Raw genomic sequence first — 48,516 nt, 5'->3', positions numbered from 1 at the left:
GGCAGAGAGGTCACACCCGTTCCCATACCGAACACGGAAGTTAAGCTCTCTAGCGCCGATGGTAGTTGGGACCTTGTCCCTGTGAGAGTAGGACGTCGCCAAGCAACTAAAAACACAAGTCTTTTGACTTGTGTTTTTTTGTGTTTTCAAACAGTATGCAAAAAGAAGTAATGGTAATACAAACACGTTGCCCAAGGATGAATCATATTATATAAGAAATCGATGTATATTTTTCTGTAAATTGTTAAGGAATAGAAGTATAAAATATGTCCATTTAAATTAAATAGGGAGGGAAAGATATGAAATCACAAAACGAAGTTTGTATTGTTTGTGAGACAGAAAGAAAAGAAGGGATATATGTTTATAATAATTTAATATGTTATGAATGTGAAAAGGACATGGTGAATACAGAAACAAATGATCCGAAGTATATATATTATTTAAAACAGCTTCGGAAATTAGAAGTATCATATTTTTAAATAGGCATATGCCTATTATTTTTTTTGTTCTGTATAATAGAGAAAGAATGAAATAATAAGGAAGAGATATAGATGAATCAAAATCGCATACCTTTATATGAAGCATTAATAGAGTTTAAAGAAAGAAGGCCGTTATCCTTTCATGTTCCAGGTCATAAAAATGGTTTAAACTTCCCTCAAGGGGCAGTAGAGGAGTTTAAAGATATACTATCTATCGATGTAACTGAGTTGTCAGGGTTAGATGATTTACATAGTCCGTTTGAATGTATAGATGAGGCACAACAATTATTAGCTGATGTATATGGAGTGAACAAAAGTTATTTTTTAATTAATGGTTCAACAGTCGGGAACTTAGCAATGATTTTGTCTTGCTGTAGGGAACATGATATTGTTCTTGTACAAAGAAATTGTCATAAATCAATTATTAATGGTTTAAAATTAGCAGGAGCAAATCCAATTTTTTTAGATCCATGGATTGATGAAGCTTATAACGTACCCGTGGGAATTCATGATGAGATTATTAAGGAAGCAATTGAAAAATATCCAAATGCGAAAGCACTTATTTTAACACATCCTAATTATTATGGTATGGGGATGGATTTAGAGGCAAGCATTGCTTATGCACATGCACATAAAATTCCTGTGTTAGTAGATGAAGCGCATGGAGCTCATTTTTGTTTAGGTGGGGCATTTCCAAAGTCAGCTTTAGCATATGGTGCAGATATTGTAGTTCATTCCGCACATAAAACATTACCTGCGATGACGATGGGATCCTATTTACATATAAATAGCCGCTTAGTGAAAGAAGAAAAAGTTTCTACTTATTTAAGTATGCTACAATCTAGTAGTCCATCGTATCCAATTATGGCTTCCCTTGATATTGCACGCTTTACGATAGCGCGTATAAAAGAAAAGGGACATGATGAAATTGTCGAGTTTTTACAGAAATTTAAAGAAGAATTGTCTTCTATCCCACAATTAGCTATTTTACAATATCCATTACAAGACGAGCTAAAAGTTACCATACAGACGCGTTGTCAGTTATCAGGATACGAATTACAGTCCGTATTAGAAAAGGTTGGTATATATACCGAAATGGCAGATCCATATAATGTCTTATTTATTTTGCCTTTGCAAGTAAATAAGAAGTATATGAAGGCTATAGAGATGATCCGGGCGGCATTGCAACCTTATGAGGTGAAAGACAAGACGGAATCTATTCGTTATACTTATAAAGGAGAAATTTCTCCCCTGCCGTATACATATAAACAACTGGAAGGATATGAAACAAAAGTAGTATCTGTAGAAGAAGCAGTTGGGATGATAGCGGCGGAAATGGTAATTCCATATCCACCTGGTATTCCATTGATTATGTATGGAGAAAGAATTACTTCAGAACATAAAGAGCAAATTATGCATTTAGAGAGAGCAGGCGCTCGTTTTCAAGGTAGCACGAAATATATGAAAGTGTATGATATAGAAAGTAGGTTTTAGGATGAAGGGATTATTTGTAACAATTGAGGGGCCAGAAGGTTCGGGTAAAACAACGTTAATTCAAGGTTTATTGCCATACTTTGAACAAAAGGAACAAAAGGTAATGGCGACAAGAGAACCAGGTGGTATTGCGATTTCTGAGGAGATTAGAACGATTTTACATAAGCAAGAATATACGATGATGGAAGCACGTACAGAGGCACTTTTATATGCCGCTGCACGTAGACAACATTTAGTGGAAAAAGTTATGCCGGCACTTGATGAGGATTACCTTGTATTATGTGATCGTTTTATAGATAGCTCTTTAGCGTATCAAGGCTATGCAAGAGGGTTAGGTATGGATAAAGTATTTGAAATCAATCGTTTCGCAACAGAAGACTGCATGCCTAGTTTAACAATTTACCTAGACATTGAACCCGAGGTTGGTTTAGCTCGAATTGCAAAAGATGCAGGACGTGAAGTGAATCGGTTAGATATGGAAGATATCACTTTCCATAAACGTGTGCGTGAAGGGTATTTACAAGTTGTAGAACGTTTCTCGGATCGTATTGTATTAGTAAATGCTGATCAACCAATGGAAAAACTTATAGAAGAAGTTATTCAAGTTATAGAAGATAAATTGTTATAATAGAAGGAAAGAATGAAATAAGTGAGGTATGCATTATGACGAAGACGTGGGAGCAGCTTTCTGCTATACAACCCATCGGTGTAAAAATGTTGATGAATAGCATCGCAAAAGAGCGTATATCCCACGCTTACTTATTAGAGGGAGGGAAAGGGACAGGAAAGTTTGCGACAGCAATTCAAATGGCAAAGAGTTTCCTCTGTTCTCAGCGGAATGGGGTAGAGCCTTGTCATGTATGTACAAATTGTAAGCGAATTGATTCAGGTAACCACCCAAACTTACATATTGTAAAACCAGACGGATTGTCTATTAAGAAGCAGCAAATTCATGATTTACAAGAAGAGTTTTCAAAAACAGGATTAGAAGCAAATAAAAAAGTATATGTTATTGAGCACGCAGACCGTATGACAGCAAATGCGGCGAATACACTGTTGAAATTTTTAGAAGAACCAAGTAGTGATACAACAGCTATTTTACTTACTGAACAAAGTCATCAAATTTTAAATACGATTTTATCTCGTTGTCAAGTTGTTACATTTAGACCGTTACCTACGGAATCTTTAATTAGAAGATTACAGGATGAAGGTGTTACGACATCTTTATCGACACTTGCTGCACAACTCACAAATAGTTTTGATGAAGCTTTAGCTTTATGTAGTGATGAATGGTTTGCACAAGCACGAGCTTTAGTGATAAAATTATGTGAAGCGCTCGAAAAAGATAAAGCCTCTATTTTTTTTGTACAAGAAAAATGGGGAAAACACTTTGGAGAGAAAGAACAATTACAGCAAGGTTTAGATATGTTACTCCTTATTTATAAGGATTTATTATATGTTCAACTTGGAGAAGAAGATCGTCTTGTTTTTCATGAGCAGAAAGAGATGTTTGAATCTTTCTCCTACGCTCAGAAGCGCATTGTATCAGCTCTCTTTAATATATTAGAGGCAAAAAATAGAATCAACGCTAATGTAAATGCGCAGCTTGTGTTCGAACAGTTAGTGTTGCGGTTGCAGGAGGGATGACCGTTTTGTATGATGTAGTAGGTGTTCGCTTTAAGAAGGCCGGAAAGGTGTATTACTTTGATCCGAATCAGTTCGATATCTCTGAAAATGAGTTTGTAATTGTAGAAACGGTAAGAGGTATTGAATACGGAAAAGTAGTTATTACCAAAAAGCAAGTTGATGAAAACGACGTTGTATTACCACTAAAAAAGGTTATTCGCATTGCAAATGAAAACGATCGTACCATTGTTGAAGAGAACAAACATGCTGCAAAAGAGGCATATCAAGTTTGTCAGCAAAAGGTAGTAGAACATAATCTTGATATGAAACTTGTAGATGTAGAGTATACGTTCGATCGCAATAAAATTATTTTCTACTTTACTGCGGATGGTCGGATTGATTTTCGCGAACTAGTGAAGGACTTAGCAGCAATTTTTAGGACAAGAATTGAACTAAGACAAATCGGTGTTCGTGATGAAGCGAAAATGCTTGGTGGTATTGGTCCATGTGGTCGTATGCTTTGTTGTTCTACTTTTTTAGGGGATTTTGAACCTGTATCCATTAAGATGGCAAAGGATCAAAATTTATCATTAAATCCTGCAAAAATCTCTGGTTTATGTGGTCGCTTAATGTGTTGCTTAAAATATGAGAACGATGAATATGAGGCAGCAAAGGAACAACTTCCTGATTTAGATCAACGTATACAAACCCCGCATGGTACTGGCCGTGTTATCGGATTAAATATTTTAGAAAGATTAATTCAAGTGGAACTAGTAGACAAGGAACGGATAGTAGAATATACGTTAGATGAGTTAGTGAATAAAGGGGTCGTTTCGAGTCAAACCACAGATTAATGAGGTGGGTGCTTGTGGAGAAAAAAGATATTTTTGCATCGGTTTCTAGTATGGAAGAGCAAATTGGACATTTATACAAACAGTTGGGAGAATTAAAACAACATCTTGCAGAGTTACTGGAAGAAAACCAACATATAAAAATGGAAAATGAAAATTTGCGACACCGCTTTGAAGAAGTACAGATTAAAGAAAAACAAAAAACTCAAAAACGTAAAGAAGTGAAGCCGAAGACAGATATTGGTGAAGGCTACGATAATTTAGCAAGACTATATCAAGAAGGTTTTCATATTTGTAATCTGCATTATGGAAGTGTACGTAAAGAGGGAGATTGTTTATTCTGCCTGTCATTTTTAAATAAAAAGTGAAATTACCTTTCCAATAATAATTGGAAAGGTAATTTTTTATACATGAGAGTAGAATCGAATATGTTTTTTATTAGTAGAAGATGAAATAGGGTAGGTTAAGTGTAAGAAAAGGAGCAACATATGAATTTATACGAAGATGAACGTTTAGATTACTTATTAGCACAAGATTTGAAGATTATACAAAGCCCATCAGTATTTAATTTCTCGTTAGATGCTGTTTTACTTGCAGACTTTGCTTGGGTGCCAATTCAAAAAGGTAATTTACTTGATTTGTGTACAGGTAATGCAGTTGTACCCCTTCTATTAAGTACAAGGACGAAAGGGAATATTACTGGTGTAGAAATTCAAGAACGCTTATATGATATGGGAATAAGAAGTGTCCAATACAATAAGTTGGAAGAAAGAATTCACTTAATACACGGGGATTTGAAAGATATGCCGGAGAAACTTGGGCGTCATCAATATGATGTTGTCACATGTAATCCGCCTTATTTCCAAACACCTGCAACTTCTGAAAAAAATATGAATGAACATTTAGCGATAGCTCGTCATGAAATTATGTGTACACTAGAGGATGTTGTATCTGCAAGTAGTCAGCTAGTAAAGCAAGGCGGGAAAGTAGCATTTGTACATCGTCCAGGTCGTTTATTAGATATTGTTACATTAATGCGTAAATACAAAATTGAACCGAAGCGTGTACGATTTGTTTATCCTAAGGCAGGGAAAGAAGCGAATACATTGTTAATTGAAGGAATTAAGGACGGAAACGCAGATTTGAAAATATTGCCACCTCTTTTTGTATATGAAGAAAATAATGAATATACAAAGGAGATTCGTTCTATTTTATATGGAGAAGAATAAGCATTGTTTTTACGTAGTGGAGTGCTCTGATGGAAGTTACTATGCTGGATATACAAATCATATAGAGAAGCGGATTGAGACCCATAATAGCGGAAAAGGGGCTAAGTATACGCGTGCTAGACTTCCTGTTGCTTTAAAATACGTAGAATTTCATGAAGATAAGCGTACAGCTATGCAAGCAGAGTATTATTTTAAGCAATTAAATAGAAAACAAAAAGAAGAATATATGCAAAAAGGAGAACGCTATGTGGCAACAAAAAAGCTTTCAACAAAGTGAAAAGGGAGTTTTATATTTAGTACCAACTCCTATTGGAAATTTAGAAGATATGACATTTCGTGCAATCCGAATTTTAAAAGAAGCGGATTTAATTGCTGCTGAAGATACGAGACAAACGAAAAAACTTTGTAATTATTTTGAAATTGAAACGCCTGTTATGAGTTACCACGAGCATAATAAAGAAGTAAGTGGAAAGAAAATATTAGAGAAGTTAGATGAAGGAAAGACTGTAGCGCTTGTTAGTGACGCTGGTATGCCGTGTATTTCCGATCCAGGCTATGATATTGTTGTCGAGGCGGTAGCTGAGCAATATCATGTAATCCCGCTTCCTGGGGCAAATGCAGCCCTTACAGCATTAATTGCATCAGGACTTGAAACAAAACAGTTTTATTTCTATGGGTTTTTACAAAGAAATAAAAAAGAAAGAAAAATGGAGTTAGAGAAGCTTCGTTACATACAAACTACAATGATGTTTTATGAAGCGCCTCACCGCCTGGATGATACTTTAATCTCGATGCAAGAAGTATTGGGAAATAGAGAAATCGTATTATGCCGAGAGTTAACGAAAAAATTCGAGGAATTTATTCGAGGAACAGTTGAAGAAGCAATTGAGTGGACGAAACAAAATGAAGTTCGTGGTGAGTTTTGTATTTTAGTAGCTGGTTCAACGGAAGAACCTGCTCCAGAAGAAAAATGGTGGGAATCTATTTCAGTATATAATCATATTGAACATTATATAAACGAAAAAGGTATGAATTCAAAAGAGGCGATAAAAACAGTCGCTAAAGATCGAGATTTGTCGAAACGCGATGTATATCAAATCTATCATGTCGATAAAAAATAAGCTTCTCATAATTGAGAAGCTTATTTTGCTGTTTCGATATAATCTTGAAGCTCGTTTAAGATTTGCTCAGCGCCTTCTTTGCTTAAGATAATTTTACCTTCAGCTAAAGATAGGTTACCATCAGATACTTCACCAGTTACTTGGCAAGTCATGTTTGGTTTATATTTTTTTAAGATGATTTTCTCGTCATCAACATAGATTTCAAGAGCATCCTTTTCTGCAATACCTAAAGTACGGCGTAATTCAATCGGAATTACTACACGACCTAATTCATCAACTTTACGAACGATACCAGTAGATTTCATAATTCTTTTCCTCCTAAAGAAATAGTTTATAAGTTTCGAGTCTATTTTTAGATTCGTCATTTTTCGACAAAATACCCTATGGACATATGATACCAATCATTTACATTTCCGTCAATTCTTTAATTCTATATTTTTTAAAAAGATTTATAGATTTCTTACTTCTTATATATAATAGAATTTGAGTAATTTCTACTATTATTTCACTTTATTTTCGGAAAAATCAAGAAATTATAGGTAATGACTGTATATTTTCTTGAAATATGAGTAATAGATGATAAATATAAAAATATGAACTTGTTTTTATCCTGCATTAACGAGTAGTAAGATTCTAAATTTTAAATTCGGCTGGGCCAAAGAAGTTAAGTGGAAGTCGGATTGCTCGTAAAAGTCCGATTGGTGTGGGTTGATAATCCGTGGGAATGAACAAGACCCTCACAGATTAAAGTTTCACTTTATATATAAGTTTTTGATATACTATTTATAAATACATATGAGGTTATCCGGGAGGTCCAAAACAATGACAAAGGAAAACAAATCCTTTTATATTACTACCCCAATTTATTATCCAAGTGGAAAATTACACATTGGACATGCTTATACAACAGTAGCAGGAGATGCGATGGCACGATATAAGCGTATGCAAGGATATAATGTTCATTATTTAACAGGAACTGATGAGCATGGACAGAAGATCCAAAAGAAAGCAGAAGAATTAAATGTTACACCACAAGCATATGTGGATAACATCGTTGCAGGAATTAAAGAACTTTGGGAGAAGATGGATATCTCCTATGATGACTTTATCCGTACAACGGAAGATCGTCATAAAGATGTTGTCGAAAAAATCTTCAAGCAACTAGTAGATCAAGGTGATATTTATCTTGATGAATATGAAGGTTGGTATTCTGTACAAGATGAGACATTCTATACAGAGCATCAATTAGTAGATCCAATTATGGAAGGTGACAAAGTAGTTGGGGGAAAAAGTCCAGACAGTGGTCATGATGTAGAACTTGTTCGTGAAGAATCATATTTCTTTAGAATGGGTAAATATGTTGACAGACTATTAAAGTTCTATGAAGAGAATCCACATTTCATTCAGCCAGAGTCTCGTAAGAATGAAATGATTAATAACTTTATTAAACCAGGATTGGAAGATTTGGCAGTTTCCCGTACTTCATTTGACTGGGGAGTTCGTGTTCCAGGTAATCCGAAACACGTTATTTACGTATGGGTTGACGCATTATCTAACTACATTACAGCATTAGGTTATGGAACAGAAAATGAAGAGATGTATAAGAAGTTCTGGCCAGCAGATGTGCATTTAGTTGGAAAAGAAATCGTTCGTTTCCATACGATTTATTGGCCAATCATTTTAATGGCATTAGATTTACCTCTTCCGAAAAAAGTCTTTGCTCACGGTTGGATTTTAATGAAGGATGGAAAGATGAGTAAGTCAAAAGGAAACGTAGTAGATCCAGTTACATTAATCGATCGTTACGGATTAGATGCATTACGTTATTACTTACTTCGTGAAGTTCCATTTGGATCTGATGGCGTATTCACACCAGAAGGATTTGTGGAGCGTATTAATTTCGATTTAGCAAATGACTTAGGTAACCTATTAAATCGTACAGTAGCTATGATTGATAAGTACTTTAACGGAGAAATTCCTGCATTTAAAGCAAATGTAACGGAATTTGATGAAACGTTAGTAACGTTTGCACAGGATACATTGAAAAAAGTGGAAGAAGCAATGGAGAACATGGAATTCTCTGTAGCTCTAAGTTCAATTTGGCAATTGATTAGCCGTACGAATAAATATATTGACGAAACACAACCGTGGGTATTAGCGAAAGATGAGAATGATCGCGAAAAGTTAGCCTCTGTAATGGCTCACTTAGCAGAAGTACTTCGTCAAACAGGTATTATGCTTATGCCATTCTTAACAGTAGCACCAAGCAAGATGTTCGCTCAGCTTGGCCTTACTGAAGAAGCACATACATCTTGGGAAAGCCTGTCTACAATTGGATGCATTCCAGCTGGAACAAAAGTAGAAAAAGGAAACCCGATTTTCCCTCGTTTAGAAATGGAAGTAGAGGTAGCGTACATTAAAGAACAAATGAAAGCCTCTGCTCCTAAAGTAGAAGAGAAAAAAGAAGAAGAACCGAAGGCAGAAGAAATTACAATTGATGATTTCTTTAAAGTAGAATTACGCGTAGCTGAAGTTCTATCGGCGGAACCTGTGAAAAAAGCAGACAAGTTGTTAAAAATTCAACTAGACTTAGGCACAGAAAAACGTCAAGTGGTTTCTGGAATTGCAAAATTTTATTCGCCGGAAGATTTAAAAGGTAAAAAAGTTATTTGTGTAACAAACTTAAAACCTGTAAAATTACGCGGTGAATTATCACAAGGTATGATCTTAGCGGGTGAAGAGAATGGCGTATTGTCATTAGCATCGATTGACCAAAATCTACCAAATGGTACAAAAATTAAGTAATTAAGACAAGAAAAGAGATGTTTCACGTGTAACATGTGTGAAGCGTCTTTTTTCTTTTTACACTCTCAATTTTTGCATTAAGATTGTAGTATTGTTATCGTTAAGTTATAAAAGAGCTTATTTGCGTAGAATAAATTTGATTTCAATATAAAAGGAGTTATGTATGATGTTGTTTGATACACATTCACATTTGAATGCAGAGCAATTTGAAGAAGACTTACAAGAAGTTATTGCCCGAATGAAAGAAGCGGGGGTTACTTATACAGTTGTTGTTGGTTTTGATGAAGTAACGATAAAAAAGGCGATTGAATTAGCTGAAGCCTATGATTTTATTTATGCCGCGGTTGGATGGCATCCAGTTGATGCAATCGACATGACAGAAGAGCATTTAGCTTGGTTAGAAGAACTTGCTTCTCATCCTAAAGTCGTTGCACTTGGAGAAATGGGCTTAGACTATCACTGGGATAAGTCTCCAAAAGAAATACAGAAAGAAGTATTCCGTAAACAAATTGCATTAGCGAAAAAAGTAAAATTACCGATTATTATACATAACCGCGATGCAACTCAAGATATTGTTGATATTCTAGAAGAAGAGAATGCAGATGAAGTAGGAGGTATTATGCATTGCTTTAGCGGTAGCGTAGAGGTAGCAGAGCGATGTGTTGATATGAACTTTTTAATTTCGTTAGGTGGACCGGTTACGTTTAAAAACGCTAAGAAACCGAAAGAAGTTGCTACGGAGATTCCATTAGAGAAATTATTAATAGAGACGGATTGTCCGTATTTAACACCGCATCCATTTCGCGGGAAACGAAATGAACCAAGTTATGTAAAACTCGTAGCAGAAGAAATTGCGAACTTAAAAGGAATTTCTTATGAAGAGGTAGCGGAAGTAACAACTAAGAATGCAAAAGCTTTATTTGGTGTCGAATAAAAAGAATGGGGGAGCCCATTCTTTTTATTTTTTGAGAAACAGAATAGTAGAAGTGGTAGAGAAAACGAGGGTGAATGAGTAAGTGTTACAATAAGGAGAGAGAACAAAGTTTTGGACATTCTATTTTTTAAAATGTAACAATGGGGAAAATAATAATGGAAAAGTCGTCATTTTTTTGTTTTACTAAGTAGAGACGAAACGAGTGTGGAGGCAAGCATGAAAATTAAAGAGATTATCGTTGTAGAAGGTAAAGATGATACAGTCGCGATTAAGCGTGCTGTTGATGCGGATACAATTGAAACGAACGGTTCAGCAATCGGTGATCATGTTATTGAACAAGTTAAATTAGCGCTGCAAAAACGAGGCGTTATTATTTTCACAGATCCGGATTATCCTGGAGAGCGTATTCGAAAAATTATTTCTGATAAGGTGCCTGGATGTAAACATGCTTTTTTACCGAAGGAAGAAGCACTTGCTAAGAGGAAAAAAGGTGTCGGGATTGAACATGCTTCTAATGAATCAATTCGCCGTGCTTTAGAGAATATACATGAAGAAATGGAAGCTTACACAAGTGAAATCAGTTGGAGCGATTTAGTCGATGCAGGTTTAGTGGGCGGAGAAATGGCAAAGAGTCGCAGAGAAAGAATGGGTAAGCTATTAAAGATTGGTTATACAAACGCAAAACAGTTACATAAACGTTTACAAATGTTTCAAGTTTCAAAAGAATCATTTGCAGAAGCTTATAAGCAAGTCATACAGGAGGAAAGAAAATGAAGGATATCGCAACGCCAAATCGTACGAAAGATATTGTTGAAAAGTATGGATTTTCATTCAAAAAAAGTTTAGGACAAAATTTTTTAATTGATACGAATGTATTAAATCGTATCGTTGATCACGCTGAAATTGGTTCAGAAAGTGGTGCAATTGAAATTGGACCAGGTATCGGTGCATTAACAGAACAATTAGCGAAGCGTGCTAAAAAAGTAGTGGCTTTTGAAATTGATCAAAGGTTATTACCGATTTTAGATGAGACGTTAGCTCCATATGGCAACGTTACTGTTATCAATAAAGATGTACTAAAGGCAGATGTACATGAGGTGTTTAGTGAGCAATTTGAAGAAGGGCAAGATGTAATGGTAGTAGCTAACTTACCATACTATATTACGACGCCAATTTTATTTAAATTGCTGGAAGAGAAATTACCGGTTCGTGGATTCGTTGTTATGATGCAAAAAGAAGTTGGGGATCGTTTAGCGGCTAAGCCTGGAACGAAAGAGTATGGTTCTTTATCCATTGCTATTCAGTATTATACAGAGGTAGAAACAGTTATGACTGTACCGCGTACAGTGTTTGTGCCACAACCGAATGTTGATTCTGCAATTATTCGCCTTCTAAAGCGTCCTAAACCAGTGGTAGAGGTAACAGATGAGACATTCTTCTTTGAAGTAGTACGAGCAAGTTTTGCACAGCGTCGTAAAACTCTAATGAATAATTTATCAAATAATTTAAATGGTTTCCCGAAAGATAAAGAGCTGTTGGATCGGATTTTAACAGAAGTAGGAATTGATCCAAAACGAAGAGGCGAAACGCTATCTATCGAAGAGTTTGCGACATTAAGTAATGCATTAGTTCTTCATAAGTTATCATAAGGGTACAAAAGGGACAGTTCAATTTGAACTGTCCCTTTTGTCACCTTTCTCCTCCTAAATTCATACTTTAAAAACAGGTAAGATGGCCTAACGAGTTTGGAGGTAGGAGAATGGCTTTACATGTTGGAGAATTAGTGGAACGATATTCTCATAATAGGGATATCCTTTTTCGTATTATAGAAATAAAAGGCGAGATAGCTATATTGTTTGGAGAGGAAATTAGATTAGTGGCAGATGCGCCACTTGAAGATTTAATTAGTATAGATCAACGAGAACATAAAAAGAGAGCAAAGCGTGAGAAAGAAACAATGGAGCGGACGTATCGTTTGTTTCAACAAGATTACGTATTAATGAAACAAAGGCATGAACACACTTCAACTGGTGGATATACAAGTGAAGTGAATTATTTTCAAATGCCAGGACGTGTATTGCACATAGATGGAGACCCCTTATATTTGCGCAAGTGCCTAGATTTATATAATAAAATTGGTGTTCCTGTACAAGGTATTCATTGTAAAGAGACGGAGATGCATGAAAAGGTAGTAGATTTAATAGACCATTTTCGCCCGGACATTTTAGTTATTACAGGGCACGATGCGTATACAAAATCAAAAGGTGTAAAGGGAGATTTAGCAGCATATAGGCATTCAAGGCATTTTGTACAGGCTGTTCGAGAAGTGAGAAAAAAATATCCATCATTGGATCAACTCGTTATTTTTGCTGGGGCATGTCAATCACACTTTGAAGCATTAATTCGAGCAGGCGCTAATTTTGCTAGTTCCCCATCTAGAATTAATATTCACGCACTAGATCCTGTATATGTGGTTGGTAAAATTAGTTTTACGTCATTTATGGAAAGGGTTAATGTATGGGATGTTGTACGTAATACGATTACTGGTGAAAAGGGACTTGGCGGGATTGAGACAAGGGGGATTTTACGAACTGGCTTACCTTTTCAACATTATGAAGAATAAGCAAGGTACATATGTATCTTGCTTTTTTGTATGGAGAGGATTTAAATCTGTTTGGATAAAAAGAGACAAGAACGCACAGACTACATAATGATACTTTTACAATATAGTATTTCTTCTATCTATTCGAACGCATGATGCTTTTATAATGATATTGTCTGTGAGTTGCGGTTAATAATTGGGATAGATATATCGTGTTTTAAGTGTTCAATCTAAATTACAGCGAGGTGTAACGAAGTATATGTCAAAACGTTTAGATGAAATTAAAAGCGAATTAGATCACCATCTTGGACAGAGACTGATGTTAAAGGCAAACAGTGGGAGAAGAAAAACTGTAGAACAATCAGGTGTACTTGCAGAAACGTACCGTTCTGTTTTTGTTGTACAACTGGATCAACAAGAAGATACGTTGCAACGTGTGTCGTATAGTTATGCGGATGTTTTAACAGAGACAGTAGAGTTAACATTTTATGGTGAACCTCATAATGAAGTGATTTTATAATTCATGTATCGTTACATATATTCCCACAAATGAAAAGCTATATTATTTTGCATACTAATGATACCGTAGCAAAATAAGGAGGGACTCTGCATTGAGTAGACGAAGAGGTGTCATGTCGAATCAATTTAAAGAAGAGCTTGCAAAAGAGTTGGGCTTTTATGATGTTGTTCAGAAAGAAGGATGGGGCGGAATTCGTGCGAAAGATGCTGGTAACATGGTGAAACGTGCTATAGAAATTGCAGAACAGCAATTAATGAAACAAAACCAGTAGTTGTAAGATACTTTCTATGCTACGGTAGCCGAGGAGTGATTCCTCGGCTTTTTGTACTATAAAAGGTGCCATCATTTTACATAAGTAGTTTCATTCTGAATGCTTTTCGTTATAATTAGGGAAGTGTCATCGTCTTACTATAAATTTATGGTAAAATAAACGATAAAAGATTGAGTACATAGAGTGGGTGAATAGATTGAAGCTACTAGTGAAAGCACCAGCAAAGATTAATCTGTCGTTAGATGTACTGGGAAAAAGACAAGACGGATATCATGAAGTGAAAATGATTATGACAACAATTGATTTAGCGGATCGTTTAGAACTAATGGAATTAGCAGAAGACCGTATTGAAATTTTATCCCATAATCGGTATGTCCCAGACGACCAAAGAAATCTGGCTTATCAAGCAGCGAAATTATTAAAAGAGAAGTTTAATGTGAAAAAGGGTGTATCTATTACTATTGAAAAAACGATTCCAGTAGCAGCTGGATTAGCGGGTGGAAGTAGTGATGCAGCAGCGACATTACGTGGTCTTAATAAATTATGGAATTTAGGGCTTACAATTGATCAGTTAGCAGAGCTTGGCGCAGAAATTGGGTCAGACGTATCGTTTTGCGTATATGGTGGGACAGCAATTGCCACTGGAAGAGGGGAGCAGATTGAGCACATAAAAACTCCACCTTCTTGTTGGGTTATTTTAGCAAAACCCCATATTGGTGTATCTACTGCTGATGTGTATGGAAATTTAAAGTTAAATCGAGTTACACATCCAAATGTAGATAAAATGGTGGATGTCATAAATGCTGGAGACTACAAAGGGATTTGTGATACTGTCGGTAACGTTTTAGAAGATGTAACGTTTGCGATGCATCCTGAAGTTGCACGTATTAAGGCACAGATGAAGCGATTTGGAGCAGATGCCGTATTAATGAGTGGTAGTGGTCCAACTGTATTCGGTCTTGTGCACCATGATTCGCGAATGCATCGTATATATAACGGATTAAAAGGATTTTGTGAACAAGTATACGCAGTACGTTTATTAGGAGAGCGAGAAACGCTTGAATAAAGACGTATAATACGTTATGATTTGTTTAGAATATTCGTGATTTGAGGTGAGAGTATGAAAATTAGACGAAGTACAAGATTAGTCGATATGACTTATTACTTGTTACAAAACCCTCGTCAGCTAGTTTCTCTCACTTTTTTTGCTGAAAGGTATCAATCAGCTAAGTCTTCTATTAGTGAAGATTTAGTTATTATTAAGCAAACGTTTGAACAACAAGGGGTCGGCACATTGCAAACGATACCAGGAGCAGCAGGAGGAGTGAAATATATACCATATATAAGTGAAGAAGAGGCAGATCTAATTATTGGTGAGCTTTGTAGCTTATTTGAAAATCCAGATCGTATTTTGCCTGGTGGTTACTTATATATGACAGATCTTTTAAGTAATCCTCGTCATATTAATGGGGCAGGTCGTTTGTTTGCTTCTGTTTTTGCTAGGCAACCAATTGATGCAGTTATGACGGTGGCAACAAAGGGAATTCCACTTGCGTATGCAGTGGCAAATTACTTAGATGTACCGGTAGTAATTGCAAGGAAAGACAATAAGGTAACAGAAGGACCAACTGTTAGTATTAACTATGTATCAGGTTCCTCTAAGCGCATCCAAACAATGACGCTAGCGAAGCGTAGCCTTCCAGAAGGATCCAATGTTTTAATTATTGATGACTTCATGAAAGCTGGCGGAACCATTCAAGGTATGATGAGTATGTTAGAAGAGTTTAAAGCTAATGTTGTTGGGATTGGTGTATTGGTAGAGTCTACGGATATTGAAGAAAGACTAATTAACAATTTTGTATCATTAATTCGTCTATCGGAAGTTGATGTGAAAGAAAAAGCGATTCAAGTGGAAAAGGGAAATTATTCACTGGCACCATTTGATGAAGGGCTTGTAGAGGCTGAGTAAAAAGGTAAAGCAAATAGCTTTATCTTTTTTTATTCTATTTATAAGTTATAAAATAGATGGACAAACTGCTTTTCGTGCACTATTTTTAAAGAGTAAAAATAAATAATAAAAGGGTGAAAAGTATGAAAGTTGTTCAAACAAACAATGCACCACAAGCAATTGGACCATATTCACAAGGGATTATTGTAAATAATATGTTTTACAGTTCAGGACAAATTCCGTTAACTGCAAGTGGAGAGCTTGTAGCAGGAGACGTAACAGTACAAACAGAGCAAGTATTTCAAAATTTACAAGCAGTATTAGAAGAAGCAGGTGCTTCATTTGATACGGTAGTAAAAACAACAGTATTCTTAAAAGATATGGATGACTTTAATGCTGTTAATGAAGTATATGGATCTTATTTCTCTGCTCATAAGCCAGCTCGTTCTTGTGTACAAGTAGCAAAATTACCGAAAGATGTTTTAGTTGAAATCGAAGTAATTGCCCTAGTTAAGTAATTCTTTGTAAGCGATAACCTCTACTAATCTCTATATTCAATTAAATTAAAAATTTTTATCTTAAAAATTTTTAAAAAATTAAAGGGAAAATAGAAATTTTGTGGAATTTATACAAATATATCGCTTATTTAGAAAAGGGTGGTGAACACAAGATGGAAGTGACTGACGTAAGATTACGCCGCGTAAACACAGAAGGCCGCATGAGAGCAATTGCCTCTATTACTCTAGACCATGAATTTGTTGTTCATGATATTCGTGTAATTGATGGTAATAATGGATTATTTGTAGCAATGCCAAGTAAACGTACTCCAGATGGAGAATTCCGTGACATTGCACATCCAATTAATTCTGGTACACGCTCTAAAATTCAAGATGCGGTTTTAACAGAGTATCATCGTTTAGGCGAGTTAGAAGAGGTTGAGTTTGAAGAAGCAGGTGCTTCGTAAAATTCGAATGAAAAGGGCTTTTTAGAGAAGCCCTATAATTTTGCAACAAACTCCTGTAAGCATTTACAGGGGTTTGTTTTTTTGTGTTTATACATATATCTCATTTAGAAAATTCCGAATTAAATAAAATAAAGAGGAGAACTTCTAATTTTTTCAAAATCATTTTAAATAGTATAGCTTATTTCTTAAAAAAGATACTAAAGAGTAAAACATCTTATAAGAATTATGGTAAAATTTAATAGTTAAAATGTGTTTCTTGAAATATATGATGATTTAGGATAATATCGTTAATGGATAAATAGGTTGCGATGGAGGGTCTATATGTCAAACAGATTTGCAGTGATTCTAGCGGCAGGTAAAGGCACACGTATGAAGTCTAAGCTATACAAGGTGCTTCATCCTGTATGTGGAAAACCTATGGTACAACATGTTGTCGATCAAGTATCTCAATTAGGATTGCAGAAACTTGTAACAGTCGTAGGACATGGTGCTGAAATGGTACAAGAACAGCTAGGAAACGTAAGTGAGTTTGCATTACAAGCAGAACAACTTGGTACAGCACATGCTGTAGATCAAGCTGCAAGTGTACTTGCAAACGAAGAAGGAACAACTTTAGTTATTTGTGGTGATACACCGCTAATAACTGCTGAAACGATGGAAGCATTACTTCAGCAACATAAAGAAGCAGGGGCAATGGCAACGGTATTAACAGCTTACATAGAAGAACCTGCTGGATATGGTCGTATCGTTCGTAATGAGAATGGTCATGTTGAAAAGATTGTTGAGCATAAGGATGCAAATGAGAAAGAATTAGCTATTAAAGAAATCAATACAGGTACGTATTGTTTTGATAATAAAGCTTTATTCGCTTCACTTTCTAAAGTTTCAAATGATAACGTACAAGGTGAATATTACCTGCCAGATGTTATTGAAATTTTAAAAAATGAAGGTCATATTGTATCAGCTTATCAAACAGAGCACTTCGATGAAACGTTAGGTGTTAACGACAGAGTCGCTCTATCGCAAGCGGAAATTATTATGAAAAACCGTATCAACCGAAAGAACATGGTAAATGGTGTTACTATTATTGATCCAAGTAACACGTATATTTCTGCTGATGCAATTATCGGTAGTGATACAGTTCTTCATCCAGGAACAATTATTGAGGGGAACACTGTAATCGGTTCTGATTGTGAGATTGGACCGCATACAGTAATTCGCGATAGTGAAATTGGAGATCGTACGACAATTCGTCAATCTACTGTACATGATAGTAAGCTTGGTACAGAAGTATCGGTTGGCCCATTTGCACATATTCGCCCAGATTCAGTTATTGGAGATGAAGTACGCGTTGGAAACTTCGTGGAAATCAAAAAAACTGTTTTTGGTAATAGAAGTAAAGCTTCACACTTAAGTTATATCGGGGATGCACAAGTTGGAGAAGACGTGAATCTTGGTTGTGGTTCAATTACGGTGAACTATGACGGTAAGAATAAATTCAAAACTGTGATTGGTAACGGGGTATTTATTGGATGTAATTCAAACCTTGTTGCTCCTGTAACAGTTGAAGACGGTGCTTATGTGGCAGCAGGCTCTACAATTACAGAGAATGTTCCATCAAAAGCATTGTCTGTAGCACGTGCACGTCAAGTTAACAAAGAAGACTATGTTGATCAATTGCTGAATAAGAAAAAATCATAATGTGGAGGGTTAATCTAGATGTCGACTCAATATCTAAATTCTAATTTGAAAGTATTCTCTTTAAACTCTAATAAGGAACTTGCTGAGCAAATTGCAAAGCATATTGGAGTAGGACTAGGAAAATGTTCTGTTGATCGTTTTAGTGATGGAGAAGTTCAAATTAACATTGAAGAAAGTATCCGTGGTTGCGATGTATTCATTATTCAATCTACAAGCTTCCCAGTAAACGAACATATCATGGAATTACTTATTATGATCGATGCATTAAAGCGTGCATCTGCAAAAACAATTAATATTGTTATTCCTTACTATGGTTATGCGCGTCAAGACCGTAAAGCGCGTTCTCGTGAACCAATTACATCGAAACTTGTAGCAAACTTGCTTGAAACAGCAGGTGCAACTCGTGTAATCACTCTAGATTTACATGCTCCACAAATTCAAGGGTTCTTTGATATCCCAATCGACCACCTAATGGGTGTACCGATTCTTTCAGATTACTTTGAAACAAAAGGTCTTAAAGATATCGTAATCGTGTCACCTGACCACGGTGGAGTAACTCGTGCTAGAAAAATGGCAGATCGCCTAAAAGCACCGATCGCTATTATTGATAAGCGTCGTCCTCGTCCGAACGTATCTGAGGTAATGAACATTATCGGTAATATTGAAGGTAAAACAGCAATTTTAATTGATGACATCATTGATACAGCTGGTACAATTACATTAGCAGCAAACGCTCTTGTTGAGAACGGTGCTTCTGAAGTATATGCTTGCTGTACACACCCAGTATTATCTGGTCCAGCAATTGAGCGTATCCAAAACTCAAATATTAAAGAGTTAGTTGTAACGAACTCTATCGTATTACCAGAAGAGAAGAAAATCGACAAAGTACATGAACTTTCAGTTGCTCCACTAATCGGAGAAGCAATCATTCGTGTATACGAAGAAGAATCTGTAAGTGTATTATTCAATTAATTGGATAGAATGAGACGTAACCAAGATTGGTTACGTCTTTTCGTATCGAAAAAAGAAAGTAGTGGTACAAGAATGAAATTGATAGTAGGACTTGGGAACCCAGGTAGAGAATATGAATTAACAAGGCATAATATTGGATTTATGGCGATTGATGAACTTGCAAAGCGTTGGAATATTTCTTTGAACGAACAAAAGTTTAAAGGAGTATTTGGTGCAGGATTTGTTAATGGAGAAAAAGTAATCTTATTAAAGCCACTTACATATATGAATTTATCTGGGGAAAGTATTCGTCCGTTAATGGATTACTATAAAATTGATGTAGAGGACTTCGTTGTTCTGTACGATGATTTAGACATCCCTGTAGGTAAATTACGCCTTCGTATGAAAGGCAGTGCGGGTGGACATAATGGTGTGAAATCAACAATTTCACATTTAGGAACACAAGAGTTTCAACGTATCCGCATGGGAATCGATCGTCCGAAAAATGGAATGAAGGTAGTAGATTACGTATTAGGACGTTTTACATCAGAAGAGATTCCTGATGTAAATCATTCTATTGAAAAAGCAGCAGATGCATGTGAAGAATGGTTAAATAAACCTTTTCTTCAAATTATGAATACTTTCAATAGTTAAGAGTACGATTGGGAATATTTTATTTTATTTTTACCCATACTAGCAGTAATTGGATTTTTAGGAGGCTAGTATGGAAGGGTATTATTATTGCAGACATTGCGGGAGTAATGTAGGCTCCGTTACCGCAGAAAAAGTATATAGCGACGTTTTATTTCAACTAACAGAGCAAGAAGTAGTAGAAATGATTCATTTTCATGAGAATGGAAATATATATATAAAAACGATTTGTGAATTGTGTCAAGAAACGCTCGCATCTTATCCTGAGTATTATGAATATGAAAAATTTCTGCAATAAAATGTTGTCGCTTTGGCATGTCCAAAGCATTTTTCTGTTTTCTTTTTCCAAAATATTTGCATAAAATATAGTGGCTTGCTCTTTTATGTTGAGAGGGGTTTTGAAAATGATAGGTTTATTAGAGCAATTTTATAAAAATGAAGAAATCCAATCGGTCATTAATGGATTAGAAGATGGTTTAAAAGAGCAACTTGTATCAGGTATGGCAACCTCTTCTCGTTCGTTATTAATGGCGGCCTTATATAAAAAAACAAAAAAATCACAACTTATTGTGACGCATAATTTATATCAAGCACAAAAAGTACATGAAGATTTAGTGGCGTTACTTGGTGAAAAAGATGTATGGCTATATCCAGTAAATGAATTGATAGCATCAGAACTTGGTGTTGCAAGCCCAGAATTGAAGGCGCAACGTATTGAAGTGTTAAATCGCTTAGCTGCAGGAGAGCATGGGATTATTGTAGCACCAGTTGCAGGACTACGCAGATTTTTACCAATGAAAGAGTTGTGGAAGCAAAGGCAAATCGAAATCAGTCTAGGGCAAGAGATTGATTTAGATACATTTTTGCATACTTTACATCATATCGGCTATGAGCGTAAGTCTATGGTAGAAGCTCCTGGAGAATTTAGTTTGCGTGGGGGAATATTAGATATATATCCACTAACTGAAGAGTTACCATTTCGTATTGAATTTTTTGATACAGAAGTCGATTCTATTCGATTATTTGATGTGGATGAACAGCGCTCTCAAGATAAAAAAGAAAGTGTTAGATTTGGTCCAGCAACAGAGTTTTTATTTTCGCAGGAAGAATTGAAATCAGGAATTAAGCATCTTGAAGAAGGTCTGACTAAGACGATGCAAAAACTTTCTGATGATAAGTTGAAGACTACAGTGCTTGAGACGGTAAGTCATGAAATTGAGATGTTAAAAAACGGGCAAAGTATAGAACAGATGTTTAAATATTTATCTATTTTCTATAACGAACCTGCTAGTCTGATAGATTATTTACCAGAAGATGGTGTTGTGATTTTAGATGAGATTTCACGTATTCAAGAAACAGCATCACATCTTGAAACGGAAGAGGCGGAATGGTATATATCCCTTCTCGGTGAGGGAACAATCATTCAAGATTTATCTTTCTCTCATTCGTTTGAAGAATTTCTTCATCATAAAAAAAGAAGTTTTGTATATTTAACGTTATTCTTACGTCATATAGCACATACACATCCGCAAAACATTGTGAATGTTACATGTAAAACAATGCAAGATTTCCATGGGCAGATGCAGTTGTTGAAAACTGAAATTGATAGATGGAACGAAGGGCATTTTACGACTGTTGTGTTAGGTACAGATGATGAACGTGTGAAAAAACTACAACATATTTTAAGTGATTATGATATTGAGGCAGATATTGTAGAAGGCACAGATATATTATTGCCTGGAAGGTTACAAATTGCTGTAGGTGATTTACATGCAGGATTTGAAATGCCGATGCAAAAGCTTGTTGTCATTACTGAAAAAGAGCTTTTTCATAAGAAAGTTAAAAAATCACAACGTAAGCAAAAGTTATCGAATGCTGAACGTATTAAAAGTTATTCGGAATTAAAAGTTGGGGATTATGTAGTTCATGTAAATCATGGTATAGGTAAATTCTTAGGTATTGAAACATTAGAGATTAACGGTGTTCATAAAGATTATTTGAATATTAAATATCAAGGTAATGATAAGTTATACGTTCCAATTGAACAAATTGACCAAGTGCAAAAATATGTAGGATCTGAGGGTAAGGATCCGAAAGTTTATAAATTGGGTGGAAATGATTGGAAGAAGGTCAAAACGAAAGTTGAAAAATCTGTACAAGACATTGCGGATGACCTAATTAAACTATATGCTGAGCGCGAAGCTTCAAAGGGTTATGCATATACACCGGATACGGCAGAACAACAAGAATTCGAGTCCGCTTTCCCGTATCAAGAGACAGAGGATCAATTACGTTCTATTGAAGAGATTAAAAAGGATATGGAACGTGGACGTCCGATGGATAGGCTTCTTTGTGGTGATGTAGGATATGGAAAGACGGAAGTAGCTATTCGTGCGGCGTTTAAAGCAATTATGGATGAAAAACAAGTTGCAATTTTAGTGCCGACAACGATCCTTGCACAACAACACTATGAAACAATTCGAGAGCGTTTTCAAGATTATCCAATCAATATAGGATTATTAAGTAGATTCCGTACGAGAAAGCAGCAAAATGAAACAATTAAAGGTTTAAAAGATGGCACAGTAGATATTGTAATCGGAACGCACCGTATTTTATCTAAAGATGTTACTTATAAGGATTTAGGTCTTCTTATTATTGATGAAGAGCAAAGATTTGGTGTAACGCATAAAGAAAAAATTAAACAATTAAAAGCAAATGTTGACGTATTAACATTAACGGCAACTCCGATTCCGCGTACGCTCCATATGTCTATGCTTGGTGTGCGTGATTTATCTGTTATTGAGACGCCGCCAGAAAATCGTTTCCCGGTTCAAACATATGTAGTAGAGTATAATCCAGCATTAATGCGAGAAGCGATAGAACGGGAGCTTGCAAGAGGTGGTCAAGTTTACTTCCTATATAATCGTGTAGAGGATATCGAACGAAAAGCAGATGAAATTTCGATGTTAGTTCCAGATGCGCGTGTAACTTATGCACATGGGAAAATGAACGAGAGTGAATTAGAGTCTGTTATGCTATCGTTTTTAGAAGGACAGCATGATGTTCTTGTAAGCACAACGATTATTGAGACGGGTGTAGATATTCCAAATGTAAATACATTAATTGTATTTGATGCAGATCGTATGGGATTATCGCAGTTGTATCAGCTTCGTGGGCGTGTTGGACGTTCTAATCGTGTTGCATATGCTTACTTTGCATACAAACGGGATAAAGTGTTATCGGAAGTTGCGGAGAAGCGCCTGCAAGCCATTAAGGAGTTCACAGAGCTTGGATCTGGTTTCAAAATTGCGATGCGAGATTTATCAATTCGTGGTGCTGGTAACTTGTTAGGAGCCGAACAACATGGATTTATTGATTCTGTCGGATTTGATTTATATTCTCAAATGTTAAAAGATGCAATTGAACAGCGTAGAGGAACAGACGGAGTTGAAAATACAGTTAATGTTGAAATTGATTTAGAAGTAGATGCATATTTACCGGATGCTTATATTTCTGATAGTAAACAAAAAATTATGATGTATAAACAGTTTAGAGGTGTTTCTGCAATTGAGGATATTGAAGAGTTGCAGGAAGAGATGATAGATAGATTTGGTGATTACCCGCAAGAAGTTGGTTACTTATTGCAAATCGCAAATATTAAAGTATTAGCAATGAAAGAACAAATTGAATTAATTAAGCAAAATAAATTTGAAGTAACAATTCTGTTCTCAGAACAAGCGAGTCAAAACATTGATGGCGGAAAATTATTCATGCTTGGAAATAGTTTTGGGCGAATGATTGGTCTAGGAATGGAAGGATCACAATTGAAAATCGTCATGAAAACAAATGGCTTAGAGACATCGAAGTGGTTAACAATTGCTGAAAATTTATTAAAAGGCTTGCCAGATGTAAAAAAAGAAGTCATAAATGCCTAATATTAGATAAAAAAATGCAATTCGACGTGCATAGAAGAACTAATGTGTAAAATACTATGTCTAACAGTTGGTGATTTTTACATGAACAGGTAAATTCACCACTTTGATCATCAGTAGAAAGTGAGGCAGCATTAGAATGAAAGCAACTGGAATCGTACGTCGAATTGATGATTTAGGTAGGGTAGTAATCCCGAAGGAAATTCGTAGAACTTTACGTATTCGAGAAGGGGACCCACTAGAAATATTTGTAGATCGCGATGGAGAAGTAATTTTAAAGAAATATTCTCCAATTAGCGAGCTAGGTGATTTTGCAAAAGAATATGCAGATGCTTTATATGATAGCTTAGGACATAATGTGCTTGTATGTGATCGAGATTCTATTATCGCAGTATCAGGTGTATCAAAAAAAGAATACTTAAATAAAAGCGTTGGCGATTTAATTGAAAAAACGATGGAAGAAAGAAAGTCTGTTATTATGACGGACGAAAGTGATATTTCCATTATTGATGGTGTAACAGAAAAGGTTCATTCTTATACAGTTGGGCCGATTGTTGCAAATGGAGACCCAATTGGGGCTGTCATTATTTTTTCAAAAGAAGCGATTATAAGCGAAATAGAGCACAAGGCGGTCAATACTGCTGCCAGTTTCTTAGCAAAACAAATGGAACAGTAAAGGTGTATGATTTTAGAAGTAGCAATCTTTCCTAATTATGATATTTCTTCTTGAGAAATCAATTATTTGGAGATATATGTATATTGAATGAAGGTAGCGCTTTGCTACCTTTTTTCATTGAATATTTCTAACGTTGCACGAACGTATTCTTACTTGTGTAGGTAAGGAAGCTTGTCCTTTTCTTTATGATATAATACGAGGGGTGAGAATAGAAAAAGGAGTTTTCTTGCATGGAATCGAAGAAGTATCAAGCCTTTTGGCGTGGGGCTATTATATTAACAATCGCAAGTTTTGTTACAAAGGTATTAAGCGCCTTTTACCGTATTCCATATCAAAATATAGCGGGTGACGTTGGTTTTTATATTTACCAACAAATTTATCCATTTTATGGATTTTGTTTAATTTTAGCTACTTATGGGTTCCCTATTATAATTTCAAAAATGGTTGCGGAACGATTAGAGCGAGGGAAAAAACAAGAAGCAGAGGAAATTATTTGTGTATCTTTTTGGTTTTTATTAGGGATTGGTTTCATAGGATTTTTTACATTGTTCTTTGGTGCCGAAGCAATTGCGATAGCTATGGGCGATATACACTTAGATAAGCTATTACGCGTTATTTCCTTTTCATTCATATTGATGCCGTTTTTATCTGTAGCAAGAGGATATTTCCAGGGATTCAATAATATGATGCCAACAGCTGTTTCGCAAGTGATAGAACAAACGATTCGTGTTTCTATTATTGTATTTTTATCTCTATTCCTAATTGCTCACGAATTTGATTTATATACAGTTGGTGCAGGTGCTATGCTCGGTTCAATCGCAGGTGGATTGATTGGGATTATCGTACTTATACTTTATATGCGTCATGACTTTCGTTCTATATTCTTCAAAAGTGTAAAGAGGATTAAAGGGAAAAAGAAGATTATAAAAATTCTGTTTTGGCAGGGGTTAGCGATTTGTGTTAGTAACTTAGTGCTTATTTTTATACAAATGGCTGATTCTATTTCTTTCTATTCTCTACTTATTGGAGCGGGAGAGCCAGTTGAAAGTGCAAAGGTGTTAAAAGGTGTTTATGACAGAAGTATCCCGCTTATGCAATTGGGTACTGTCGTGACAACTTCCTTCTCGTTGTCGCTTATTCCAATTATTACAGCAGCGAAGGAAAGAGGGGATCTTACCTTTATTCGAGAAAAGGTAAGGTTAGCGATGAAAATAACATTTGTTATCGGATTTGCAGCAGCCATTGGATTAACTTGTATTATTCAACCTACGAATATTATGTTGTTTGAAAATAGTGATGGGTCAGATGTTTTATCTATTTTATCTTTATCTATTTTATTTAGTTCATTGTCGATTACAACTGCTTCTATTTTGCAAGGGTTAGGACAAACATTAAAACCAGCAATATTCGTTATATTTGGCGGTTGTTTAAAGTTAGCTTTAAATTATATATTAATGCCATATTTTAGTGTGAAGGGAGCTGCAATTGCGACGCTAGTTGCGTTAATTGTAATTTCTATACTAAATAGTGTATTACTTATGCGAGCTGTATCCGAATCGCTTATCGACAAACGGAATATGTTAGGTATAGTTATTAGTGGTATCGGTATGGGATTTGTACTAATAATGTTTATGCGTGTATTGCAAATGTCTGGATTAGTAATGGATACAAGTCATAGAGGTGTTGCAACACTTGAGGCGTTGTTAGGTGTAGCCATCGGCGGATTGGCATATATGTTTTTCATTTTAAAATTACGTGTATTTACAAAAGTAGAAATAGGAACCGTTATGAAAAAAGAGAAAAAAGAAGGTTCATTGAAGAAGAGTGGATAGAGGTGACAGGTTGTGAGTGGAATCATTACTATTTTAGGATTAGGTGCTGGTGAATTAGATCAGTTAACGATGGGTGTATATAGAAAAATAAAAGAAGCAGATCACATGTTTGTTAGAACGAAGGAACATCCCGTTATAGAAGAGTTGGAGAAAGAAGGTATACGATATACTGCTTTTGACAATGTATATGAAGCACATGATACATTTGAAATTGTATATGAAACAATTGCGAATACATTGCTAAAACAAGCTGAAGGTGCAGAAATCATCTATGCTGTTCCAGGGCATCCACTTGTAGCGGAAAGAACGGTTCAGCTACTATTGGAAAAAAGTGAAGTAGCGAATATTGAAGTGCGAATTGAAGGTGGGCAAAGTTTCCTTGATCCTATGTTTGCAAGTCTTAAGATTGATCCGATTGAAGGATTCCAATTAATTGACGCTACATCATTTGAAAGAGGACAATTAGAATTACGTCAACACTTAATCTTTTGCCAAGTATATGACGCATTCGTTGCATCAGATGTGAAATTAACATTAATGGAGATGCTGCCAGATGATTATGAAGTGTATATCGTAACAGCTGCAGGGACTTCATTTGAGCAAGTGAAAAAGGTGCCGTTGTACATGTTAGATCATGAAACGGAGTTGAATAATTTAACGAGTGTGTACATACCACCAGTTCAGGAACGTGCATCCTTGTATCAACAGTTTGATGTGCTTAGAGAAATTATTGCAGATCTTCGTGGCCCGAATGGCTGTCCATGGGATAAAAAGCAAACACATCAATCTTTAAAGAAATATTTAATTGAGGAAGCTTATGAAGTATTAGAAGCAATTGATGAAGAGGATGATGATCACTTAGTAGAAGAACTGGGTGATGTATTATTACAAGTTATGCTTCATGCCCAAATCGGAGAGGACGAAGGTTGGTTCTCTATAGATGATATTATTCGAACTTTATCTGAGAAAATGGTTCGTCGTCATCCGCATGTATTTGGGAATACGGATGTAAATAATGCCGATGAAGTAATTGCCAATTGGGAAGAAATTAAAAAACAAGAAAAAGGGTTTGTAAAAGAATCTGTTTTAAATGGGGTTCCAAAAAGTTTGCCGCAGTTACTGCGCGCTTATGAAATCCAGAAAAAAGCTGGTAAGGTTGGTTTCGATTGGGTTGATGTACAGCCGATGATAGAGAAAGCCTTAGAAGAATGGCAAGAGTTCCAACAAGAAGTTACAAACATGGATGAGGCGAAGATGTTAAGTGAATTTGGCGATTTACTATTTGCGTTTGTTAATATAGCTCGTCATTATAAAATAGATCCAGAAGAAGCGTTACGTTCAACAAATGAGAAATTCGTCAGTCGTTTTTTATACATGGAAGCAAAGGTAGCTGAAATGAAGAAAGAGATGCAAGATTTATCATTAGAGCAGTTAGATGTTTTCTGGGAAGAGGCAAAACAAACAGAGCGTTAATAGGGGGATTTAATATGCGTCTAGATAAGTTTTTAAAAGTATCACGTTTAATTAAAAGAAGAACATTGGCGAAAGAAGTAGCTGATCAAGGAAGAATATCCATTAATGGTCAAGTGGCAAAAGCAAGTTCAGATGTAAAAGTAGCTGATGAATTAACAATTCGTTTTGGTCAAAAAATAGTAACTGTAAAAATAAATGAATTGAAAGAAACGACTAAAAAAGAAGATGCAGCAAATATGTATAGCTTAGTTCGTGAAGAAAAAGTAAAGGCCGAAGAAGGCTTGTTCTAAAATCGATTATCCCTTCATACATTACTATTAGCTAGTATAAATGTATGGGGGGATTTACGTGAATAATGGTTACTCACCTATGTCTTCTAATCAACAAAATGTTTCTGTAGAGCATGATATTATTATGCGTGGCAGACGTGTAATTGATATTACCGGTGTAAAGCAGGTAGAGAGTTTTGATAGCGAAGAGTTTTTACTTGAGACCGTAATGGGCTTTTTAACAATTCGCGGTCAAAATTTGCAAATGAAAAATTTAGATGTAGAAAAAGGTGTTGTATCGATTAAAGGGAAAGTTCATGAGATGCTGTATATTGATGAGAATCAAGGGGAGAAAACTAAAGGCTTCTTTAGTAAGTTGTTTAAATGAGTCTAACAATTCAGTTGTATACGATGCTCTCAATGATCGGAATGGGTGCTTGGATTGGAGCGTCTTTAGATACATACCAACGATTTTTAAAACGTCAAGAACGTAAGCGTTGGATTGTATTTATACATGATATACTATTTTGGATTGTCCAAGCATTATTCGTTTTTTACGTATTACTTCTTGTAAATGAAGCTGAACTACGTATATATGTATTTTTAGCATTATTATGTGGTTTTGCGGCATATCAAAGCATGTTGAAAGCAATATACATGAGACTGTTAAATTTTCTCATCTATATTTTTGTGCAAACAACACACTTTTTTGTTCAAATTATACAGCTACTCATGATAAAACCTGTTATTATTATAGCGCAGCTATTTATTGCATTTATATTATTCTTATTTCGTATACTGCTTTCAATTGGACATGTGTTATGGAAAATGGTGATTTGGATATTACTTTTCATATGGAAAGTTTTTTTCTGGCCTGTTCGATTTATTGCTTCGCTCATATGGAAACTTCTCCCTAATCGTGTTAAACTTTTTATAATGAAGCATGTAGGGTTCCTGCAATATATAGCAAAATTGAAGGGACATATCTTCCAATTGTGGGAGCGTATAAAAAAGAAGTTAGGGGGACCTCGGAAATGAGGGAACTGAGACAAAGAACAATCGAAAAACAGAGTCCAAATCCTGTTAAAGAGCATATAATACAAACGGATGAGAACAGGAAGCGACTTTATCGCCGTTTAGCGGTTTTTCTTGTCTTTGCTTTTACAATTATTGCGAGTATTAGTGTAACGTTTTATCAACAAAACAGTTCCATTAAAGCAAAAGAAGCAAAAGTTAAGGACATGAAAAAAGAACTGGATTCATTAACGAACAAAGAAAAGAGTCTAAAAGACGAAGTTCAAAAGTTAAATGATGAAGAGTACGTATTAAAGATTGCTAGAAGGGATTATTTCTTCTCTGGAAAAGGGGAGATAATTTTTCCTGTTTCTAAGTAGAGTATGTCTTATTGACACTATATTTTAGGATTATATATAATAAAGTAAAATTTGACTTTTTAACCACTAAGGAGGAGCATTTTTTTTATGTCAATCGAGGTAGGCAGCAAGTTACAGGGTAAAGTAACAGGTATTACAAATTTTGGGGCTTTTGTGGAGCTGCCAGAAGGCTTAACGGGTCTTGTTCATATTAGTGAAGTTGCTGATAATTATGTGAAAGATATTAACGATCACTTAAAAGTGGGCGACCAAGTAGAAGTAAAAGTTATTAACGTTGAAAAAGATGGTAAGATTGGTCTATCTATTAAAAAAGCGAAAGAGCGTGAAAAAACAGAAGGAGATCGTCCACGTGGTGAATACCAACGCGGTGGTGATCAACAACGTTCTGGACGTCCACAACGTAATCGTTCTTTCAACAGAGATAACCGTGGTGGCGGTAACGACCGTGCTCCAAAAGAAACATTCGAGCAAAAGATGGCACGTTTCTTAAAGGATAGTGAAGATCGTTTAACTTCTTTAAAGCGTAACACTGAATCTAAACGTGGTGGCCGTGGCGCACGTCGCGGATAATAAGAACGTTTAATTCTTAGAATATAGAGAGGTGCCCAGGGCGATTGCTCAGGGTGCTTTTTTATATGTGAAAATATATTTTTAAAAAAGTTTTCAAGATGTGTTGACTTTAAATTATATCTGAGGTAAGATACTAATTGTCCGTTAAATAAGACGACATGGCGGTGTAGCTCAGCTGGCTAGAGCGTACGGTTCATACCCGTGAGGTCGGGGGTTCGATCCCCTCCGCCGCTATATTTAATTTAACGGCCCGTTGGTCAAGTGGTTAAGACACCGCCCTTTCACGGCGGTAACACGGGTTCGAATCCCGTACGGGTCATCTAAAAAGATCATGCAAATGCGCATGATCTTTTTTTGTTAAATAAATTAAGACATACAACACTTCTACAAAATCACCCTATATTTTCTGAATGTTCGATTAAAATATTAAAAATAAAATACATACTGTGTATATATGTAGAGTTATTTCGAATAAAAAGTCGAACGATTATAAAAGTGAAAACTGTTGTTTTGACAAAAATCCCAATAATCATCTTTTATAATGACAGTAATTAAACTATGCAGGTGGTGTTAAAAATATGCCTAAAGCAGGAAGGAATACTATGAATACAAGTGCATTGGCAATGAATGAAGGTCAGCTTGGAGGAGTAAAGTGGACGAGTAAGTTGCGAATGAAGTTTGAGCAAGTTTTCTTTAGATGGGGATTTATTATTGTTGTTATTGGTTTTCTTTTGGGACGAGCATATATATTAACAAACATTTTACCGTTTGCACTACCGTTTTTTGCTGCTGTTTATGTTATGAAGCGGGATAAAATGCCGCTCGCATTCTTGGCCCTAATGGGGGGCGCACTTTCAGTTTCGATAGATAATTTATTCTTTACCTTTGCATCTATTTTTACTTTCTTCATTTATAATATCTTCTTTAGTCGGTTTACACGTAAAACTGTTGGACTTGTACCATTCCAAGTATTTATCTCCGCATTAACTGCACATTTAGTTGTCGTATATTTTGCACAACAAACTGTTACCATGTACGATTTACTCGTTAGTACGATTGAGGCAGGGCTTAGCTTCGTATTAACTATGATATTTTTACAAAGTGTCCCGCTTTTAGTAGAAAGAAAAGGGAAACAACAAGCGTTAGAGACAGAAGAAATTGTTTGTTTAATTATATTACTAGCATCTGTTTTAACTGGTACAACAGATTGGTTCATATATGACGCTTCTATTCAACATATTTTTACTAGGTATTTAGTGCTTGTGTTTGCGTTTATCGCAGGAGCGGCTACAGGATCTACAGTAGGGGTCGTCACTGGGTTAATATTAAGCTTAGCAAATGTCTCTAGTTTGTCCCAACTTAGTCTGCTTGCTTTTTCTGGATTGCTTGGTGGTTTGTTAAAAGAAGGGAAACGCTTAGGTGTTAGTTTAGGTTTATTAATTGGGACAAGCTTGATTACGCTATATGTAGACAAGCAAACAAACATTGTGACAACTTTAATTGAATCTGGTGTGGCGATTGCTTTCTTTTTATTAACACCGAAACTTGTTATGGATCGTATTGCTAAATTTATGCCAGGCACACAGGAGCATTCGCAAGATCAACAACAGTATTTAAGAAGAATGCGTGATGTTACAGCGAATAAAATCAATCAATTTGCCAATGTATTTGCTGCTTTATCTAATAGCTTTTCTGTATATGGATATGTGGAGGAGGAAGATAAAGAGACGGAGGCAGATTTGTTCTTAAGTACAATTACTGCAAAAACATGTCAAACATGCTTTAAAAAGGACCAATGCTGGGTAGTTAATTTCGATAAAACATATGATTATATGAAACAAATAATGAGTGAAACGGAAGAAGGAACTCTGCAGCATAATCGGAAGTTAGTTCGTGAATGGGACAAGCATTGCGTAAGAGGCAAGAAAGTGACGGATTTAGTAGCGGGTGAATTAGATCACTTCTATGAGGGACAAAAATTACGAAAACAAATGAAAGAAAATCGTAGAATAGTAGCGGAGCAATTGTTAGGTGTATCAAAAGTTATGGAGGATTTTGCTAAGGAGATACAAAGAGAAAGAGAAAATCATCAAGTACAGGAAGAACAGATTCTGCAAGCGTTTCGTGATTTTGGTGTAGAAATAGAGCATGTTGATATTTATTGTTTAGATAGAGGAAGTATTGATATTGAAATGTTGATTCCAGTTGCATCTAATGAACATGGAGAGTGTGAAAAATTAGTTGCACCAATGCTTTCTGATATCCTGAAGGAAAACATAGTTGTGAAACATGAAGAAAAATCTTCTTATCCGAACGGCCACAGTTTAATATCATTTGGTTCAGCAAAAACGTATTCCCTTGATACCGGCTTGGCCACAGCCGCGAAAGGCGGTGGGTTTGTTTCGGGTGATTCTTATGCGATGATGGATTTAAGTGTTGGGAAATATGCCCTTGCAATTAGTGATGGCATGGGAAATGGGCAAAGAGCTCATATGGAGAGTAAGGAAACAGTGAAATTATTACAAAAAATACTTCAGTCAGGCATTGATGAGGAGATAGCGATTAAATCTATTAACTCTATTCTCTCTTTAAGAACAACAGAAGAGATGTTTACGACATTAGACTTAGCTATGGTAGATTTGCGTGATGCGAGTGCGAAGTTTTTAAAGATTGGATCAACGCCGAGTTTTGTTAAACGCGCAAATAATATTTTGAAAATTGAAGCAAGTAATTTACCAATGGGAATTATCGAGGATGTTGAAGTTGATGTAGTGGGTGAGCAATTAAAAACAGGTGATATTCTTATTATGATGAGTGATGGGATTTTTGAGGGCGCGCAGCATGTGGAGAATCACGAGTTATGGATGAAGCGGAAAATTAAAGAGTTACAAACTGAAGATCCACAAGAGATTGCTGATATCATCATGGAAGAGGTGATTCGCTCTGGCGATGGTTATATAAATGATGATATGACTATTGTGGTGGCGAAAGTGAAGAAAAATATGCCGAAGTGGGCTACCATTCCAATTGTGGGAATGCAGGCACAATAAAGTTGAAGTGTGATGTTCCTTTATCGCTTTTTCCTTCTAAAAACCTAGGTGAATACCTAGGTTTTTTTGCTTTAAAAGATAATGTTATTATTTTTGTGAATATGTACGGATGATGTAAGATAAAAATGTAATTTTTGTATATCTTTTTTTTGCACAATGTTTGTAAAAGTTGTACCATTATAAACAAGGTAACTAACGTTGCTGTTCTTGTTTAATGAAAGGTGATTACGAAGTTGAAAGATACATTTGTTGAAAAGGTAGATGACTTTGTAAAGCAGCATGATGTATTAAAGGAACGCTCAACAATTGTTGTAGGGGTTTCTGGTGGTCCTGACTCTTTGGCTCTTCTATATTATTTGTTAGAAAAAAGAGCAGCAAAACAGTTTGAAATTGTAGTGGCGCATGTGGATCACATGTTTAGAGGTGATGAATCTCATGAGGACCTACAGTTTGTGCAGGACCTTTGTAAAGGACTGGGAGTTATTTGCGAAACGATAAGAATTAATGTGTCGCAATATCAACAGCAATACGGGATGAATGCACAGGTTGCTGCTAGAGAATGCAGATATGCATTTTTGGAAAGAATAATGAAGAAATATGATGCGAGATATGTAGCCCTTGGACATCATGGTGATGACCAAGTAGAGACGATTTTAATGCGTCTTGTACGAGGGAGTACTCCGAAAGGTTATGCAGGAATTGCAGTGAAGCGTCCTTTTCATAATGGATATTTAATTAGGCCGTTACTTGGAGTAACAAAGGAAGAAATTGTTGATTACTGTAATAAGCTGAAAATAATTCCTCGTATAGATCCAAGTAATAAAAAGGAAGTATATACAAGGAATCGATTACGTAAATATGTTCTTCCTCATTTGAAAGAAGAAAACCCACAAGTGCATGAGAAATTCCAAAAATTTAGCATGCAGATGCAAGAGGATGAGGCGTATTTGCAGGAATTAGCTTTTGAGAAAATGAATAAAGTAATTACAAAAAAAAGTGATAAACAAATTAGCTTATCAATTCCTGCCTTTGAATCCATGTCTATGCCTTTACAAAGAAGAGGGATTCAACTAATATTAAACTATCTTTATGAATATAAGATTCCATCTTCTCTTTCCTCTATACATATTGACAAAGTGATTGAGTTTTTTAAGCGGACACAACCTTCGGGTTCACTTGATTTCCCAGGTGATTTGAAAATTGTTCGCGCATACGAGGAGTGTAGCTTTGGATTTAAACAAGAAATTGTTTCTCCTTTCTTACAAGATTTATCAGTTCCCGGGACAATTACGCTATCGAACGGGGATAAACTTGTAACAGAGGTGAGCGAAGATATACCAAGTGACATGAATGAAACAGTATTTGTTGCTAAGTATAATGATATATCATATCCACTTCGTATTCGGTCTAGAGAAAATGGAGATCGCATGTCAATACAAGGTATGAATGGCACTAAAAAGATAAAAGCTATTTTTATTGAAGCAAAAGTACCAAGAGAAAAAAGAGAAGAATGGCCGGTCGTTTGTGATGCAAGTGGGAATGTTATTTGGTTACCCTTGTTGAAGCGATCTGCATTTGCTATCTCAAAAGAGACAGCAAAGAAGGATAAATATATGATTATTCACTACAAAAGCAAGGAGTCTTCCGGGAGGATAATGAAATGATGAATCAAGATATCGAAAAAGTATTAATTTCTGAAGAGCAAATACAAGAAAAGGTGCTCGAATTAGGCGCAATTATTGCAGAGGATTATAAAAACACAGTACCTCTTGCGATTGGTGTACTAAAGGGTGCAATGCCATTCATGGCAGATTTATTAAAGAGAACAGATACATATCTTGAAATGGACTTTATGGCTGTATCTAGTTACGGTCACTCAACTGTTTCAACAGGCGAAGTAAAAATTTTAAAAGACCTTGATACTTCTGTAGAAGGTCGCGATATTTTAATCGTTGAAGATATTATTGATAGCGGTCTTACGCTAAGTTACTTAGTAGACCTATTTAAATATCGTAAAGCGAAGTCTGTAAAAATTGTTACGTTATTAGATAAACCAACAGGCCGTAAGGTAGATTTGAAAGCGGATTATGTTGGATTTACTGTACCGCATGAATTTGTTGTAGGATATGGATTAGATTATAAAGAGCAGTACCGTAATCTTCCTTATGTAGGAGTATTAAAACCAAGCGTTTACTCAAATTAATTAAATACAGGCGTCACAATTGTATAGGAAAGTTTTTCTATGTTACGATTTACTATAGTGTTTATGCCGTGAGAGGAGGTTAGGAATGAATCGTATCTTCCGTAATACCATCTTTTATTTACTGATATTCCTAGTAGTAATTGGAATCGTGAGCTATTTTAATGGTTCGACACAAAAAACGACATCAGTTAGCTACGATAAATTCATTACTAAACTAGAAAAAGGTGAAGTTCGTAATGTGCAACTTCAACCGAAAAATGGTGTGTTTGAAGTAAAAGGACAATTTAATAACTCTAGCCAGGGAGAACAATTTGTTACTTATGCACCAAATACTGAGGAATTACAAAAGAAAATTAATGATAAAGCGCAAGGTGCTGAAGTTAAGTATCAACCAGCAGAAGAAACAAGTGCTTGGGTAACCTTCTTTACTTCTATCATTCCGTTTGTCATTATCTTCATTTTATTCTTCTTCTTATTAAACCAAGCTCAAGGCGGCGGTAGCCGTGTTATGAACTTCGGGAAAAGTAAGGCGAAGTTATATAATGACGAAAAGAAAAAAGTTCGTTTTAGAGATGTTGCTGGAGCGGATGAAGAGAAACAAGAGCTTGTTGAGGTAGTTGAATTCTTGAAAGATCCTCGTAAGTTTGCTGAAGTTGGTGCCCGTATTCCGAAGGGTGTTCTATTAGTGGGACCTCCAGGTACAGGTAAAACTTTACTAGCACGTGCCGTTGCAGGTGAGGCAGGCGTTCCGTTCTTCTCTATCAGTGGTTCTGATTTCGTAGAGATGTTCGTCGGTGTCGGTGCATCACGTGTACGTGATTTATTCGAAAACGCAAAGAAAAATGCTCCTTGTATCATTTTCATTGATGAAATTGATGCGGTAGGACGCCAACGTGGCGCAGGTCTTGGTGGTGGCCATGATGAGCGTGAGCAAACGTTAAACCAATTGCTTGTTGAAATGGATGGATTCGGTGCAAACGAAGGTATTATTATCATCGCTGCGACAAACCGTCCTGATATTCTTGACCCAGCATTATTACGTCCAGGTCGTTTTGACCGTCAAATTACAGTAGATCGTCCAGATGTAAATGGCCGTGAAGCTGTACTGAAAGTACATGCTCGTAATAAACCGCTTGATGAGAATATCAACTTAAGAGCAATTGCAACTCGTACACCGGGATTCTCTGGTGCCGATCTTGAAAACTTATTAAACGAAGCTGCTTTAGTAGCTGCGCGTCAAGATAAGAAGAAAATTGATATGAGTGACATTGATGAAGCAACGGATCGTGTTATTGCAGGTCCGGCTAAGAAAAGTCGTGTTATCTCTGAAAAAGAACGTAATATCGTTGCTTTCCATGAAGCGGGCCACACTGTAATTGGTGTTGTTCTTGATGAAGCTGATGTCGTTCATAAAGTAACAATTGTCCCTCGTGGTCAAGCTGGTGGATATGCAGTAATGCTTCCGAAAGAAGATCGTTACTTCATGACAAAACCAGAGTTACTTGATAAAATCACTGGTTTACTTGGTGGTCGAGTAGCTGAAGAAATTGTATTTGGTGAAGTGAGTACAGGTGCTCATAATGACTTCCAACGTGCGACTGGTATTGCAAGACGTATGGTTACGGAATTTGGTATGAGTGATAAGCTTGGACCAATGCAATTTGGTAGCTCACAAGGTGGTCAAGTGTTCTTAGGAAGAGACTTCCATTCAGAACAAAACTATAGTGATGCGATTGCACACGAAATCGATATGGAAATGCAAACGATTATGAAAGAATGTTATGCTCGTGCAAAACAAATTCTTACTGACAATCGTGATAAACTAGATCTTATTGCGAAAACGTTACTTGAAGTAGAAACGTTAGATGCAGAGCAAATTAATCATTTATGTGATTATGGCAGATTGCCAGAACGTCCAACATCTTCAGCTGATGTGAAAGTAAACATCAACATGAAGAAGGACGATGAAGAATCAGAAGATAAGTAAGAGATGAAGGAGTGACGATAGTCACTCCTTTTTTATTTGTAGAAGGGAACTAAGTAGAAAAAGAATTTAAATAAATCTGGTATTAAAAATTGAAATGGAGAGTAATCTTTTTGTAAAATGATGAGGATAGAAAAGCTGATTATATAAGTATGTGTGATATGATGTTTTTATAAGTTTTATGCATACTACATAAATATAGATTAAATAAGATAAGTGGTGAGAATATGATTTTTGTATTGGATGTAGGGAACACAAATGCTGTACTGGGCGTGTTTGAAGAGGGGGAACTTCGTCAACATTGGCGCATGGAAACAGATCGTCATAAGACAGAAGATGAATATGGAATGCTTGTAAAACAGTTGCTTGAGCATGAGGGTCTTTCGTTTGAAGATGTGAAAGGTATTATCGTGTCTTCAGTTGTACCACCAATTATGTTTGCTTTAGAGCGCATGTGTGAAAAGTATTTTAAAATTAAGCCGCTTGTAGTAGGTCCTGGAATAAAAACGGGGCTAAATATTAAATATGAAAATCCACGTGAAGTAGGTGCGGATCGAATCGTAAATGCAGTAGCAGGAATCCACTTATATGGAAGTCCACTTATTATTGTCGATTTTGGTACGGCTACTACATATTGTTATATTAACGAAGAAAAGCATTATATGGGTGGAGTTATTACACCGGGAATTATGATTTCAGCAGAGGCTTTATATAGTAGAGCAGCAAAACTTCCTCGTATTGAAATTACAAAACCAAGCAGTGTAGTTGGGAAGAATACGGTAAGTGCGATGCAATCTGGTATTCTTTATGGTTATGTAGGACAAGTGGAAGGTATTGTTAAGCGCATGAAAGAGGAAGCTAAACAAGAACCGAAAGTTATTGCAACAGGTGGATTGGCGAAATTAATTTCAGAAGAATCGAATGTAATTGATGTTGTAGATCCATTCTTAACATTAAAAGGTTTGTATATGTTATACGAGCGTAATGCAAATTTACAGCATGAGAAAGGTGAATAAATAAGTATGAAAGATTATTTAGTAAAAGCGTTAGCATTTGATGGGGAAGTGCGTGCGTATAGTGTACGTACTACAAACACGGTAAGTGAGGCGCAAAGACGTCATGATACATGGAGAACAGCTTCAGCGGCACTTGGTCGTTCTTTAACTGCAGGTACAATGATGGGTGCAATGTTAAAAGGTGACCAAAAGCTAACGATTAAAGTAGAAGGTAATGGCCCGATTGGTCCTATCTTAGTAGATGCTCATGCAAATGGGGATGTACGTGGTTATGTAACGAATCCGCATGTTGACTTTGAAGGAACAGAACAAGGGAAATTACGTGTATATCAAGCGGTAGGTACTGAAGGGTTTGTAACGGTAATTAAAGATATTGGTATGCGTGAGCCGTTTATTGGTCAATCTCCAATTGTTTCAGGAGAATTAGGAGAAGACTTCACGTATTATTTTGCAGTTTCTGAGCAGACGCCTTCTTCAGTAGGTGTTGGTGTCCTTGTAAATGGAGATGATAGCATATTAGCAGCAGGTGGATTTATCCTTCAAATTATGCCGGGTGCACAGGAAGAAACAATTTCATTCATTGAAGAGCGTTTACAGAAGATTCCTCCTGTATCAACATTGATTGAACAAGGGCTTTCTCCAGAAGAGTTACTGTATGCAGTCCTTGGAGAAGATAAGGTAAAAGTATTAGAAACGATGGATGTTCAATTTAATTGCACATGCTCACGCGAACGTATCGAGAGTGTGTTAATTAGTTTAGGTAAAACGGAGTTAGAGCAAGTTCGTGAAGAAGAAGAAGAAACAGAAGTTCATTGTCATTTCTGTAATGAGCGATACAAGTTCTCTAAAGAAGATATTACAAATTTAATTGAGAATTTGTAATAAGGGAATTCGCCCTCTAAATACATTGACAAACAGGGAATTTTCTGACAAAATCTAAATATAGATAAAACCAATAAAAATACTCGGTGTTAGGAGTGACAGGAATGCGAGTGGCACAATCAGTTTCAGAATTAATCGGGAAAACGCCGATCGTTAAGTTGAACCGCATCGTAGAATCAGACAGCGCAGATATATACTTAAAATTAGAATTTATGAATCCAGGGAGCAGCGTTAAAGATCGTATCGCATTAGCTATGATTGAAGATGCTGAGAAAAAAGGATTATTAAAAGAAGGCGATACAATCATTGAACCGACAAGTGGTAACACGGGAATTGGTTTAGCGATGGTAGCGGCTGCTAAAGGATATAAGGCAATTTTAGTAATGCCAGAAACAATGAGTATTGAACGTCGTAATTTATTACGTGCTTACGGTGCGGAATTAGTATTGACTCCAGGGCCTGAAGGAATGGGTGGAGCAATTCGTAAAGCGACTGAATTAGCAAAAGAGAATGGTTACTTTATACCACAACAGTTCAAAAACCAATCGAATCCAGAAATTCACCGTTTAACAACAGGTCCAGAAATTGTTGAACAAATGGGCGACCAATTAGATGCGTTTATTGCAGGTATTGGTACGGGTGGAACGATTACTGGTGCTGGTGAAGTGCTGAAGGAAGCATATAAAGATATTAAAATTTATGCAGTAGAACCTGCGGATTCACCAGTATTATCTGGTGGGAAACCAGGCCCGCATAAAATCCAAGGAATTGGGGCTGGATTTATCCCAGAGACATTGGATGTAGAAGTATATGATGAAATTGTTCAAGTGAAAACGGAGCAAGCGTTTGAATATGCAAGAAGAGTGGCTAAAGAGGAAGGTATTCTAGTTGGTATCTCTTCAGGAGCGGTTATTTATGCAGCGACAGAAGTTGCGAAAAAGTTAGGTAAAGGGAAAAAGGTACTTGTTATTATCCCAAGTAATGGTGAACGTTATTTAAGTACACCACTTTATCAATTTGAGTCTTAATTACATGTGATTGAAAAAGCATCCTTGAAAAAGGATGCTTTTTCTTTTTGGATTGGAAATAGGAAAAGAGTGAATGACTAGAAAACTTCATGTAAAATAAGAGGTAGTATCATTAATTTATTTTCACTAGCCTTCGAATATAACTCTTCTATATACATAACGAATGTAGCTTGAAGTGGTTCATATAAGAGGGTGGGATAAAAGAAGACGGGGTGTTGATATGCAACGAAGAAAATCTTTAGCGCTTTCTATTCCATATCAGTTAGATTTCTTTAAGCAATATAAATTTCTTTCTAAGGATAAACCGCAACACATTTTGTTAGAGAGTGGACGTGGCGGTCGTTATAACATCGTGGGATTAAACCCAGTAGCGGTAATCCGAGGGAAGGGTGAAACGTTACATATAAGTGAAAGTGGTAAGGAAACAATAAAGCAAGGAAACCCATTAGATTTAATGCAGGAATATATGGAGCGATGGAAAACGGATTATAATCCGGAATACCCGCCTTTTCAAGGTGGTGCAATTGGTTACTTTAGTTATGATTGCATCCGTTATATTGAAAAACTTCCTTCCCTTGCAGAGGATGATATTAATATACCTGACATATTCTTTTTATTATTTGATGATGTGTTTGTGTATGATCAAAAAGAAAAAGTGTTATGGATTATTACACATTATGTAGATAAGCATGAAGAGGCAAAAGAGCGATTGCATGAGTGGAAGGTTCTTTGGGCGACAGAAGCGCCGGAAGTGACTATACCGTTTGCATGCCCTGAAAAGAAAAGTGAAGCAGTTGCTTTTACTGAAGAAGGTTTTATGAAGGCAGTTGAATGTATTCAAGAATATATTGGGGCTGGTGATGTGTTCCAAGTAAACTTGTCGACGAGACAAGAAAGAACGTTACAAACACACCCGCTAGAAATTTATACAAGTCTTCGTGAAATTAATCCATCTCCATATATGGGTTACTTGGAGCTTGGGGATTTTCAAATTGTTAGTGGATCGCCGGAGTTGTTAATTAAGAAACAAGGAACTGAAGTAAGTACAAGACCAATTGCTGGAACGAGATCTAGAGGGGCGAATGAGCAAGAGGATGAAGAATTGGCAAGAGAATTAATTGAGAATGAAAAAGAAAGAGCAGAGCACGTCATGCTTGTGGATTTAGAACGAAATGATTTAGGGCGTGTTTGTAAATATGGCACTGTAGAAGTAGATGAATTTATGGTAATTGAGAAATACTCACACGTTATGCATATTGTTTCTAATGTGCGTGGTGAGGTGGAAAAAGATAAAGATGCTTTTGATTTAGTGAAGGCTGTGTTCCCTGGGGGGACAATTACTGGCGCCCCGAAAATACGTACGATGGAAATTATTGAAGAATTAGAACCTGTTCGCCGAGGGATTTATACAGGTTCAATCGGTTGGATTGGTTATTCTGGAGATACAGAATTGAATATTGTAATTAGGACACTTCTTGCTAAAGATGGAAAAGCGCATGTACAAGCAGGAGCAGGAATTGTAATTGATTCAAACCCGGAAAATGAATATAAAGAGTCGTTAAAAAAGGCGATTGCTTTATGGCGTGCAAAAGAACGTAGCGAAGAAACGGTTAGGTGAGAGAAATGATATTAATGATTGATAATTATGATTCTTTTACATTTAATTTAGTGCAGTTTCTTGGAGAACTTGGACAAGATCTTGTTGTTAAACGTAACGATGAAGTGACTATTTTAGATATTGAGAATATGAAACCAGACTTTTTAATGATTTCGCCAGGCCCATGTAGTCCGAATGAAGCAGGAATTAGTATGGAGGTTATTCGATACTTTGCCGGAAAGATTCCGATTTTTGGGGTTTGTCTTGGGCATCAATCCATTGCACAAGTGTTTGGTGGAGAGGTTGTCCGTGCAGAGCGATTAATGCATGGGAAAACATCGCTTATGCATCATGATGAGAAGACGATTTTTTCGGATATCCCTAATCCGTTTACCGCGACGCGCTATCATTCCCTTATTGTTAAGAAAGAGACGTTACCTGATTGTTTAGAGGTAACGTCTTGGACAGAAGAAGGGGAAATTATGGCGCTCCGCCATACAACATTACCGATTGAAGGTGTGCAGTTCCACCCGGAATCTATTATGACTTCTCACGGGAAAGAGTTGTTGCAGAATTTCATTCGTAAATATAGTCCAAGTGTGACATCATGTTAATTTACGTAAATGGTCAGTATGTAGAATCGAGTGAAGCGAGAATTTCTCCTTATGATCATGGTTATTTATATGGTCTTGGAGTTTTTGAGACTTTTCGTATTTATAATGGTCATCCTTTCTTATTGGATGATCATTATGACCGTTTAATAGATGCGTTGGATACGTTGCAAATTAAATGGTCGATGACGAAAGATGAAGTAATGCTTATTTTGAAGAATTTACTCGTTAAGAATAAATTAGAGCATGCGTATGTCCGTTTTAATGTATCGGCGGGTATAGATGAAATTGGATTGCAAACAGAAATGTATGAAGAGCCGTCTATTATTGTTTTTATAAAACCTTTAGCGGCCCCGGGAGATGTAGTGGAAAAAGAAGGGGTTGTCTTAAATCAAGTGAGAAATACACCAGAGGGTGCATCTCGCTTGAAGTCTCATCATTATTTAAATAACATTTTTGGAAAACGTGAAATTGGAAATGGTGTGAATAAGGAAGGTATTTTCCTTACTAAAGCAGGTTATGTTGCAGAGGGTATTGTTTCGAATCTCTTTTTTGTGAAAGGTGATATTTTATATACACCTTCGCTTGAAACAGGGATTTTAAATGGTATTACTCGTTCGTTTATTATAAAGGTTGCTGAAGAGCTTGGTATAGAAGTAAAGGAAGGTTTCTTTACAAAAGATGAATTACTTTCAGCCGATGAAGTCTTCGTAACAAACTCGATTCAAGAAATTGTTCCGCTTAATCGTATAGAGGGACGAGATTTCCCGGGTAAAGTAGGTATGGTTACAAAAAGATTTATGAACCTTTATGAAATGCAGAGAGAGAAATTGTGGAGCAGAAATGAATTACGAAGAGGAGATGTGTAGTTTGAAGTGGGATTATGATTTGCGCTGCGGCGAATATACATTGAACTTAAATGAAAGAACGTTAATTATGGGGATTTTAAATGTAACACCAGATTCGTTTTCTGATGGTGGGAGTTACAACGAGGTAGATGCTGCAGTGCGCCATGCGAAAGAAATGCGAGATGAAGGTGCTCATATTATTGATATTGGTGGCGAATCTACTCGTCCGGGCTTTGCTAAAGTGTCAGTGGAAGAAGAAATAAAACGAGTTGTTCCAATGATTCAGGCTGTCTCAAAAGAGGTGAAATTACCTATTTCTATCGACACATATAAAGCGGAAGTTGCAAAACAAGCGATCGAAGCTGGTGCTCATATTATTAATGATGTTTGGGGAGCGAAGGCGGAACCGAAAATCGCTGAAGTTGCGGCTCATTACGATGTACCTATTATCTTAATGCATAATCGCGATAACATGAATTATCGTAATTTAATGGCTGATATGGTTGCTGATTTATATGACAGTATTAAAATTGCTAAAGATGCTGGTGTACGAGATGAGAATATCATTTTAGACCCAGGCATCGGTTTTGCTAAAACACCTGAACAAAATTTAGAAGCGATGCGTAATTTAGAACAGTTAAACGTACTAGGTTATCCAGTTCTCTTAGGGACTTCAAGAAAGTCCTTTATTGGGCATGTGCTAGATTTACCGGTAGAAGAACGTCTTGAGGGGACGGGAGCTACCGTTTGTCTTGGTATTGAAAAGGGTTGTGAGTTTGTTCGTGTTCATGATGTGAAGGAAATGGCACGTATGGCTAAGATGATGGATGCGATGATTGGTAAGGGGGTAAAGTAATTGGATAAAATTTATATTCATGATATGGAGTTTTACGGTTATCATGGTGTATTCCCAGAGGAAAATAAATTGGGCCAGAGATTTAAAGTGGACTTAACGGTGGAATTGGATTTGAAACAAGCAGGAGAAAGTGATGACTTAGAGCATTCTGTTAATTATGGAGAGCTTTTCGAATTATGTAGGAAAGTTGTAGAAGATAGAACATATAAGCTTGTAGAGAGTATTGCTGAAAATATTGCTACAGATATATTGAAACAATATGAGAGTATTTCAAGATGTACGATAAAGGTAATTAAACCAGATCCGCCGATACCAGGACATTATCGTGCTGTAGCGGTAGAAATTACGAGAGAACGTCCATGAATAATATAGCTTACATTGCATTAGGTTCAAATATTGGAGAGCGTTATACGTATTTAACTGAAGCGATTCAGTTTCTGAATAAAAATCCTTATATCAAAGTTGAGGATGTTTCGTCTGTATATGAGACGGAACCGGTTGGCTATACTGACCAAAGTTGCTTTTTAAATTTAGTTATAAAAATTTCTACCAATTTATCACCGCAAGAATTATTGAAAGTAACGCAAAAAGTAGAAAATGATCTAGGAAGAAAAAGGGAAATTAGGTGGGGACCTAGGACTATCGACCTTGACATTTTACTATATAATCAAGAAAATATTGAAGCAGAGAATCTTATTGTTCCGCATCCGCGGATGTTCGAAAGAGCTTTTGTTATCGTTCCGTTGTTAGAGATTAATCAAGATATAAAACAAAACATTTCACGTTCACAAGTAGAAGAAATGAAAAGGCGAGAGGGAGTAACGGTATGGAAGCAGAAAAATGGGGAAGACGCATTCGTGCTTTTCGAAAACTAAAAGGTTATACGCAAGAAGGTTTTGCAAAAGAATTAGGGGTATCTGTATCTGTTTTAGGTGAAGTTGAGCGAGGGAATCGATCGCCTTCCCAAGACTTTGTAGTGGAAGTTGCTAAAGCATTAAAGGTCTCGATAGATGAGCTAATGCCAAAGTGACCATGAAGGAAGGAGTAAATCGAGTGTTAAAAATCGCAAATATTGAGATGAAAAATCCGGTTGTATTAGCACCGATGGCGGGAGTGTGTAACTCTGCATTCCGTTTGACAGTAAAAGAATTCGGTGCAGGCCTAGTTTGTGCTGAAATGGTAAGTGATAAGGCGATACTACTGAACAATAAAAGAACATTAGATATGTTATATATTGATGAGAGAGAAAAGCCATTAAGTTTACAAATTTTTGGTGGCGAGAAAGAAACTCTTGTAGATGCTGCGAAATACGTAGATCAATATACGACAGCAGACATCATTGATATTAATATGGGGTGCCCAGTACCAAAAATCGTTAAGTGTGATGCAGGAGCAAAGTGGCTTTTAGACCCAAATAAAATATATGAAATGGTAGCGGCAGTTGTAGATGCTGTAGAAAAACCAGTTACAGTAAAAATGCGTATCGGTTGGGATGAGGATCATATTTTCGCAATCGAGAATGCGAAAGCTGTTGAGCGTGCTGGTGGACAAGCGGTAGCGGTTCATGGGCGCACACGAGTACAAATGTATGAAGGAAAAGCGGATTGGGATATTATTAAACAAGTAAAGCAAGCTGTAAATATCCCGGTTATCGGAAATGGCGATGTCGCAACGCCGCAAGATGCAAAGCGTATGCTTGATGAAATTGGTGTAGATGGTGTTATGATTGGCCGCGCTGCCCTTGGAGATCCATGGATGATTTATCGTACGGTAAAGTATTTAGAGACTGGTGAATTAATGCCGGAACCGACAGTACGTGAGAAAATTGACGTATGTATGTTGCATCTAGATCGTCTGATCGATTTAAAGAATGAAAATGTCGCTGTAAGAGAGATGAGAAAGCACGCAGCTTGGTATTTAAAGGGCATTCGTGGTAATGCAACTGTACGTAATGGTATCAATGCTTGTAATACGCGTGAAGACCTTGCAAATGTATTAAGTACATTTGTAGAAGAAGTAGAAGCGAAACAACAAACAATTCACGTTGGTTAATAATAGGAAGGGAAGATTGACATTCTTCTATACACTTCCTATAATTACGTGAAAGAAAGAAGAACTGCCAGTTAGTTGCTGGCAGTTTTTCTAGTTGAGTAGAAAATGCTATACTGTATATATTGTAAAAATTAATAGAGCTGGAGTGATATCAATACCATGGATAACATGAACCACGAAGAATTAAACGACCAATTGCTTGTTCGTCGTGAAAAGCTACATAACTTACGTGAGCAAGGGATCGATCCGTTCGGTAAACGTTTTGAACGTACAAATGCAACAAATGAATTATTAAGCCTATATGGAGAGTTCTCTAAAGAAGAATTAGAGGAGAAAGAAATCTCTGTTTCTATCGCTGGTCGTATTATGACAAAACGCGGTAAAGGAAAAGCTGGATTTGCACATATTCAAGATTTACATGGACAAGTTCAAATTTACGTTCGTAAAGATGCTGTTGGAGATGAAGAGTACGAATTATTTAAAACGGCAGATTTAGGTGACTTAGTAGGTATTGAAGGTAAAGTTTTCAAAACGAACGTTGGAGAACTTTCGGTGAAAGCAACGGGCTTTACGCTATTAACGAAATCTCTTCGTCCATTACCGGATAAATATCATGGATTAAAAGATGTTGAACAACGCTACCGTCAACGCTACTTAGACTTAATTACAAGTATGGAAAGTCGTGAAACATTTGTTACTCGCAGTAAAATCATTCGTGAAATGAGAAGATACTTAGATGACAATGGTTATCTTGAAGTGGAAACACCTATGATGCACGCAATTGCAGGTGGAGCTTCTGCGCGTCCTTTTATTACGCATCATAATGCGTTAGATATGGAATTATATATGCGTATCGCAATTGAACTTCATTTAAAACGCCTTATTGTGGGTGGATTAGAAAAAGTTTATGAAATCGGCCGTGTATTCCGTAACGAGGGTGTATCAACTCGTCATAATCCCGAGTTTACGATGATTGAATTATATGAAGCGTATGCTGATTATAAAGATATTATGAAACTAACAGAAAATATGGTTGCTCATATCGCGAAGCAAGTACTAGGTACAACAACAATTCAGTATGGTGATTATGAAATTAATCTAGAACCAGAATGGACACGTCTTCATATGGTAGATGCAATTAAAGAACATTCTGGAGCAGATTTCTGGAATCCGATGAGTGTAGAAGAAGCGCGTGAACTTGCAAAAGAACATAATGTAGAAATTAAGGATACAATGGAAGTTGGTCATATTATTAATGAATTCTTCGAGCAAAAAGTAGAAGATAAATTAATCCAACCAACATTTATTTACGGTCATCCGGTAGAAATTTCGCCACTTGCGAAAAAGAATGACGAAGATCCACGATTCACAGATCGTTTCGAATTATTTATCGTTGCACGTGAACATGCAAATGCATTCACTGAATTAAATGATCCAATCGATCAGAAAGAACGTTTTGAAGCGCAATTAAAAGAACGCGAACAAGGTAATGATGAAGCTCACATGATGGATGATGATTATATCGAAGCTCTTGAGTATGGTATGCCTCCTACAGGTGGACTAGGAATTGGTATTGATCGTCTTGTTATGTTATTAACGAATGCACCATCTATTCGTGACGTACTATTATTCCCTGCTATGCGTCATAAACAAGACTAAGCTTTGGAGATTTCTCCAAAGCTTTTTTTATCGCGATTGGTGAGGCTTGAATAAAGTTTCACTTTATTTGAGTATGAGCGTGGAGATTAGATGTTGATGTTGGAAGAAATTATATTTATATAGAAGAAAAGTGCTGTTTTTATACTTTTTTACTAAGTTAAAAATTTTATTAGAAAAACTATTGCATTTTAATAATCAAACTGGTATATTTATATTCGTTGCCACGAAAGGTAACAAACAAAACAAACGAAAAACAACTTATTGAAAAAAGTTGTTGACGAAAATATAACGAAATGTTATATTGATAAAGTCGCTTCTGAGCGGCGAAGTAGTTCTTTGAAAACTGAACGAAACAAACAACGTGAAACGTCAATTTTTATTTTAGATGCTAGACAAACTAACTTTATTGGAGAGTTTGATCCTGGCTCAGGATGAAC

General features: G+C 36.2%; 50 protein-coding genes, 2 tRNA genes and 1 rRNA gene. 52 read left to right on the top strand and 1 reads right to left on the bottom strand.

Annotation, left to right across the window (positions count from 1 at the left end; all coding sequences use genetic code 11):
* The 10 genes from rrf to rsmI all read left to right on the top strand — a co-directional run.
* Window positions 1-104, top strand: a 5S ribosomal RNA gene (gene rrf, locus MR070_RS25585); the annotation flags it as partial.
* Window positions 105-299: 195 nt separating this feature from the next.
* Window positions 300-479, top strand: coding sequence for a sigma factor G inhibitor Gin (locus tag MR070_RS25580; RefSeq protein ID WP_000842028.1), 180 nt, complete (start codon window positions 300-302; stop codon window positions 477-479).
* 72 nt (window positions 480-551) lie between these two features.
* Window positions 552-1,973: an aminotransferase class I/II-fold pyridoxal phosphate-dependent enzyme gene (locus MR070_RS25575; RefSeq protein ID WP_001075285.1), complete on the top strand. Its 1,422-nt coding sequence runs from the start codon at window positions 552-554 to the stop codon at window positions 1,971-1,973.
* A 1-nt stretch (window position 1,974) separates the two neighbouring features.
* Window positions 1,975-2,601, top strand: coding sequence for a dTMP kinase (tmk, locus tag MR070_RS25570; protein ID WP_000677231.1), 627 nt, complete (start codon window positions 1,975-1,977; stop codon window positions 2,599-2,601).
* Between the two features lie 35 nt (window positions 2,602-2,636).
* Complete coding sequence (gene holB, locus MR070_RS25565; protein WP_000169574.1) at window positions 2,637-3,620, top strand: DNA polymerase III subunit delta'; 984 nt, start codon at window positions 2,637-2,639, stop codon at window positions 3,618-3,620.
* A gap of 5 nt (window positions 3,621-3,625) precedes the next feature.
* The gene (locus tag MR070_RS25560) at window positions 3,626-4,453 is read left to right on the top strand and encodes a PSP1 domain-containing protein (protein WP_000272429.1); all 828 of its coding nucleotides are present in this window, start codon (window positions 3,626-3,628) and stop codon (window positions 4,451-4,453) included.
* 14 nt (window positions 4,454-4,467) lie between these two features.
* Window positions 4,468-4,818, top strand: coding sequence for a DNA replication initiation control protein YabA (yabA, locus tag MR070_RS25555; protein ID WP_000412056.1), 351 nt, complete (start codon window positions 4,468-4,470; stop codon window positions 4,816-4,818).
* A gap of 120 nt (window positions 4,819-4,938) precedes the next feature.
* The gene (locus MR070_RS25550; protein ID WP_001055351.1) at window positions 4,939-5,679 is read left to right on the top strand and encodes a tRNA1(Val) (adenine(37)-N6)-methyltransferase; all 741 of its coding nucleotides are present in this window, start codon (window positions 4,939-4,941) and stop codon (window positions 5,677-5,679) included.
* The gene (locus MR070_RS25545; protein ID WP_000414340.1) at window positions 5,666-5,956 is read left to right on the top strand and encodes a GIY-YIG nuclease family protein; all 291 of its coding nucleotides are present in this window, start codon (window positions 5,666-5,668) and stop codon (window positions 5,954-5,956) included. The genes MR070_RS25550 and MR070_RS25545 overlap by 14 nt, the downstream gene beginning before the upstream one ends.
* Window positions 5,925-6,800, top strand: coding sequence for a 16S rRNA (cytidine(1402)-2'-O)-methyltransferase (gene rsmI, locus MR070_RS25540; protein WP_046199537.1), 876 nt, complete (start codon window positions 5,925-5,927; stop codon window positions 6,798-6,800). Before MR070_RS25545 ends, rsmI begins: the two co-directional genes overlap by 32 nt.
* A 20-nt stretch (window positions 6,801-6,820) precedes the next feature.
* Here rsmI and MR070_RS25535 read toward each other — a convergent pair whose 3' ends face one another.
* Entirely contained in the window at window positions 6,821-7,105 is a 285-nt protein-coding gene (locus MR070_RS25535) for an AbrB/MazE/SpoVT family DNA-binding domain-containing protein (RefSeq protein WP_000843036.1), read from the bottom strand.
* A gap of 517 nt (window positions 7,106-7,622) precedes the next feature.
* On the opposite strand from MR070_RS25535, the gene metG reads away from it, so the two are divergent.
* From metG to lysS, 42 genes are all read left to right on the top strand, one after another.
* Window positions 7,623-9,605: a methionine--tRNA ligase gene (gene metG, locus MR070_RS25530; protein ID WP_000159677.1), complete on the top strand. Its 1,983-nt coding sequence runs from the start codon at window positions 7,623-7,625 to the stop codon at window positions 9,603-9,605.
* A gap of 166 nt (window positions 9,606-9,771) precedes the next feature.
* Window positions 9,772-10,539 carry a TatD family hydrolase gene (locus MR070_RS25525; protein ID WP_070805065.1) on the top strand — a complete coding sequence of 256 codons (768 nt, stop codon included), beginning with the start codon at window positions 9,772-9,774 and terminating at the stop codon, window positions 10,537-10,539.
* Window positions 10,540-10,755: 216 nt separating this feature from the next.
* Window positions 10,756-11,313 (top strand): ribonuclease M5, encoded by a 558-nt coding sequence (gene rnmV, locus MR070_RS25520; RefSeq protein WP_000692830.1) that lies wholly within the window; start codon window positions 10,756-10,758, stop codon window positions 11,311-11,313.
* A complete protein-coding gene (rsmA, locus tag MR070_RS25515; RefSeq protein WP_000651552.1) occupies window positions 11,310-12,188 on the top strand; it encodes a 16S rRNA (adenine(1518)-N(6)/adenine(1519)-N(6))-dimethyltransferase RsmA in 879 nt (292 codons plus the stop codon). The genes rnmV and rsmA overlap by 4 nt, the downstream gene beginning before the upstream one ends.
* Before the next feature lie 110 nt (window positions 12,189-12,298).
* Window positions 12,299-13,162, top strand: a complete 864-nt coding sequence (yabG, locus tag MR070_RS25510) for a sporulation peptidase YabG (RefSeq protein ID WP_001173738.1) — start codon at window positions 12,299-12,301, stop codon at window positions 13,160-13,162.
* A 238-nt stretch (window positions 13,163-13,400) separates the two neighbouring features.
* Window positions 13,401-13,661: a biofilm formation stimulator Veg gene (gene veg, locus MR070_RS25505; protein ID WP_000044350.1), complete on the top strand. Its 261-nt coding sequence runs from the start codon at window positions 13,401-13,403 to the stop codon at window positions 13,659-13,661.
* Between the two features lie 91 nt (window positions 13,662-13,752).
* Window positions 13,753-13,932 carry an acid-soluble spore protein SspF gene (sspF, locus tag MR070_RS25500; RefSeq protein WP_001985066.1) on the top strand — a complete coding sequence of 60 codons (180 nt, stop codon included), beginning with the start codon at window positions 13,753-13,755 and terminating at the stop codon, window positions 13,930-13,932.
* Between the two features lie 196 nt (window positions 13,933-14,128).
* Complete coding sequence (ispE, locus tag MR070_RS25495; RefSeq protein ID WP_000772094.1) at window positions 14,129-14,998, top strand: 4-(cytidine 5'-diphospho)-2-C-methyl-D-erythritol kinase; 870 nt, start codon at window positions 14,129-14,131, stop codon at window positions 14,996-14,998.
* Between the two features lie 54 nt (window positions 14,999-15,052).
* Window positions 15,053-15,901 carry a pur operon repressor gene (gene purR / locus MR070_RS25490; RefSeq protein WP_000702473.1) on the top strand — a complete coding sequence of 283 codons (849 nt, stop codon included), beginning with the start codon at window positions 15,053-15,055 and terminating at the stop codon, window positions 15,899-15,901.
* A gap of 122 nt (window positions 15,902-16,023) precedes the next feature.
* Window positions 16,024-16,398: a RidA family protein gene (locus MR070_RS25485; RefSeq protein ID WP_000869807.1), complete on the top strand. Its 375-nt coding sequence runs from the start codon at window positions 16,024-16,026 to the stop codon at window positions 16,396-16,398.
* Between the two features lie 152 nt (window positions 16,399-16,550).
* Window positions 16,551-16,844: a septation regulator SpoVG gene (gene spoVG / locus MR070_RS25480; protein ID WP_000454041.1), complete on the top strand. Its 294-nt coding sequence runs from the start codon at window positions 16,551-16,553 to the stop codon at window positions 16,842-16,844.
* 321 nt (window positions 16,845-17,165) lie between these two features.
* Entirely contained in the window at window positions 17,166-18,545 is a 1,380-nt protein-coding gene (glmU, locus tag MR070_RS25475; protein ID WP_000071036.1) for a bifunctional UDP-N-acetylglucosamine diphosphorylase/glucosamine-1-phosphate N-acetyltransferase GlmU, read from the top strand.
* A gap of 18 nt (window positions 18,546-18,563) precedes the next feature.
* Window positions 18,564-19,517 (top strand): ribose-phosphate diphosphokinase, encoded by a 954-nt coding sequence (locus MR070_RS25470; RefSeq protein ID WP_000107420.1) that lies wholly within the window; start codon window positions 18,564-18,566, stop codon window positions 19,515-19,517.
* 72 nt (window positions 19,518-19,589) lie between these two features.
* Window positions 19,590-20,150, top strand: coding sequence for an aminoacyl-tRNA hydrolase (gene pth, locus MR070_RS25465; RefSeq protein ID WP_001979768.1), 561 nt, complete (start codon window positions 19,590-19,592; stop codon window positions 20,148-20,150).
* Window positions 20,151-20,220: 70 nt separating this feature from the next.
* Window positions 20,221-20,445: an anti-sigma-F factor Fin gene (locus MR070_RS25460; RefSeq protein WP_000399440.1), complete on the top strand. Its 225-nt coding sequence runs from the start codon at window positions 20,221-20,223 to the stop codon at window positions 20,443-20,445.
* 106 nt (window positions 20,446-20,551) lie between these two features.
* Window positions 20,552-24,082, top strand: a complete 3,531-nt coding sequence (gene mfd / locus MR070_RS25455; protein ID WP_138322580.1) for a transcription-repair coupling factor — start codon at window positions 20,552-20,554, stop codon at window positions 24,080-24,082.
* Between the two features lie 136 nt (window positions 24,083-24,218).
* Window positions 24,219-24,755 (top strand): stage V sporulation protein T, encoded by a 537-nt coding sequence (gene spoVT, locus MR070_RS25450; protein ID WP_000648302.1) that lies wholly within the window; start codon window positions 24,219-24,221, stop codon window positions 24,753-24,755.
* A 230-nt stretch (window positions 24,756-24,985) separates the two neighbouring features.
* Complete coding sequence (locus tag MR070_RS25445; protein WP_138322579.1) at window positions 24,986-26,587, top strand: putative polysaccharide biosynthesis protein; 1,602 nt, start codon at window positions 24,986-24,988, stop codon at window positions 26,585-26,587.
* 12 nt (window positions 26,588-26,599) lie between these two features.
* Entirely contained in the window at window positions 26,600-28,060 is a 1,461-nt protein-coding gene (yabN, locus tag MR070_RS25440) for a bifunctional methyltransferase/pyrophosphohydrolase YabN (protein WP_000014267.1), read from the top strand.
* Window positions 28,061-28,074: 14 nt separating this feature from the next.
* The gene (locus MR070_RS25435; RefSeq protein ID WP_001234876.1) at window positions 28,075-28,350 is read left to right on the top strand and encodes an RNA-binding S4 domain-containing protein; all 276 of its coding nucleotides are present in this window, start codon (window positions 28,075-28,077) and stop codon (window positions 28,348-28,350) included.
* A gap of 58 nt (window positions 28,351-28,408) precedes the next feature.
* The gene (gene yabP, locus MR070_RS25430; protein WP_001059101.1) at window positions 28,409-28,717 is read left to right on the top strand and encodes a sporulation protein YabP; all 309 of its coding nucleotides are present in this window, start codon (window positions 28,409-28,411) and stop codon (window positions 28,715-28,717) included.
* Window positions 28,714-29,367 (top strand): spore cortex biosynthesis protein YabQ, encoded by a 654-nt coding sequence (gene yabQ, locus MR070_RS25425; RefSeq protein WP_000059762.1) that lies wholly within the window; start codon window positions 28,714-28,716, stop codon window positions 29,365-29,367. The genes yabP and yabQ overlap by 4 nt, the downstream gene beginning before the upstream one ends.
* Complete coding sequence (gene divIC, locus MR070_RS25420) at window positions 29,364-29,723, top strand: cell division protein DivIC (RefSeq protein ID WP_001208736.1); 360 nt, start codon at window positions 29,364-29,366, stop codon at window positions 29,721-29,723. Before yabQ ends, divIC begins: the two co-directional genes overlap by 4 nt.
* Before the next feature lie 87 nt (window positions 29,724-29,810).
* On the top strand, window positions 29,811-30,293 hold the full coding sequence (locus MR070_RS25415; protein ID WP_000021452.1) for a S1 domain-containing RNA-binding protein: 483 nt from the start codon (window positions 29,811-29,813) through the stop codon (window positions 30,291-30,293).
* Window positions 30,294-30,453: 160 nt separating this feature from the next.
* Window positions 30,454-30,527 (top strand) — tRNA-Met (locus MR070_RS25410).
* A 13-nt stretch (window positions 30,528-30,540) separates the two neighbouring features.
* Window positions 30,541-30,612, top strand: a tRNA-Glu gene (locus tag MR070_RS25405).
* A 259-nt stretch (window positions 30,613-30,871) separates the two neighbouring features.
* Entirely contained in the window at window positions 30,872-33,343 is a 2,472-nt protein-coding gene (gene spoIIE / locus MR070_RS25400) for a stage II sporulation protein E (RefSeq protein ID WP_001123528.1), read from the top strand.
* A gap of 233 nt (window positions 33,344-33,576) precedes the next feature.
* Complete coding sequence (gene tilS / locus MR070_RS25395; RefSeq protein WP_000655447.1) at window positions 33,577-35,007, top strand: tRNA lysidine(34) synthetase TilS; 1,431 nt, start codon at window positions 33,577-33,579, stop codon at window positions 35,005-35,007.
* Complete coding sequence (gene hpt, locus MR070_RS25390) at window positions 35,004-35,546, top strand: hypoxanthine phosphoribosyltransferase (RefSeq protein WP_000981838.1); 543 nt, start codon at window positions 35,004-35,006, stop codon at window positions 35,544-35,546. Before tilS ends, hpt begins: the two co-directional genes overlap by 4 nt.
* A gap of 85 nt (window positions 35,547-35,631) precedes the next feature.
* Window positions 35,632-37,533 carry an ATP-dependent zinc metalloprotease FtsH gene (gene ftsH / locus MR070_RS25385; protein WP_001079659.1) on the top strand — a complete coding sequence of 634 codons (1,902 nt, stop codon included), beginning with the start codon at window positions 35,632-35,634 and terminating at the stop codon, window positions 37,531-37,533.
* A gap of 224 nt (window positions 37,534-37,757) precedes the next feature.
* Window positions 37,758-38,546 carry a type III pantothenate kinase gene (locus MR070_RS25380; protein ID WP_000578367.1) on the top strand — a complete coding sequence of 263 codons (789 nt, stop codon included), beginning with the start codon at window positions 37,758-37,760 and terminating at the stop codon, window positions 38,544-38,546.
* 6 nt (window positions 38,547-38,552) lie between these two features.
* On the top strand, window positions 38,553-39,428 hold the full coding sequence (gene hslO / locus MR070_RS25375; RefSeq protein ID WP_000656366.1) for a redox-regulated molecular chaperone HslO: 876 nt from the start codon (window positions 38,553-38,555) through the stop codon (window positions 39,426-39,428).
* A 104-nt stretch (window positions 39,429-39,532) separates the two neighbouring features.
* Entirely contained in the window at window positions 39,533-40,456 is a 924-nt protein-coding gene (gene cysK, locus MR070_RS25370; protein ID WP_242262222.1) for a cysteine synthase A, read from the top strand.
* A gap of 220 nt (window positions 40,457-40,676) precedes the next feature.
* Window positions 40,677-42,074 carry an aminodeoxychorismate synthase component I gene (gene pabB / locus MR070_RS25365; RefSeq protein WP_070805068.1) on the top strand — a complete coding sequence of 466 codons (1,398 nt, stop codon included), beginning with the start codon at window positions 40,677-40,679 and terminating at the stop codon, window positions 42,072-42,074.
* 5 nt (window positions 42,075-42,079) lie between these two features.
* Entirely contained in the window at window positions 42,080-42,667 is a 588-nt protein-coding gene (gene pabA, locus MR070_RS25360; protein ID WP_000602274.1) for an aminodeoxychorismate/anthranilate synthase component II, read from the top strand.
* Window positions 42,661-43,533, top strand: coding sequence for an aminodeoxychorismate lyase (pabC, locus tag MR070_RS25355; RefSeq protein WP_242262221.1), 873 nt, complete (start codon window positions 42,661-42,663; stop codon window positions 43,531-43,533). Before pabA ends, pabC begins: the two co-directional genes overlap by 7 nt.
* Window positions 43,508-44,368 carry a dihydropteroate synthase gene (gene folP, locus MR070_RS25350; RefSeq protein WP_242262220.1) on the top strand — a complete coding sequence of 287 codons (861 nt, stop codon included), beginning with the start codon at window positions 43,508-43,510 and terminating at the stop codon, window positions 44,366-44,368. The genes pabC and folP overlap by 26 nt, the downstream gene beginning before the upstream one ends.
* Window positions 44,369-44,731, top strand: coding sequence for a dihydroneopterin aldolase (gene folB, locus MR070_RS25345; RefSeq protein WP_000358059.1), 363 nt, complete (start codon window positions 44,369-44,371; stop codon window positions 44,729-44,731).
* Complete coding sequence (folK, locus tag MR070_RS25340) at window positions 44,728-45,243, top strand: 2-amino-4-hydroxy-6-hydroxymethyldihydropteridine diphosphokinase (RefSeq protein ID WP_001059445.1); 516 nt, start codon at window positions 44,728-44,730, stop codon at window positions 45,241-45,243. The genes folB and folK overlap by 4 nt, the downstream gene beginning before the upstream one ends.
* Entirely contained in the window at window positions 45,195-45,398 is a 204-nt protein-coding gene (locus MR070_RS25335; protein ID WP_000387027.1) for a helix-turn-helix domain-containing protein, read from the top strand. The genes folK and MR070_RS25335 overlap by 49 nt, the downstream gene beginning before the upstream one ends.
* A 23-nt stretch (window positions 45,399-45,421) precedes the next feature.
* On the top strand, window positions 45,422-46,420 hold the full coding sequence (dusB, locus tag MR070_RS25330; RefSeq protein WP_000912260.1) for a tRNA dihydrouridine synthase DusB: 999 nt from the start codon (window positions 45,422-45,424) through the stop codon (window positions 46,418-46,420).
* A gap of 159 nt (window positions 46,421-46,579) precedes the next feature.
* On the top strand, window positions 46,580-48,079 hold the full coding sequence (gene lysS / locus MR070_RS25325; RefSeq protein WP_000369678.1) for a lysine--tRNA ligase: 1,500 nt from the start codon (window positions 46,580-46,582) through the stop codon (window positions 48,077-48,079).
* The last annotated feature ends 437 nt before the right edge of the window (window positions 48,080-48,516 follow it).

It is taken from the genome of Bacillus cereus group sp. BfR-BA-01453, from assembly GCF_022662915.1.
Taxonomy (GTDB): domain Bacteria; phylum Bacillota; class Bacilli; order Bacillales; family Bacillaceae_G; genus Bacillus_A; species Bacillus_A paranthracis.
The sequence above is the reverse complement of the archived record's forward strand: the minus strand, read 5'-3'. Positions and strand labels throughout refer to the sequence as shown.

Bases quoted from the DNA above. Each gene is read 5' to 3' on its own strand.
- MR070_RS25580 (WP_000842028.1), top strand. From the start codon at position 300: ATGAAATCACAAAACGAAGTTTGTATTGTTTGTGAGACAGAAAGAAAA.
- MR070_RS25575 (WP_001075285.1), top strand. From the start codon at position 552: ATGAATCAAAATCGCATACCTTTATATGAAGCATTAATAGAGTTTAAA.
- tmk (WP_000677231.1), top strand. From the start codon at position 1,975: ATGAAGGGATTATTTGTAACAATTGAGGGGCCAGAAGGTTCGGGTAAA.
- holB (WP_000169574.1), top strand. From the start codon at position 2,637: ATGACGAAGACGTGGGAGCAGCTTTCTGCTATACAACCCATCGGTGTA.
- MR070_RS25550 (WP_001055351.1), top strand. From the start codon at position 4,939: ATGAATTTATACGAAGATGAACGTTTAGATTACTTATTAGCACAAGAT.
- MR070_RS25545 (WP_000414340.1), top strand. From the start codon at position 5,666: ATGGAGAAGAATAAGCATTGTTTTTACGTAGTGGAGTGCTCTGATGGA.
- rsmI (WP_046199537.1), top strand. From the start codon at position 5,925: ATGTGGCAACAAAAAAGCTTTCAACAAAGTGAAAAGGGAGTTTTATAT.
- MR070_RS25535 (WP_000843036.1), bottom strand. From the start codon at position 7,105: ATGAAATCTACTGGTATCGTTCGTAAAGTTGATGAATTAGGTCGTGTA.
- metG (WP_000159677.1), top strand. From the start codon at position 7,623: ATGACAAAGGAAAACAAATCCTTTTATATTACTACCCCAATTTATTAT.
- MR070_RS25525 (WP_070805065.1), top strand. From the start codon at position 9,772: ATGTTGTTTGATACACATTCACATTTGAATGCAGAGCAATTTGAAGAA.
- rnmV (WP_000692830.1), top strand. From the start codon at position 10,756: ATGAAAATTAAAGAGATTATCGTTGTAGAAGGTAAAGATGATACAGTC.
- rsmA (WP_000651552.1), top strand. From the start codon at position 11,310: ATGAAGGATATCGCAACGCCAAATCGTACGAAAGATATTGTTGAAAAG.
- yabG (WP_001173738.1), top strand. From the start codon at position 12,299: ATGGCTTTACATGTTGGAGAATTAGTGGAACGATATTCTCATAATAGG.
- veg (WP_000044350.1), top strand. From the start codon at position 13,401: ATGTCAAAACGTTTAGATGAAATTAAAAGCGAATTAGATCACCATCTT.
- purR (WP_000702473.1), top strand. From the start codon at position 15,053: ATGAAAATTAGACGAAGTACAAGATTAGTCGATATGACTTATTACTTG.
- MR070_RS25485 (WP_000869807.1), top strand. From the start codon at position 16,024: ATGAAAGTTGTTCAAACAAACAATGCACCACAAGCAATTGGACCATAT.
- spoVG (WP_000454041.1), top strand. From the start codon at position 16,551: ATGGAAGTGACTGACGTAAGATTACGCCGCGTAAACACAGAAGGCCGC.
- glmU (WP_000071036.1), top strand. From the start codon at position 17,166: ATGTCAAACAGATTTGCAGTGATTCTAGCGGCAGGTAAAGGCACACGT.
- MR070_RS25470 (WP_000107420.1), top strand. From the start codon at position 18,564: ATGTCGACTCAATATCTAAATTCTAATTTGAAAGTATTCTCTTTAAAC.
- pth (WP_001979768.1), top strand. From the start codon at position 19,590: ATGAAATTGATAGTAGGACTTGGGAACCCAGGTAGAGAATATGAATTA.
- MR070_RS25460 (WP_000399440.1), top strand. From the start codon at position 20,221: ATGGAAGGGTATTATTATTGCAGACATTGCGGGAGTAATGTAGGCTCC.
- mfd (WP_138322580.1), top strand. From the start codon at position 20,552: ATGATAGGTTTATTAGAGCAATTTTATAAAAATGAAGAAATCCAATCG.
- spoVT (WP_000648302.1), top strand. From the start codon at position 24,219: ATGAAAGCAACTGGAATCGTACGTCGAATTGATGATTTAGGTAGGGTA.
- MR070_RS25445 (WP_138322579.1), top strand. From the start codon at position 24,986: ATGGAATCGAAGAAGTATCAAGCCTTTTGGCGTGGGGCTATTATATTA.
- MR070_RS25435 (WP_001234876.1), top strand. From the start codon at position 28,075: ATGCGTCTAGATAAGTTTTTAAAAGTATCACGTTTAATTAAAAGAAGA.
- yabQ (WP_000059762.1), top strand. From the start codon at position 28,714: ATGAGTCTAACAATTCAGTTGTATACGATGCTCTCAATGATCGGAATG.
- divIC (WP_001208736.1), top strand. From the start codon at position 29,364: ATGAGGGAACTGAGACAAAGAACAATCGAAAAACAGAGTCCAAATCCT.
- MR070_RS25415 (WP_000021452.1), top strand. From the start codon at position 29,811: ATGTCAATCGAGGTAGGCAGCAAGTTACAGGGTAAAGTAACAGGTATT.
- spoIIE (WP_001123528.1), top strand. From the start codon at position 30,872: ATGCCTAAAGCAGGAAGGAATACTATGAATACAAGTGCATTGGCAATG.
- hpt (WP_000981838.1), top strand. From the start codon at position 35,004: ATGATGAATCAAGATATCGAAAAAGTATTAATTTCTGAAGAGCAAATA.
- ftsH (WP_001079659.1), top strand. From the start codon at position 35,632: ATGAATCGTATCTTCCGTAATACCATCTTTTATTTACTGATATTCCTA.
- MR070_RS25380 (WP_000578367.1), top strand. From the start codon at position 37,758: ATGATTTTTGTATTGGATGTAGGGAACACAAATGCTGTACTGGGCGTG.
- hslO (WP_000656366.1), top strand. From the start codon at position 38,553: ATGAAAGATTATTTAGTAAAAGCGTTAGCATTTGATGGGGAAGTGCGT.
- cysK (WP_242262222.1), top strand. From the start codon at position 39,533: ATGCGAGTGGCACAATCAGTTTCAGAATTAATCGGGAAAACGCCGATC.
- pabB (WP_070805068.1), top strand. From the start codon at position 40,677: ATGCAACGAAGAAAATCTTTAGCGCTTTCTATTCCATATCAGTTAGAT.
- pabA (WP_000602274.1), top strand. From the start codon at position 42,080: ATGATATTAATGATTGATAATTATGATTCTTTTACATTTAATTTAGTG.
- pabC (WP_242262221.1), top strand. From the start codon at position 42,661: ATGTTAATTTACGTAAATGGTCAGTATGTAGAATCGAGTGAAGCGAGA.
- folP (WP_242262220.1), top strand. From the start codon at position 43,508: ATGAATTACGAAGAGGAGATGTGTAGTTTGAAGTGGGATTATGATTTG.
- folK (WP_001059445.1), top strand. From the start codon at position 44,728: ATGAATAATATAGCTTACATTGCATTAGGTTCAAATATTGGAGAGCGT.
- MR070_RS25335 (WP_000387027.1), top strand. From the start codon at position 45,195: ATGGAAGCAGAAAAATGGGGAAGACGCATTCGTGCTTTTCGAAAACTA.
- lysS (WP_000369678.1), top strand. From the start codon at position 46,580: ATGGATAACATGAACCACGAAGAATTAAACGACCAATTGCTTGTTCGT.